The 57671-nt window shown below is 65.2% G+C and carries 50 protein-coding genes, 1 tRNA gene and 1 pseudogene (2 of these 52 running past the window's edge); 26 read left to right on the forward strand and 26 right to left on the reverse strand.

Translation table 11 applies throughout. From position 1 onward, the window contains the following. From CH285_RS03025 to CH285_RS03050, 6 genes are all read left to right on the forward strand, one after another. Positions 1–1643 carry the 3' portion of a sodium/solute symporter gene (locus CH285_RS03025; RefSeq protein WP_032388619.1) on the forward strand. It extends 100 nt beyond the left edge of the window, so only the last 1643 of its 1743 coding nucleotides appear in the window; its start codon lies off the left edge, out of view; the stop codon is at positions 1641–1643. A gap of 201 nt (positions 1644–1844) precedes the next feature. Further along, complete coding sequence (locus CH285_RS03030; RefSeq protein WP_080729374.1) at positions 1845–2144, forward strand: DUF485 domain-containing protein; 300 nt, start codon at positions 1845–1847, stop codon at positions 2142–2144. Between the two features lie 11 nt (positions 2145–2155). Next, positions 2156–3790, forward strand: coding sequence for a solute symporter family protein (locus tag CH285_RS03035; protein WP_032373078.1), 1635 nt, complete (start codon positions 2156–2158; stop codon positions 3788–3790). Positions 3791–3874: 84 nt separating this feature from the next. After that, positions 3875–4306, forward strand: coding sequence for a type II toxin-antitoxin system Rv0910 family toxin (locus CH285_RS03040; RefSeq protein WP_027495972.1), 432 nt, complete (start codon positions 3875–3877; stop codon positions 4304–4306). 20 nt (positions 4307–4326) lie between these two features. Continuing rightward, complete coding sequence (locus CH285_RS03045; RefSeq protein WP_094644474.1) at positions 4327–5958, forward strand: substrate-binding domain-containing protein; 1632 nt, start codon at positions 4327–4329, stop codon at positions 5956–5958. A 149-nt stretch (positions 5959–6107) separates the two neighbouring features. Further along, positions 6108–7718 carry a VWA domain-containing protein gene (locus CH285_RS03050; protein WP_255032197.1) on the forward strand — a complete coding sequence of 537 codons (1611 nt, stop codon included), beginning with the start codon at positions 6108–6110 and terminating at the stop codon, positions 7716–7718. 1 nt (position 7719) lies between these two features. On the opposite strand, the gene CH285_RS03055 is transcribed toward CH285_RS03050, so the two are convergent. Beyond that, the gene (locus tag CH285_RS03055; protein WP_032371267.1) at positions 7720–8457 is read right to left on the reverse strand and encodes an energy-coupling factor transporter transmembrane component T family protein; all 738 of its coding nucleotides are present in this window, start codon (positions 8455–8457) and stop codon (positions 7720–7722) included. Further along, entirely contained in the window at positions 8454–10484 is a 2031-nt protein-coding gene (locus tag CH285_RS03060) for an ABC transporter ATP-binding protein (RefSeq protein WP_255032196.1), read from the reverse strand. Before CH285_RS03060 ends, CH285_RS03055 begins: the two co-directional genes overlap by 4 nt. Before the next feature lie 39 nt (positions 10485–10523). Here CH285_RS03060 and CH285_RS03065 point away from each other — a divergent pair. Continuing rightward, positions 10524–11782 (forward strand): annotated as a pseudogene (locus CH285_RS03065) (MFS transporter). Positions 11783–11811: 29 nt separating this feature from the next. Here the strand turns inward: CH285_RS03065 and CH285_RS03070 are convergent. From CH285_RS03070 to CH285_RS03100, 7 genes are all read right to left on the reverse strand, one after another. Further along, positions 11812–13176 carry a DEAD/DEAH box helicase gene (locus CH285_RS03070; protein ID WP_052068934.1) on the reverse strand — a complete coding sequence of 455 codons (1365 nt, stop codon included), beginning with the start codon at positions 13174–13176 and terminating at the stop codon, positions 11812–11814. Between the two features lie 223 nt (positions 13177–13399). Next, a complete protein-coding gene (locus CH285_RS03075; RefSeq protein WP_094644606.1) occupies positions 13400–14755 on the reverse strand; it encodes an HNH endonuclease in 1356 nt (451 codons plus the stop codon). A 106-nt stretch (positions 14756–14861) separates the two neighbouring features. Beyond that, positions 14862–14937, reverse strand: a tRNA-Arg gene (locus tag CH285_RS03080). Between the two features lie 115 nt (positions 14938–15052). Further along, positions 15053–15679 carry an isochorismatase family protein gene (locus tag CH285_RS03085; RefSeq protein WP_162182896.1) on the reverse strand — a complete coding sequence of 209 codons (627 nt, stop codon included), beginning with the start codon at positions 15677–15679 and terminating at the stop codon, positions 15053–15055. A 152-nt stretch (positions 15680–15831) separates the two neighbouring features. Continuing rightward, positions 15832–18303 carry an ABC transporter permease gene (locus CH285_RS03090; protein WP_094644476.1) on the reverse strand — a complete coding sequence of 824 codons (2472 nt, stop codon included), beginning with the start codon at positions 18301–18303 and terminating at the stop codon, positions 15832–15834. Beyond that, the gene (locus tag CH285_RS03095) at positions 18300–19004 is read right to left on the reverse strand and encodes an ABC transporter ATP-binding protein (RefSeq protein WP_176458417.1); all 705 of its coding nucleotides are present in this window, start codon (positions 19002–19004) and stop codon (positions 18300–18302) included. The genes CH285_RS03090 and CH285_RS03095 overlap by 4 nt, the downstream gene beginning before the upstream one ends. Before the next feature lie 74 nt (positions 19005–19078). Continuing rightward, a complete protein-coding gene (locus CH285_RS03100) occupies positions 19079–20311 on the reverse strand; it encodes a PucR family transcriptional regulator (protein ID WP_027495984.1) in 1233 nt (410 codons plus the stop codon). A 334-nt stretch (positions 20312–20645) separates the two neighbouring features. Here CH285_RS03100 and CH285_RS03105 point away from each other — a divergent pair, with 334 nt between their 5' ends. Together CH285_RS03105 and CH285_RS03110 are read left to right on the forward strand one after the other, a co-directional pair. Then, positions 20646–21551 (forward strand): acyl-ACP desaturase, encoded by a 906-nt coding sequence (locus CH285_RS03105; protein ID WP_057473720.1) that lies wholly within the window; start codon positions 20646–20648, stop codon positions 21549–21551. 103 nt (positions 21552–21654) lie between these two features. Beyond that, entirely contained in the window at positions 21655–22515 is an 861-nt protein-coding gene (locus tag CH285_RS03110) for a universal stress protein (protein WP_094644477.1), read from the forward strand. Here CH285_RS03110 and CH285_RS03115 read toward each other — a convergent pair. From CH285_RS03115 to CH285_RS03125, 3 genes are read right to left on the reverse strand one after another with little or no spacing between them, the layout of a single operon-like run. Continuing rightward, positions 22508–22834 carry a cupin domain-containing protein gene (locus tag CH285_RS03115; protein WP_094621643.1) on the reverse strand — a complete coding sequence of 109 codons (327 nt, stop codon included), beginning with the start codon at positions 22832–22834 and terminating at the stop codon, positions 22508–22510. The two genes, CH285_RS03110 and CH285_RS03115, sit on opposite strands and share 8 nt — an antisense overlap. A gap of 54 nt (positions 22835–22888) precedes the next feature. Next, complete coding sequence (locus tag CH285_RS03120; protein WP_094644478.1) at positions 22889–23398, reverse strand: dihydrofolate reductase; 510 nt, start codon at positions 23396–23398, stop codon at positions 22889–22891. Further along, positions 23395–24195 carry a thymidylate synthase gene (locus tag CH285_RS03125; RefSeq protein ID WP_094644608.1) on the reverse strand — a complete coding sequence of 267 codons (801 nt, stop codon included), beginning with the start codon at positions 24193–24195 and terminating at the stop codon, positions 23395–23397. The genes CH285_RS03120 and CH285_RS03125 overlap by 4 nt, the downstream gene beginning before the upstream one ends. A gap of 29 nt (positions 24196–24224) precedes the next feature. Here CH285_RS03125 and CH285_RS03130 point away from each other — a divergent pair, with 29 nt between their 5' ends. Next, positions 24225–25091, forward strand: a complete 867-nt coding sequence (locus CH285_RS03130) for a DNA-formamidopyrimidine glycosylase family protein (RefSeq protein WP_094644479.1) — start codon at positions 24225–24227, stop codon at positions 25089–25091. Here CH285_RS03130 and CH285_RS03135 read toward each other — a convergent pair. Then, the gene (locus CH285_RS03135) at positions 25084–26628 is read right to left on the reverse strand and encodes a carboxylesterase/lipase family protein (protein ID WP_094644480.1); all 1545 of its coding nucleotides are present in this window, start codon (positions 26626–26628) and stop codon (positions 25084–25086) included. The genes CH285_RS03130 and CH285_RS03135 overlap by 8 nt on opposite strands. Positions 26629–26702: 74 nt before the next feature. Here CH285_RS03135 and CH285_RS03140 point away from each other — a divergent pair, with 74 nt between their 5' ends. The 5 genes from CH285_RS03140 (at position 26703) to CH285_RS03160 (ending at position 31931) form a co-directional block, all read left to right on the forward strand. After that, complete coding sequence (locus CH285_RS03140) at positions 26703–27263, forward strand: molybdenum cofactor biosysynthesis protein (protein ID WP_032365947.1); 561 nt, start codon at positions 26703–26705, stop codon at positions 27261–27263. A gap of 125 nt (positions 27264–27388) precedes the next feature. Continuing rightward, positions 27389–28780 carry a GntP family permease gene (locus CH285_RS03145; protein ID WP_032385841.1) on the forward strand — a complete coding sequence of 464 codons (1392 nt, stop codon included), beginning with the start codon at positions 27389–27391 and terminating at the stop codon, positions 28778–28780. Positions 28781–28809: 29 nt separating this feature from the next. After that, on the forward strand, positions 28810–30021 hold the full coding sequence (locus CH285_RS03150) for a CaiB/BaiF CoA transferase family protein (RefSeq protein WP_094644481.1): 1212 nt from the start codon (positions 28810–28812) through the stop codon (positions 30019–30021). Beyond that, positions 30022–30945: a hydroxymethylglutaryl-CoA lyase gene (locus CH285_RS03155; RefSeq protein ID WP_057473723.1), complete on the forward strand. Its 924-nt coding sequence runs from the start codon at positions 30022–30024 to the stop codon at positions 30943–30945. Continuing rightward, the gene (locus CH285_RS03160) at positions 30942–31931 is read left to right on the forward strand and encodes a 2-hydroxyacid dehydrogenase (protein WP_094644482.1); all 990 of its coding nucleotides are present in this window, start codon (positions 30942–30944) and stop codon (positions 31929–31931) included. Before CH285_RS03155 ends, CH285_RS03160 begins: the two co-directional genes overlap by 4 nt. Here the strand turns inward: CH285_RS03160 and CH285_RS03165 are convergent. Both CH285_RS03165 and CH285_RS03170 read right to left on the reverse strand, forming a co-directional pair. Next, the gene (locus CH285_RS03165) at positions 31919–32692 is read right to left on the reverse strand and encodes an IclR family transcriptional regulator (protein WP_027495997.1); all 774 of its coding nucleotides are present in this window, start codon (positions 32690–32692) and stop codon (positions 31919–31921) included. The two genes, CH285_RS03160 and CH285_RS03165, sit on opposite strands and share 13 nt — an antisense overlap. Further along, a complete protein-coding gene (locus CH285_RS03170; protein ID WP_027495998.1) occupies positions 32689–33297 on the reverse strand; it encodes a TMEM175 family protein in 609 nt (202 codons plus the stop codon). The genes CH285_RS03165 and CH285_RS03170 overlap by 4 nt, the downstream gene beginning before the upstream one ends. A 60-nt stretch (positions 33298–33357) precedes the next feature. Between CH285_RS03170 and CH285_RS03175 the strand changes: the two genes are divergently transcribed. Continuing rightward, positions 33358–34764, forward strand: a complete 1407-nt coding sequence (locus CH285_RS03175; protein WP_032371259.1) for an APC family permease — start codon at positions 33358–33360, stop codon at positions 34762–34764. Between the two features lie 5 nt (positions 34765–34769). Here the strand turns inward: CH285_RS03175 and CH285_RS03180 are convergent, their stop codons facing one another. After that, entirely contained in the window at positions 34770–36200 is a 1431-nt protein-coding gene (locus CH285_RS03180; protein WP_094644483.1) for a dihydrolipoyl dehydrogenase family protein, read from the reverse strand. A gap of 29 nt (positions 36201–36229) precedes the next feature. On the opposite strand from CH285_RS03180, the gene CH285_RS03185 reads away from it, so the two are divergent. After that, a complete protein-coding gene (locus CH285_RS03185) occupies positions 36230–36988 on the forward strand; it encodes an SDR family oxidoreductase (protein WP_032388637.1) in 759 nt (252 codons plus the stop codon). A gap of 99 nt (positions 36989–37087) precedes the next feature. Here CH285_RS03185 and CH285_RS03190 read toward each other — a convergent pair whose 3' ends face one another. From CH285_RS03190 to CH285_RS03200, 3 genes are read right to left on the reverse strand one after another with little or no spacing between them, the layout of a single operon-like run. Then, positions 37088–37333, reverse strand: a complete 246-nt coding sequence (locus CH285_RS03190; RefSeq protein WP_027496002.1) for a DUF2630 family protein — start codon at positions 37331–37333, stop codon at positions 37088–37090. 16 nt (positions 37334–37349) lie between these two features. Next, complete coding sequence (locus CH285_RS03195) at positions 37350–38606, reverse strand: hypothetical protein (RefSeq protein ID WP_094644484.1); 1257 nt, start codon at positions 38604–38606, stop codon at positions 37350–37352. After that, the gene (locus tag CH285_RS03200) at positions 38603–39367 is read right to left on the reverse strand and encodes a crotonase/enoyl-CoA hydratase family protein (protein WP_027496004.1); all 765 of its coding nucleotides are present in this window, start codon (positions 39365–39367) and stop codon (positions 38603–38605) included. The genes CH285_RS03195 and CH285_RS03200 overlap by 4 nt, the downstream gene beginning before the upstream one ends. 60 nt (positions 39368–39427) lie before the next feature. Between CH285_RS03200 and CH285_RS03205 the strand changes: the two genes are divergently transcribed. Then, complete coding sequence (locus CH285_RS03205; protein ID WP_094644485.1) at positions 39428–40030, forward strand: TetR/AcrR family transcriptional regulator; 603 nt, start codon at positions 39428–39430, stop codon at positions 40028–40030. Continuing rightward, a complete protein-coding gene (locus CH285_RS03210; protein ID WP_094644486.1) occupies positions 40017–41633 on the forward strand; it encodes an acyl-CoA dehydrogenase family protein in 1617 nt (538 codons plus the stop codon). Before CH285_RS03205 ends, CH285_RS03210 begins: the two co-directional genes overlap by 14 nt. Here CH285_RS03210 and CH285_RS03215 read toward each other — a convergent pair. Together CH285_RS03215 and pgi are read right to left on the reverse strand one after the other, a co-directional pair. Beyond that, positions 41610–42614 carry a hypothetical protein gene (locus CH285_RS03215; RefSeq protein WP_179271308.1) on the reverse strand — a complete coding sequence of 335 codons (1005 nt, stop codon included), beginning with the start codon at positions 42612–42614 and terminating at the stop codon, positions 41610–41612. The genes CH285_RS03210 and CH285_RS03215 overlap by 24 nt on opposite strands. Positions 42615–42807: 193 nt before the next feature. Further along, a complete protein-coding gene (pgi, locus tag CH285_RS03220; RefSeq protein ID WP_094644488.1) occupies positions 42808–44469 on the reverse strand; it encodes a glucose-6-phosphate isomerase in 1662 nt (553 codons plus the stop codon). 83 nt (positions 44470–44552) lie between these two features. Here pgi and CH285_RS03225 point away from each other — a divergent pair, with 83 nt between their 5' ends. Then, a complete protein-coding gene (locus CH285_RS03225; RefSeq protein ID WP_032371555.1) occupies positions 44553–46004 on the forward strand; it encodes an NAD-dependent succinate-semialdehyde dehydrogenase in 1452 nt (483 codons plus the stop codon). A 44-nt stretch (positions 46005–46048) separates the two neighbouring features. Here CH285_RS03225 and CH285_RS03230 read toward each other — a convergent pair whose 3' ends face one another. Continuing rightward, the gene (locus tag CH285_RS03230; RefSeq protein ID WP_027496010.1) at positions 46049–46339 is read right to left on the reverse strand and encodes a chorismate mutase; all 291 of its coding nucleotides are present in this window, start codon (positions 46337–46339) and stop codon (positions 46049–46051) included. A 328-nt stretch (positions 46340–46667) separates the two neighbouring features. Between CH285_RS03230 and pcrA the strand changes: the two genes are divergently transcribed. After that, positions 46668–49139 (forward strand): DNA helicase PcrA, encoded by a 2472-nt coding sequence (gene pcrA / locus CH285_RS03235; RefSeq protein WP_094644489.1) that lies wholly within the window; start codon positions 46668–46670, stop codon positions 49137–49139. Positions 49140–49212: 73 nt separating this feature from the next. Here pcrA and CH285_RS03240 read toward each other — a convergent pair whose 3' ends face one another. Next, positions 49213–50217 carry a M23 family metallopeptidase gene (locus CH285_RS03240; protein WP_094644490.1) on the reverse strand — a complete coding sequence of 335 codons (1005 nt, stop codon included), beginning with the start codon at positions 50215–50217 and terminating at the stop codon, positions 49213–49215. 232 nt (positions 50218–50449) lie between these two features. Between CH285_RS03240 and CH285_RS03245 the strand changes: the two genes are divergently transcribed. The 3 genes from CH285_RS03245 (at position 50450) to sucD (ending at position 54542) form a co-directional block, all read left to right on the forward strand. Next, positions 50450–52312: a hypothetical protein gene (locus CH285_RS03245; RefSeq protein ID WP_255032265.1), complete on the forward strand. Its 1863-nt coding sequence runs from the start codon at positions 50450–50452 to the stop codon at positions 52310–52312. A gap of 146 nt (positions 52313–52458) precedes the next feature. Further along, positions 52459–53622, forward strand: coding sequence for an ADP-forming succinate--CoA ligase subunit beta (sucC, locus tag CH285_RS03250; RefSeq protein ID WP_027496014.1), 1164 nt, complete (start codon positions 52459–52461; stop codon positions 53620–53622). Between the two features lie 8 nt (positions 53623–53630). Beyond that, positions 53631–54542, forward strand: coding sequence for a succinate--CoA ligase subunit alpha (sucD, locus tag CH285_RS03255; protein WP_027496015.1), 912 nt, complete (start codon positions 53631–53633; stop codon positions 54540–54542). A gap of 119 nt (positions 54543–54661) precedes the next feature. Here sucD and CH285_RS27725 read toward each other — a convergent pair whose 3' ends face one another. Next, positions 54662–54835 (reverse strand): hypothetical protein, encoded by a 174-nt coding sequence (locus tag CH285_RS27725; protein ID WP_161631795.1) that lies wholly within the window; start codon positions 54833–54835, stop codon positions 54662–54664. A gap of 154 nt (positions 54836–54989) precedes the next feature. Between CH285_RS27725 and CH285_RS03260 the strand changes: the two genes are divergently transcribed. Both CH285_RS03260 and CH285_RS03265 read left to right on the forward strand, forming a co-directional pair. Then, positions 54990–55478 carry a hypothetical protein gene (locus CH285_RS03260; RefSeq protein ID WP_094644491.1) on the forward strand — a complete coding sequence of 163 codons (489 nt, stop codon included), beginning with the start codon at positions 54990–54992 and terminating at the stop codon, positions 55476–55478. A gap of 9 nt (positions 55479–55487) precedes the next feature. Next, positions 55488–55829: a DUF2200 domain-containing protein gene (locus CH285_RS03265; RefSeq protein WP_094644492.1), complete on the forward strand. Its 342-nt coding sequence runs from the start codon at positions 55488–55490 to the stop codon at positions 55827–55829. Positions 55830–55836: 7 nt separating this feature from the next. Here the strand turns inward: CH285_RS03265 and CH285_RS27420 are convergent, their stop codons facing one another. Next, positions 55837–56358 (reverse strand): hypothetical protein, encoded by a 522-nt coding sequence (locus tag CH285_RS27420; RefSeq protein WP_141214911.1) that lies wholly within the window; start codon positions 56356–56358, stop codon positions 55837–55839. Positions 56359–56707: 349 nt separating this feature from the next. Continuing rightward, positions 56708–57671, reverse strand: partial view of a hypothetical protein gene (locus tag CH285_RS03275; RefSeq protein WP_094644494.1) — the 3' portion only. The gene runs 47 nt beyond the window's last position; only the last 964 of its 1011 coding nucleotides appear in the window; its start codon lies beyond the right edge, outside the window; its stop codon occupies positions 56708–56710.

Here is a 57671-nt window from a genome sequence, read left to right on the forward strand (position 1 = left end):
CCTCCGACTTCCTGGTGGCCTCGCGGACCGTCGGACCGCGGTGGAACGCCGCGGCTATCTCGGGCGAATACCTTTCTGCCGCATCGTTTCTCGGTGTCGCCGGTCTCATCGCCAAGTACGGTGCCGATGCGCTGTGGTATCCCGTCGGCTTCACGGCAGGTTATCTCGGTCTTCTGCTCTTCGTCGCCGCTCCACTGCGTCGGAGCGGTGCGTACACGGTGCCCGACTTCGTCGAATTCCGGCTCGGCGCACCATGGTTGCGTACCGTGGCCATGCTCGTGGTGGTGGTGATCTGCGCGCTGTATCTGGTGCCGCAGTTCCAGGGTGCAGGCCTGACGCTGAACATCCTTCTCGGAGTGCCGGGCTGGGTGGGAGCACTCGCGGTCGGTCTGATCGTCATCGCGAACGTCGTCGGCGGCGGAATGCGCTCGATCACCTTCGTGCAGGCGTTCCAGTACTGGCTCAAGCTCACCGCGATCGCCATCCCCGCACTGGTGCTGACCGTCCACTTCGTCGCCGACGACCGCAGCGTCGGTACCGCGGCCCCGCCGACCGTCGCCGAGCAGACCCGGGTCGACATCACTACCGACGTGCTCGTGCAGGTCGACTCACCGATCGTGGCGTCCGTGACAGGAACCCTGGACGAGCAGAGCGTCGATGGACGTGTGACTCTCGATGCAGGCGAACACCGGCTCGGGTCCGGGACACTGCTCACCCTCGACGCAGGCTCGCCGGTTCCGGTGGTCGCCGGCGCACCGACCACCGACCGCGCCTGGGCGATGCCCGGCGGGGGACTGGGCGGTCAGCACCCGCTCTACCAGGTGTATTCACTGATCCTGGCCACGTTCCTCGGCACCCTCGGGCTGCCGCACGTGCTGGTCCGGTTCTACACCAACCCCGACGGCCGAGCCGCGCGATTGACCTCGCTGACCGTGCTGGCGCTGCTCGGCACGTTCTATCTGTTCCCGACGGTCCTCGGTGTGTTCGCCCGGCTCTACGTGCCGCAGCTGCTGATCACCGGTGCCTCCGACGCCGCGGTGTTGCTGCTGCCCGGCTCCGTGCTGTCGGGGGTACCCGGCCAGCTGCTGGCCGCACTCGTCGCCGCCGGAGCCATCGCCGCCTTCCTGTCCACGTCGTCCGGCCTGCTGGTCAGCATCGCGGGCGTCCTGAGCACCGACGTGCTCTCGGGCAAGGTCCGAGACTTCCGTGTCGCGGCCGTCCTTGCCGGCGCAGTGCCACTCGCACTGTCGATCGGCGTTGTCTCACTGGATCTCTCGCGTACCGTCGGGCTCGTGTTCGCCGTCGCCGCGTCCACGCTGTGTCCGCTGCTCGTGCTCGGCATCTGGTGGCGCGGACTCACCGCAGCAGGAGCCGCGGCCGGGCTGTTCCTCGGCGGCGGACTCTCCCTCGTCGCCGCGTCGATCTCCGTCGTCACCCCCATCTCCGACGGCGTCCTCGGGGGCTGGGCGGCAGCGATACTCGGCTACCCGGCCGCGGTCAGCGTTCCCGTGGCCTTCGCCGCGATGATCGTCGTCAGCCTCGCTACCCGGCGAACGGTGCCGTCGGACATCTCCCGAATCTTCGCCCGACTGCACCTGCCCGAAGGCCTCGACATGGGCAAAGACCGAGAGCGCGAGCTGTAGCGAGAGGAGGCCGTTCGTCGGGTCTGCGCTACCGCTCGTCGCACACTCCCGCAGCCCGTCGTGTGATCGACGCCACCCCCTGATGTTGTGACCTGACTCTCACTACTGTTCCGAGTCAGCTACAGCTCACATCAACTTCAGGAGTCCAAGGTGACCGCACCGGAAACCAATTCGCCACCGGACGCGCAAGCGTTCGTCGACATGCAGGCCAGTCCCGAGTTCCAGGAACTCCGGCACCGCCTGCGTAGCTTCGTGTTCCCGATGGCCGGGTTCTTCCTGGTCTGGTACGTCGTCTACGTGCTGCTCAGCACCTACGCCGTCGACTTCATGTCGACCAAGGTGTGGGGCAACATCAACGTCGGTCTGCTGCTCGGCCTCGGCCAGTTCGTCACCACGTTCGCCATCACCGGCATCTACGTGCGGTTCGCCAACCGTGAACTCGATCCTCGCGCCGCAGCCCTGCGCGCCGAGATGGAAGCCTCCCAGGGAGCGAAGCCGTGAATGTAGAAGCCGTGAATGTACTTGCCCAGGCCGCCGACACCACGGTCGGTGAACCGCTCGTCAACATCGCGATCTTCGGCGCGTTCGTCCTCATCACGATGGCCGTCGTCATTCGCGCCTCCAAGAAGAACGCGACGTCTGCGGAGTTCTTCACCGCGGGCGGCGGATTCTCCGGACCGCAGAACGGCGTCGCCATTGCCGGTGACTACCTCTCGGCCGCAAGCTTTCTCGGTATCGCCGGTGCCATCGCCGTCTACGGCTACGACGGCTTCCTGTACTCCATCGGGTTCCTCGTCGCCTGGCTCGTCGCGCTCCTGCTCGTCGCCGAATTGCTCAGGAACACCGGCAAGTTCACGATGGCGGACGTGCTGAGCTTCCGGCTCAAGCAGGGCCCGGTTCGTACCGCGGCCGCACTGTCGACGCTGACGGTGTCGCTGTTCTACCTGTTGGCTCAGATGGCAGGTGCCGGCGGACTCGTCGCACTGCTGCTCGACATCTCCGACCGCACCGGGCAGTCCATCGTCATTGCCATCGTCGGTGTGCTGATGATCGCGTACGTGCTCATCGGCGGTATGAAGGGCACCACCTGGGTGCAGATCATCAAGGCCGTTCTGCTCATCGCCGGTGCCGCGTTCATGACCGTGCTCGTGCTCGCCAAGTTCGGCCTGAACTTCTCCGAGCTTCTCGGTAGTGCGCAGGCGATGGTGTCGAGCTCGGCCGACCCGATCGTCGGTGCTCGCGACGTCATCGAGCCCGGTGCCCAGTACGGCGGCAGCGCCACCTCGAAGATCAACTTCCTGTCGCTCGGCATCGCACTCGTCCTCGGTACGGCAGGTCTGCCACACGTGCTGATGCGCTTCTACACGGTGCCCACCGCCAAGGAAGCTCGTCGCAGTGTCGTGTGGGCCATCGCGCTCATCGGTGCGTTCTACCTGTTCACCCTCGTGCTCGGCTACGGCGCCGCAGCGATCGTCGGACCCGACCGCATCCTGGCCTCCGCCGGTGGTCAGAACTCCGCAGCTCCGCTGCTGGCCTTCGAGCTCGGCGGCGTCATTCTGCTCGGCGTCATCTCTGCGGTCGCCTTCGCGACCATCCTCGCCGTCGTCGCCGGATTGACGATCACCGCGTCGGCGTCGTTCGCTCACGACATCTATGCGAGCGTCATCAAGAAGGGCAAGGTCGACGACAAGAAGCAGGTCAAGGTCTCGCGGATCACGGCCGTCGTCATCGGCATCCTGGCCATCGGCCTCGGCATCCTCGCGAACGGGCAGAACATCGCCTTCCTCGTGGCGCTGGCGTTCGCCGTCGCGGCAGCAGCGAACCTGCCGACCATCCTGTACTCGCTGTTCTGGCGTCGCTTCACCACCACGGGCGCACTGTTCAGCATGTACGGCGGTCTGATCTCGACGATCGTGCTGATCATCTTCTCCCCGGCCGTGTCGGGATCGAAGACGTCGATGATCCCCGGCTCGGACTTCGCGTGGTTCCCGCTGTCCAACCCCGGCATCGTGTCGATTCCGTTGGCATTCATCCTCGGTATCGTCGGAACGCTGATCTCGAAGGACACCGAGAACACCGACAAGCAGGCCGAGATGGAGGTTCGCTCTCTCACCGGCATCGGTGCGGAGAAGGCCAGCGCCCACTGATCCACCTGTAGGACTGTTCGCGAAGTGCCCGTGTGAGCAAGGCCTCACACGGGCATTTTTCGTCCAGCGGTTACCATCCCTGCTGTGGCCAAGCTGAAGGTTTCCCTCGACGTCCCGCTGACCCCCGAGCAGACGTGGGCGCATGCGTCCGATCTGTCCGGCTACGAGCAGTGGCTCTCCATCCACGAAGCGTGGCGCGGTGAGCTGCCCGAGCAGCTGGCCGTCGGCACCACCCTGGACTCCATCGCCAGCGTGAAGGGCATGCGCAACCGCGTCTCGTGGAAGATCGAGTCCTACGACCCGCCCCGGAAGCTCGAGCTCAAGGGCAACGGCAAGGGCGGAGTGAAGATCGGTCTCGACCTGTCTGTGAAGTCCAAGGGCGACGGGTCCGAGATCACGATCGACGTCAACCTGGGCGGTGCCCCGTTGTTCGGACCCATCGGGTCCGGTGTCGCTCGCGCACTCAAGGGCGACATCGAGAACTCGCTGAAGACGTTCGTCAAGATCTACGCCTGACGGTGTAGGAGTGGAGATGCATGCCCGGTAGGCACAGTGCGCCGTCGTCCGCGACGGGCAACAGAGGGTTCGCCAAGTACGTCGTCGTTGCCGTCGTCCTGCTTCTGATCGTCGCAGGCGGAGTGTTCGTGGCGCAGAAGGTCTTCGGCAGCGACTGCGGTGACCCGTCGAACTACACGTTGGCTGCCGACCCCGCGATCGCGCCGGTACTGCAGAAGATCGTCGACGACTCCGCGCCCGAGGATCTCGGTTGTGCCGAGGTGGCGGTGACGGCGATGGAGTCGGGTCAGGTGTCGGCCGCAGTGGCCAAAGGCGACGACGTTCCCTCGCTCTGGATTCCCGATTCGTCGCTGTGGGTCGGCAAGACAGTGCGATCGACCGCGTCGCTGATCGACCTGGCGAGCCAGTCGGTGGCGAGCACCCCGGCCGTCCTCGCAACCCGCAAGGACGAGGTTCCGTTCTTCGACACGTGGCTCACCGCACTGAAGCTCGAAGGTTTGCGCATCGGTAATCCGTTGGCCAACACCATCTCCGACGCGGCGATCCTCGGGGCGGTAGCCGAGGCGGGTGGGGACGAGAAGGCCCTCGATGCGGTGTCGACGGCGCTCGTGCCGATCGCTCAGGCTCAGGCCGCCACCCGCGGCGAAGCCGATCCCACCACCCGGTTGGACGATCTGGTGGCCGACGGCGGCGTGGCCGTGGTGTCCGAGCAGACCATGTTGCAGTACCGAAACGACACCGGTGCCGAACTCGGTGCGACGGTACCGCCGACGGGCAGCATCTTCCTGAACTTCCCGCTGGCCGTCACCGAGCCTGCAGGCGAGCGGCACGACAGCGCGAAGTCGGTCGGCAGCGCGCTGGCCGCGGTCATCGAATCCGATCGAGGTCGGGAGATGTTGTCCGAGGCCGGTTTTCGGTCGGAAGACAACGCGCCCCTCGATTCCGATCGTGGTATCGGTGCCGTCGAGAGTCTGGCGATCGGCGACCAGCAGGCTGCCGAATCGGTGCTGCGTCAATATCAGGTGCTGGCGCTCCCGTCGCGGACGCTCGTGATGGAAGACGTGTCCGGCTCGATGAACTACAGCGCCGGGGCGAACACTCGGATCGCGATGACGGTGCAGGCCAGCGAGACCGGGAATCGACTGTTTCCCGACAACGCGTCGATGGGATTGTGGGCCTTCTCCATCGGACTCGGCGGCAGCGATCAGGATTACCGTGAGCTGGCACCGATCCGGCGTATGGACGAGAACGTCGGCAACACGACCCAGCGTGAAGTGCTGCTGCAGCAGACCCGCACCCTTCCGTCCCTGGTCGGTGGTGGAACCGGACTGTACGACACCACGTTGGCCGCGTTCCGCACCGTGCAGCAGGGCTACGACCCCGACGCGGTGAACAGCGTCATCATCCTCACCGACGGTGCCAACGAGGATCCGAACAGCATCTCGCTCGACGAGTTGCTGGCCACACTGCGCACCGAACAGGACCCGTCGCGTCCGGTCGTCATCGTCACCATCGGTATCACCGACGACGCCGATGCCGGTGTGCTGCAACAAATTTCTGCTGCTACCGGGGGTACCAGCTTCGTGGCGCGAAACCCGGCCGAAATCCCGAACGTCTTCGTCAATGCGCTGAGAAGCCGTTCCGGTCGGTGACGGGAGCGGCTATGCTGTGCGCCGCGTGCTCTCCGTCACCTGGGGTAGTGCGGAGCAGTCCCGTAACACAGGCGTGTCGGGGGTAGTAGTAGGGGGCGAAGTCGATGTCAGGACGCCACAGCGGCAGTAGTCGCAGGTTCAGCCCTGTCGTGACCTGGGGTGCGGCCGCGCTGGCTGCAGTCGTGGTCGCGGCCGGTGGCTGGTTCGGCGTCCAGGCCGTGCGTGCAGCGGGCTCGGACTCGTGCGATTCGCTCGACACGGTCTCGCTCGCGGTGGACACCTCGATCGCCGAACCGGTGCAGCAGATCCTCGGCCGGGCGGGCGAGGTGGACCGCGGCTGCGTCGACTTCGAAGTGCGGGCCGAGCGCCCCACCGACACGGCGACCGAGATCGCAGGCACCGACGAGAACCGCCCCGACCTGTGGATCCCGGACTCGACGTTGTGGCTGCTCAAGACCCTGCGCTCGACCGGAGCCCTGCCCGAACTCGCCAAGACGTCGGTGGCGAACACGCTGCCCGTGCTGGTGTCGGCCTCCGATACCGCTCCGGTGACCGACACCTGGCTCAGCGTGCTGCAGATGCCGGGCCAACGCATCGGCGATCCGCTCACCAGTAGTGCGTCCAACGCTGCGATCCTCGGTGCGCTGGCCGAGTCCGAGGTCGCGATCTCCGACGCCAAAGCCGTGTCCGCCGCTCTGGTGCCCATGGCACAGGACTTCGGCCGGATAGCCGACACGCCCCACGACACCCCGGACCTCGTCGCCCAGGTGGCGACCGAGGGCGGAACCAGCGTCGCCACCGAACAGGCCGTGCTGGCCTACGAGGCAGCGAACCCCGGATCGTCGCTCACCGAGTCGGTGCCGCCGACGGGCAGCTACTTCCTCAACTACCCCCTCGCCGTCACGGCTCCGGCCGGGCCGGAGTACGACCGCGTCAAGGCCGCCGGGGCCGCGTTGGCGTCGGTGCTGGCCTCGCAGTCGGCGACGGACACACTCGTTGCAGCCGGCTTCCGAACGTCGAGTGGAACCCCCTTGGCCGACGGCAGAGGCGTCGGCTCGGTCGCCGCGTTGGAAATCAAGAATCCGCTGTCGATCGAGACGACGCTGCGCGACTGGGCGGTGCTCGCGTTGCCGCTCCGGACCCTCGTCGTCGAGGACGTATCGGGTTCGATGGCGGCGAAATCCGGCGACTCCACCCGCATCGCGTTGACCGTCGATGCCTCGCTCGGTGCCAACGATCTGTTCAGCGACCAGACGCAGATGGGGCTGTGGGCCTTCTCCATCGGACTCGGTGGTGGAAAGCAGGACTATCGAGAACTGGTGCCGCTCGGCCCGGTCAGCAACACGTTCGACGGTAAGCCGCAGCGTCAGGCCATTCTCGATGCGGTCCGTGGGCTACCGGCTCTGGTCGGAGGCGGAACCGGGCTCTACGACACCACTCTTGCGGCGTTCCGACGTGTCAAGGAGGGCTACGACCCGGACTACGTCAACAGCGTCATCATTCTCACCGACGGCGCGAACGAGGACAACGGCAGTATTTCCCTGGACCAGCTTCTCGCCGCCCTGCAGAAGGAGCAGGATCCGGTGCGTCCCATCGTGATCATCACGGTCGGCGTCACCAGTGATGCCGATCCGGTTGCGCTGCAGCAGATCTCCGCGGCCACCGGTGGTACGAGCTATGTCGCGGAGGATCCCCGCGATATCCCGGACGTGTTCGTCAAGGCGTTGAACTCACGCACCGAGCGTCTCGCGGGGGAGTAGCTCACCGCAGCAGGAAGCTGATCGCGATCGCGGCCGCGCAGGCCAGCGTCACCACCACCAGAGTCGCCGCGTCCGAGGCCTTGAAACGTGCCTCGGTGGCGGTGATCATGCCGGTGCCCCCGCGTGCGGTGATGGCTTCACCCATCTCGTCCGCGCGCCTGATGGCCACCGACATTACCGTGGTCACGATGTCGACCAGCGAGTTGTCCGACGCACTGTTGACCACGGGTTTCGGGCGCAGCCGTCGGGCGGCGTTGAGAGTGCGCATCTCCTCGATGAGCAGTGGAAGCGACCGCAGGCTGAGCGCTACGGCGATCGCCCACTCGTCGACCGGCAGCTTCAGCTTCTTCAGCGGTGCACCGAGTTTCGACACCGCCGGAGCGATGTCGCTCATCGACGTCGTCCACCCGATCATCATCGATGCGCCGAGCAGAACGAACACGAACAGCGTCGCACGGAAGTACAGCAGAACCGCTGCGCCGCCGATGGGCAGATTGATCAATGCTCCGACGCCGAAGAGTGCCCAGATCCACCACGGCGGGCGCGGTAGTGCTGTGATCGGAATATGGGCAATGGCAGCGGCGATGACCAGCAGTGCGAACACGATGCCGAGGGCAGGCCACGTCGGAGCCACGACGAGCGTGATGCTGAGCAGCAACACCACGATGAGCTTGGTGCCCGCCCACAGTCGATGAATGGGTGAGAACCGCGGAACCTGGCGCAGTACGACGGTCGTCACGAATGCACGCTCCCATGAATCGAATCGGAGACGATGTGGCCGTCGGCCATCGTGATGGTTCGACTGCAGACGGCGTCCATACCGTCCACGTCGTGCGAGATGACCACGATCGATACGCCGCGCTCACGCAGGCCGGCGAGGACGCCGATGATGTCGTCGCGTCCGGGCGGGTCGAGTCCGGCCAGCGGCTCGTCGAGCACCAAGATGCGGGGTCGACGAGCGATCAGACCGGCCAGCACCACGCGTCGCATCTGCCCGCCGCTGAGCGAGTCGACGTCGCGTGCGGCCAGTGACCGGTCGAGGCCGACGGCATCCATCGCGGCCGACACTGTGGCAGAACCGGTTTCGGGCCCCGCGGCCGCGGCGATGTCCTCGGAGACGGTGCGCCGCTGCAACTGCAGGCGCGAATGCTGAAAGGCCAGCCCGACGTCGCCGACTCGCGACGTCATCGCCTTGCCGTCGAGCTGCGCGACGCCGGTGGTGGGCCCGGTCAGTCCGGCCATGATCCACGCCAAAGTCGACTTGCCCGAACCGTTTCCGCCGAGAACGAGAACTCCCTCGCCTCGCTTGACGGTGATGTCGACGCCGTTCAACGCCGATTGCGCCCACGGGGTGCGTCTGTTGTAGACGTGCCGCACGTCGCGTAGTTCGAGCAGGCGCGGGCTCGAATTGTCGTGCAGCACAGCAGTGTTACCGGTCCTGGTCTGCATCCACAGAGTGTCGTGCTCCACCTGCATGCCCTCGTGTAAATGTACGACGCGATCAGCGGCGACGGTTTCCGAGACATGATGGGTGACGAGTACGACCGACATCCCGTGCCGACGGGGCAGTGCCGCGAGTAGCGAGACCAGATGCTCTCGGCCCGAGGCGTCGATCATGGCGGTTGCCTCGTCGGCGATCAGCAGAGCGGGACGCCGAGCCAGGGCCGCGGCGACGGCAAGTCGCTGCATCTCGCCGCCGGAGAGCGAGGCCGTGTCGCGAGCACCCATGCCGCCTAACCCCACCTCGTCGAGCAAGGCGTCGACGTCGGGGCGAGAGTCGCCGGGCGGCAGTCCCCATACGACGTCGTCGGCGACGCGGGTGCCGAGGATCTGACTTTCGGGTCGCTGCAACACCACTGCGGTGCCGCCGTACCGTCCGAGTCCGGTGGAGCCGGGACGAGTCACCGAGCCCTCCGAGGGTTCACGGCCGGCGAGAATGCGCGTCAGCGTGGACTTGCCGGATCCGTTATGGCCGACGATCGCGACGAATTCTCCCGCTTCGATGTGCAGGTCGATGCCGCTCAACGCTGCCGATCTGCTGCCGGGATACCGGTAGCCCACGGCGGTCAGGGTGACGGGCAGTGGCGCGATCTCGTCGTCGATGCCCGAGACGAACGGCTCCGGGGTGGGGATGGCCGAGAGGCGATCGAGGATGGCGGTAAGGATCAGCCACGCGAACAGCGTTCCGGTGACGATGCCGAATGCGATGGATCCGCCGACCCACCACCACCAGTTGTCGAGTACCGCTGTGCTGCTGCTGCGAATCACATCGGGGATGCCTTGCGGGGCGGATGCGCGCTCGAACAGACGAGAGATGCCTTCGATGGTGTTGCGGAGCGTCTCGAGAAACAGCTGCCGTAGCGGGACGAGGATCAGCAGCAACAGCACCGCGAGGGCTCCGAGTGCCGGTCCGACGATTGCCGACGTGACGAGCACGCCGAACAGGCCTTGTTTCCGGCGCTTCGCCCGGCCGACCAGACCGCCCAGCAATGCCGCACTGGCCACGGTGAGCGCCGTCTGAGTGCCGGCCGCGACGAATCCTACGAGTATGCCCGCCACCGCTGAGGTGACCAATGCTCGCGTGCGATAGCGAAGGGCCACCACCGACATGGGAATAGCGGCGACTACCTGCAGAATCGCTGCCATCGGCACCAGCACGCCGATCACCGTCAGCGCGACGGTGAAGCTGCTCATCACCGCAGCGGTCGCCAATTCTTGCGGACCGAGGGGCCCGGACTCGGGACGGTGGGCAGCGCTGACGGTCACCGCTCCAGTGTGCCAGCTCGACTGAGGCACACTGTCTGCGTGACTTCCGAGATCGCGACCCGCAGGCGACTTCATCCGGCATGGATCGTCGCCGCGGTGGCCTTCCTCGCTCTCGTCGGTGCGGCCGGGTTCCGGGCCGCACCGAGTGTGTTGATGGTGCCGCTGCAGGAAGAGTTCGGTTGGCCGCGGTCGATGCTGTCGCTGGCGGTGGGCGTCAACCTGGTGCTGTTCGGTCTGACGGCACCGTTCGCCGCGGCGTTGATGGAGCGTTTCGGGATCCGAGCTGTGACGTCGACGGCGTTGGTCGTCGTGGCCGCGGGCAGCGCTCTGAGTGTGTTCGTGACCCAGGCGTGGCAGTTGGTGTTGACGTGGGGCGTCATGATCGGGTTGGGCACCGGGTCGATGGCTCTGGTGTTCGCGGCGGTGGTGACGAATAGATGGTTCGTGCAGCGTCGCGGGCTCGTCTCGGGCGTGTTGACCGCGGGCAGCGCGACGGGGCAGTTGATCTTTCTGCCGTTGATCGCACAGCTGGTCGACCGATCCGGTTGGCGCGCAGCGTCGTTCCTCATCGCCGGGGGCTCGTTGATCGTGGTGCCGTTCGTGTTGCGGTGGCTGCGCAACATGCCGGCCGATGTCGGCGTGACTCCATACGGCGCACCCGCCGACTACGTCCCGCCGGCGGCGGTGTCGACCGTGAACCCCGCGCGCGCGCAGCGGTGCAGGCGCTACGCGACGCGAGCCGAGTACGAACCTTCTGGGCGTTGGTGCTCGGATTCGCGATCTGTGGCGCAACGACCAACGGGCTCATCGGAACTCACTTCATACCGTCGGCGCACGACCACGGAATGCACGAAACCACCGCAGCGGGTCTGCTGGCGGTGGTGGGAATCTTCGACATCGTCGGGACGATCGCATCGGGTTGGCTGACCGATCGAGTGAATCCGCGGTATCTGTTGGCAGCCTATTACGGCTTTCGCGGGATCTCGCTGCTGTTTCTGCCGTGGTTGCTGTCGGCGACCATCCAACCGTCGATCGTCATCTTCGTGGTGATCTACGGATTGGATTGGGTGGCAACGGTTCCGCCCACGATTGCTCTGTGCCGAGAGGTGTTCGGCGACAAGGGTTCTCTGGTGTTCGGGTGGGTCTTCGCCTCACACCAGATCGGAGCGGGCATCGCGTCCGTCGTCGCAGGCGTCGTGCGCGACGCCACCGGTGCATACACGATGGCGTGGTTCGGCGCGGCCGGCCTGTGCGCGGTTGCAGCCGTCGTGAGCATCAGAACAGGAAAGCCCTCGTAGCGAGGGCTTTCCTGTTTCCGAAGTTCGGGTCAGCGGCTGCGCTGGCTCGTGGCCGGGCCTGCTGCGCGACGGCTGTGGCCACCGCCACCGCTGCGCGGCTGTCCACCACTGCGCGGCTGACCACCCGAGCGGGCCGGGCCGCCGCGTCGCGCGTTGTTGTTGCGCGGGGCTCCGGTGCGGGCCGGTGCCGGCTCTGCCTTCGGTGCAGGCTCGACGTAGCGGGCCTGCTCGCCGACGAGGTTCGCCACTGCAGGCGAGTCGGCGGTGACGCGGATCGGGGTGACCTTGATGTCGGCCTTGCGCAGCAGAACTGCGGTGTCCTTGCGCTGCTCGGGCAGAACCACGGTCACGACGTCGCCTGCGCTGCCGGCGCGCGCGGTGCGGCCGGAGCGGTGCAGGTATGCCTTGTGCTCGGCTGGGGGATCGACGTGGACGACCAGCTGAACGTCGTCGACGTGGACGCCGCGGGCTGCGACGTCGGTGGCGACGAGCACGCGGGCCTGGCCGGAGGAGAAGGCCGCGAGGTTGCGGTCACGTGCGGCCTGCGAGAGGTTGCCGTGCAGGTCGACGGACGGGATTCCGGCGTCGGTGAGCTGCTTGGCGAGCTTGCGGGCCTGGTGCTTGGTGCGCATGAACAGGATGCGGCGTCCGGTGCCGGAGGCGAGCTGGTGAACCAGCTTCTTCTTGGCTTCGACGCCGTCGACCTCGAACACGCTGTGAGTCATGGCCTCGACGTGTGAAGTGGCCTCGTCTACGGAGTGCGTGATCTGGTTGTGCAGGAAGCGCTTGACCAGTTTGTCGACACCGTTGTCCAGGGTCGCCGAGAACAGCATCCGCTGACCCTTGTCGGGGGTAGCGGCGAGGATCCGGGTGACGACGGGCAGGAACCCGAGGTCGGCCATGTGATCTGCCTCGTCGAGGACGGTGATCTGTACGCCGTCGAGCGTCAGGTGGCGCTGCTTCATGAGGTCTTCGAGGCGTCCGGGGCAGGCGACGACGATGTCGACACCCGACTTGAGTGCGGACACCTGGCGAACCTGCGAGACACCGCCGAAGATCGTCGTGACCTTCAACGAGTATGCGGCGGCGAGGGGTTCGATCGCGACGGCGATCTGGGTGGCGAGCTCACGCGTCGGCGCAAGGATCAGTCCGCGCGGGCGGCCGGGCTTGCGGTTGCCGGGGAGTTGGCCGGCGAGGCGCGCGACCATGGGGATGGAAAATGCGAGTGTCTTTCCGCTGCCGGTCTTTCCGCGTCCGAGTACGTCGCGTCCCTGCAGTGTGTCGGGGAGCGTGTCGGCCTGGATGGGGAAGGCCTCGGTCTTGCCCTGGCTCGCGAGTACGTCTGCGATGGCCTGGGGTACTCCGAGTGCAGCAAAAGTCTGTGGGGTCGTCATTGTGATGAAAAGTGCCTTTCGGGCAGGGTGTTGCACCTGCGGGCCTTCGGGCCGAGATGCAAGGTGGCGAGACTGCCGGTGGGCAGTTTCGATCGCCGTAAGAGAAGCCTGTGCGGGGTGCACATGGTGATTCGGGAGCATTCCACGACGTCTGACGTGCAGTTACGCGCGTCGATACCGAGTGTAACCGAGTGCGGACCCGATCTCTTCCCGCGGTCGACGGTCACGCGGCGTCGGAGCCGAACAGTCCGTCGATGTAGACGTTCTCCGCCGGCGAGCTGTAGAGCTCGACCACCGGCATCGGCGGCGCGCTCGAATCGTACGTGTGCCCGGTGGGTGAGATGAGCCTGTACCGATGTCGCGCGTTCCGTTTGTCTCGTAGTGCTTCGGCCGTCCAGCCTTCGCCTTCTTTCGCGTAATTGCATGCGGCACAAAGACCTGCGCCGTTTTCGGCGCTTGTCGCTCCGCCCGCGGTGTGTGCGGTGATGTGGTCGTGGTGCCGGATGGGCGCGTCGCACCACGGGGTGCGGCACGTGCGATCGCGGAGATCGATGAGGCGTCCCAATGCGGTGGGAAATGCGCGGGATGTGGATTCGACGGCTGTCAGTGCGCCGGTTTTCGGGTGGGCATAGAGGCGACGTAATGCGACGCGCGTCTCATTGCCCTGTGTGCCGTCGAGTGCGTCGCGCACGAGTTGGCGTGCGACGTCCGACGGGATGTCGCCGTAGCCGTGCAGATATGCGGACGTGTCGCCACCGGCGAGCAGGGCGGAATCCGAGATGACGATGTCGACGGTGACCGGTGGACCCTGAGCGGCCGATGCGCCGGTGACTCGCTCGAACACCAGGTCGGCCATGATCTGGTCGCGGCTGCGTGTGTCGCCACCTGCGTTGATGACGGTGTCGGCGTCGCGCCGCAGGGTCGCCCACATGCAGACGGTCTTCTCCATCGAGGTGAGCGCGGTGAAGAATCCCATCGATTCGGGTGCGGGGCGGGTGCTGACTCGGCGTGCTGCGTATGCCTTTGCACGCCGCTTGACCTGGGAGGCGGCGTCCAGTTCGTTGGCGAGTGCGCGGGCGCGACCTTCGATGGTGCGATCTCCTGCACCGGCGAGGGTGGCGGGGTCTGCGCACAGGCGTTCGTCGATGGTCCGGCGATCTTCGACGGTGAGGCATGCTGTTTCGCGGACGAGAATCATGACGCGCCACTCGTTGAGTTCGCCGGCTTTCAGGCGGGCCAGGGTGTGTGGCATTTCGTGAACGAGTGCACGAGCAAGCCCGAGATGAGTGCCGCCGCGGTTGGGTGACTCGCGTCGGGCCAGGCCGATCTGCGACGCAATTCCGGTGCGCCACTGCGTTTTCGGTTTGCCACGTTCACGACGTTCGGTGCTGATTACGGTTGCAACGGCATCGGTCACCACGGCTTGGGTTGCCACACTGACGCATTTGACGGTTTCGAGAGCAGAGATGAGATCGATGCCTGCTGCTGCGTCGACGACGATGTCGGACGCCTGAAGACGCGCAACGAACCTCAACACCTCGGCGGATGTGAGCGGTGATTCTGGTACAGCTGTGACCACGAGTTCCTCCCCAGTACTCGAATGCATGTTCGAATATACGCCGGTTTGGAGGGGAGGGCAATGGGGCGGGGTAAGAAATCTGAGAGTGCGCGCCGAAAAGCGAGGCTGGTGCCCTCGGCAGGATTCGAACCTGCGACCTACCCTTTAGGAGAGGGTTGCTCTATCCCCTGAGCTACGAAGGCTGGTGATCGAACGAGTGCTCCAAAGTCCCTGTGCGGCAAGGTCTTTCGATCAGTCGAACAATCGGGTTGCGGGTGGGTCGCTGTCGTACTGCACAGCGGGCCCACATCGCGGTCGTCAGTCTAGCGGTCCGCACCGCAGATCGTGAAGCAGGTTCGCGCTGCTGGTCACCACACCGGTCAGTGATGCGATCAGATTCAGGGCGGTGCGGTGCTGGTGGGCGGTGTAATCGGCGACCGATTCGATGCCGACGAAGCACTGAATGTCGCGGGCAAAAGCGTCGAACGTCGTCGCGAGAATTCCCGCCGAGGCGAAGACACCCACAATGACCAGCTGGTCACGGCCTCGTCGGCGTAGTTCGACCTCGAGATCGGACGCGTAGAACGCGCTGTAGCTGCGCTTCGCGATCGGAACGAAGTCCGATTCGGTGACCGCCACGTCCTCGGCAGACGGGCCCAACCCCCACATCGGCCCCAGCAGTCCACGCTGTTCGATCGCCTCAGCCGCCCGCGGACCGCTCGCCAGAATCGGCACTCCGGCAGACCTGGCGCACGCGAGCACCGCCGACGCTTCTGCGGCCACCCGCGCACGAACCGAGGAGTGCAGCACGTTCAGGTAGTACGGCTGCATGTCGTGGACCAGAAGTGCCGCGCGCTCGGGCCGCAACTCCCACTCGGGACCACCCACACAGTCGCGCAGAGTCTCGACCGCGTACTTCTCTACTTCGACGCTGAATGTGGCCACGTCGGTCATCCTCGTACAAACGCGCGCGCATTTTCCAGACGCGCGCAGAGTCGTCAGCCGCTGGCTGTCTATTTCGCTCGCACCTGACAAACGCGCGCGCGTTTGCGGATCCCTAGGTCCCAGCACCGCAGAACGAGCCCGATCCCCACCACTCAATCCGCGGCAATAGCATCCACGATGTTGAGGCGTGATGCGTGTACCGCAGGCGGAGCCGATCCCAGTAGCGAGAGGCCCAACGCGACGAGTCCGTACAACAGCACCGTCCAACTGGCGTTGTACTGCACTGGAATTCCGATGCTGGCACCGAGAATCAGTGTGCTCAGGTATTGCAGGCCGGCACCGATGATCAGCCCCAGAATGCCGCCGACGATGCCCACGGACAGTGCCTCCGCCAACACCATGCGTGCCAGGGTTCCTCGGCCGCCGCCCATGGCGCGCAGTACTCCGAGTTCACGTCGACGTTCGAGTACCGACAGCGTCAACGTGTTCAGCAATGCGACGGCAGCGACCAGTGCGACGATCCACTGCAGTGCGATGGCCAGCGCACCGGATTGGCGGATGGCCGCGCTGGTGCCCTCGAGTGCCGCGGCGCCCGTGTACACGAATGCCTCGGGCGGCAGAGTCGATCGCAGCGAATTCTGCACGGCTGCAACGTCTCCGTCGACGGTGATCTCGAGGTAAGTCGCACCCGGGCGGTCGTAGAAGCGCTGCATCGACTCCAGCGAGATCGCCATCGTGCCGCCGGCGGCGTTGATGTAGTCCACGAGATCGAGCACGCGTACGTTCTGCACCCCGGTCGGCGTCGGCAGATCGATGGAGTCTCCCGCCGTCACTCCCAGCGTCGTACCGAGCGCCTTCGAGAGCACCACCCCGTCGCCCGCGAGCAATCCCGCGCGTACGTCTGTGGGGAGCGAGGCCAGTGTCACCGCGTTGCTTCCGTCGGCGACGCCTTGGATGGAGACCAGCTCGTCGTCGATGGTCGCGTAGGCCCACTGCCCTTCGACGACGCGGGAGACGCCGGCCGTCGCCCGCACGGCCTCGTCGACGGCGGTGGGAACGATCGGGCCCGACGGTATCGCGTCGGGTGAGCTCATCGATACGTACAGGTCCGTGTCGGCGAGCGACGACAGTGATTCGGCGGCGGAGTCGGTCATGTTCGTCAACGAACCGGACACTCCCACACTGACTCCCACGGCGATGACGATGGTCATCACCGTCGCCCAGATGCGCCGCGGAGCGCGTTCGATGGTCGCGGTGGCAAGGCGTCCGGCACCACCCCATCGGCGGGGCACAGCGCCGGTGGCCCAGACGATCGGCCCGGTTCCGCCGACGCACAGTGCGACGACGCCGAACATGAACAGGGCACCGGCACCGAGGGTCAGTTGCCCGTCCACGTTGACGGCGAACACGAACGATCCGGCGATGGTGAGCAGGCCGAACACGGTGGCAGCCAACGTGAACGACAGTTTCGGACCACCGGTTGTTTCTCCGCCACCGACCGCCAATGCTTCGATCGGCGAGATGCGATACACCTGAACAGCAGCCAGAGCGGACGCGCCGACGCAGGCCAGCACGCAGGCCACGATCGCGACGGGAATGGCGAAGCTCGGCAACACGTATTCGATTCGCGCATCGAATGCTTGCGACAGGAACGGCGGCAGGCTCTCGATGGCAATGCGGCCCATGATGATTCCGAGAGGCACCCCGACGGCACCGCCGACGAGACCCACCAGTACCGACTCGAACAACAGGTCGCGGACGATGTCCGCGCGCCGACCGCCGACCGCTCGGAGCAAAGAGATGGTGGGGCGACGCTTGGCGATGGCCATGTTCATGACGTTGAACACCAGGAACGCCGCGACGACGAACGCGATGAGGGAGACCATCAGCGTCGCATTGCGCGTCAGACTCATGGCCTGATCGGCTCTGTCGGCCCGGAATTCCGGATTCATCACCGAGACTCGGCCGGCCAACGCTGCGTCCAGGTCGGACCGTAGCGAATCCCCGCCACCGAGAACGAAGATGGAATCGAGCTGACCCGGACGGTCGGTCAACGCCTGCGCGGTGGGCAGCAACGTGACCGCGAACATGCCCCCACCGATGCGCTGCGTACCAGGGCCGTCGATCACGCCCACCACCGCAGTGGGTCGGTCGGCGATCGTGACCGTGTCACCCTGCGTCAATCCCGTTGCTGCTCCGACCAATACGCCCGACGGGTCGGACAGCAGACCCGCTGCGTTGCCCACGGCACCTTGCAGATCGGACTGCAGTGCCGTGATCGATGAATCGACACCCAGTACCGTCAGCTCGCCGACATCGGATCGCACGATGCTGCGGAGCAGGGGTACCGCCGCATCGACGCCCGCAACACCGCGTACGACGTCGAGTTCGTTCTGGTCGAATCCCGAATCGGTCACGCCGACCACTTCGTAATGCGCATTGCCTGCGATCGAGACCGCCAGACGTTCGACGGATCCGGTCAGCGATCCGTAGGTGCCGAGGACGGCGATGAGCAAACCCGCGGCGACGGCCACGACTCCCGCCGAGACCAGCGAACGCACCCAGTGCATTCGGAGGTCTCGGAGGCTGATGACGCGAAATCTGCTGAGCGCGGTACCGATCACCGAGGTGTACCAGCGGTGTCGGTGTCGACGCGGCCGTCGATCATGCTGACGACGCGATCGGTCGACCGAGCCGCGTCGAGATCGTGGGTTGCCATCACCACTGCCCGACGCCCCTCGCTGCCGTGGGCTACGTCGGCAAGAATCTCGAGGACGTTGTGGGAGGTCTTGGAATCGAGGTTGCCCGTCGGTTCGTCGGCGATCAGCAGCGCCGGGTCCATCATCAGGGCTCGGGCGATGGCGATACGTTGAATCTGGCCGCCCGACAGTTGCGCCGGGCGGTGTTCGGATCGCTGCGCCAACCCCACCATGTCCAACAGCCGCATTGCATCGGCTTTCGCCTTCTTGATGGGGGTGCCGTCGAGCAGCTTCGGAACGGCGACGTTCTCCCACGCCGACATGGTCGGCAGCAGGTTGAAGAACTGGAAGACGAAGCCCACCTGATGGCGTCGGAAATCGGACTGTGCGTTGTCGTCGAGGGTGGTGACCTCGACGTCGTTGAATCGAATGGACCCGGCCGTCGGGGTGTCCAGCGCGCCGAGCATGTGCAGCAGTGTCGACTTACCTGCTCCGGACGGCGCGACCAGCGACACGAACTGACCACCGTCGATCGTGAGATCGATGCCGTCCAACGCACGGACCGGTTGTTCGCCGGTGGGGTACTCCTTGACCACGCCGGACAACTGGAGCTTCAACTTCGTCATGCATGATCCCCTGCTTCTCGAATACTTCCGACGCTACCTGCCGTCGGGTCGAGAAACCGGTCGGAGTTCTCAGATCACGCTGCGCCGCGCGAAGATTCGAGCCGTCTGGCCACCAGTGCCGCCTGGAGGTGGCGGATACCGGAGGGACGAGTCGGGTCGAACCCGGTCAGTTGTGCGATTCGCTTGAGGCGATAGTCGACGGTGTTGGTGTGCAGATGGAGTTGCCGGGCGGAGCGCTGACGGTTGAGGTCGTGCGAAATGTGGATCTCGAGGGTCTCGAGCAATTCGGGTGACGAATCGAGTGGCTCGAGGATCTGGGTGAGGTGGCGTCGACCCGGTCCGGGACGAGTGAGCTGGTACTCGAGCACCAGGTCGTCCATCCGGTACAACCCGGACGGGCGGTGCAGCTGATGAGCCAGGGACAGCAGTTCGTGGACCTGGTCTGCGGCGGTGGGAATGTCGGCTGTCGCAGCCTGCTCGGCGGTGGCGGTGACGGGGACCTCTGCGGCGGTACCGATGCGGTGCACCAGCGCCTCGACCCACTCGTCGTCGTGGACGCCGGGGATCAGGACGGTTCCGCCCTCGGTGCTGAGCAGCGACAGGGGAGTGCGTCCGCAGACGGTGGCCAGTTCGGCCTGCACGCGACGCAGCTTGCGTCGTGCAGCCACCGTCTTCTGGATGTTGGGGTCGTTCTCGTCGGGGTGCGGCGGTACCGACAGTGCGAGCACGAGGTAACTGTCGGCGAGTTCGATGCCCGACTGGCGGGCCATCGAGACGGCGTTGTGTCCGCTCAGCAACGAGGTGACCAGCGTGTGCGCGGCTGTGTGATGCTCGCTCGCCACTGCCTGAAGCTCTTCGACGTAGCTCTTGCTGGCCGCGATCGAGACCTTCTCAGACAGCAGCACGAACATGCGCGCAGCCTCGATCAACTGGGCGGCGTCGCCTTCTCCTGCCCGCTTGGACACCAGATTCCAACCGATCTGAATGCCCTCGTGGTAGACGCTGAGAACGGACTCGAGCGGGACACCCTCACGAGCCCATTGACTGGCCTTGGCGCGCAGTTCGGCCAAGTCGGACTCGGCAGGTGCGCGCCGCTCGTCGAGCATCTGCACGGCGATGCTGATGCACTTGACGGTGAATTCGGTGACGTCTCCGTGGAGTTGTTCACCGGGAAGTGAACCGCAGGGAGTATTGGCGGCGAAGTGGCCTACCAGGAGGCGCGCCACTGCGCGAAAATCGCGAAGGGGAGCCGAAGCAGGCTGCCCTGCGACCATGATTCCGAGGCCAGTCGAGTTGTGAACGGTCACAGATCAACCCTTCGTGTTGGATTCTTCAGGTTTTGAGAGAGCTAACGTACTCACGCGTAGAAACGCGCTTCCTGTCGTGAATCTATGCAACTTCAGCCGAAATGGCAGGTTTTTCAAACTTTGAGTTTGTTTCCTGGCCTCTAACAGGATCGATCATAGGTTGTTATCTACGTGTGATCCATGGTTTCGGCAAAACTCGTTGTGATTTATCTCGAGCGGGCCACGAGGGGCCTTGCGACTTGCCCTAAACAATGCAGAAGGCGGTCCCATCGCCTGCGCTACACGCCTACTTTGATCTCGGATCGGTCCGGACGAGCGGGGTGAGAGGACGAGTATGCGCAGCGACATCGGGCAGTTCACGGTTCTACGGGAACTGCAGCCGACGATCGACGACAACCTCGCGCGCCACCGCTCGACAGCTGTCTCCTGGCAGCCCACGGATTTCGTCCGGACCGAGATGTACTGGGGAACGCGTACGTCACCGCTGACCGAAGCCGCCAAGGCGGCACTGGTCACCGATCTCCTCACCGAGCAGAACATTCCGCTGTATCGGTGCGAGGTCGCGGCCTCGGGTACCGGCTCGTGGCCCGCATGGCTCACCGAGTGGAGCGCCGAGCGCACCCGGCATGCTGCCGCCGTCACCGACTACCTCGTCGCTACCCGCAGTGTCGATCCGGCGGCGCTCGGTCGAGCTCGCGCACAGTGCAAGACGGTGGGATTCGACTCCCCGATGAACGGCGCTCACCTCCTTCGTTCGCTGGCGCAGGTGACTCTCGACGAATCGATCAGCAGCGTCTGCCATACGAATACCGCGCACCAGTGCCACGATCCGGTTGCCGATCGCTTGCTCGGCCGGATAGTCGACGACCAGAAACTGCACGTCACCTTCTTTGCGAATCTGGTGTCGGCAGCGCTCGACGTCGCCCCCGCTCCGACCGTCACGGCGATCACCGAAGTAGTCATGAACGCGCAGTTGCCGGGTACCAACCTGCCCGGCTTCGGTCGGAGCGCCATGCTCATCGAGCGGGACGGGATCTTCGATCTTCGACGTCATCTCGACGAGGTGCTGCTGCCGACGCTCGCGCGGTGGCGCGTCTTCGAGCGGACCGACCTGGGCGTCGGTGTCCGCAGCCGCGACCAATTGGCCGACTACCTGGTCCATCTCGACACCCGGGCCGCGGCAGCCGAGGCGAACCGCACCCGAACTCAGGGGTACGCAGACGCGCTGCGCGCCAGCTGACGTGAGTGCATCACGCCTTCGGCGACCATTCATCGACTAGCCTGAACCCCTGTTCGTCATTCACCGAGCCACCGGGCTCGGGGCTACTACCGGAGGCCGACACGTGACAGGGCATCGACCGATCATCGTCGGCATCGACGGTTCCGCTGCGGCCGACAAGGCTGTGATCTGGGCGGCCCTGTGCGCTCGGCGACGGGACCGGCGATTGCACATCGTGACGGCCGTCGACATGCCGGGCGTCGTCGATCTGAGCGAATTTGCCGGCGAGGCAACGGAATACGTTGCCACTGCGAAATCGCGTCTGGCGGCGGCCGAAACGCTGGCCGTGTCGGTCATCGACGACCCGACGTTCGAGGTGACCTCCAGTGCCGTCGAGGGCGGCGTGATGGACGTACTCATCGGCGTGTCGGCCCAAGCCGAGCTGTTGGTGATCGGAGCGAGCGAAACGGGCGCTGTGACAATCTCTCTGGCAGCCCACAGCGTGTCGCCAGTGGCCGTCGTACGCGGCCGGGACATCGACGGCCGTCCCGTCGCCGAGGGCCCGGTCGTCGTCGGCGTGGACGGCTCCGACGTCAATCAGCCAGCGGTCGAGTGGGCGTTCGCCGAGGCCTCGGCACGTGATGCTCCGTTGATCGCGGTACACGTGTGGTCCGACGTGGATCTGACGCGCTCGTTCGGCCGGGCACCCGCGGACTGGCAGTCCATCGCCGACACCGAGGAAGCGCTGCTGGCGGAAAGTCTCGCCGGGTGGCAAGAGCGGTTCCCGGAGGTCGACGTCCAACGCGTCGTCGCCCAGGATCGCCCCGTTCGGGTGCTCAGTGGACTGTCCGAAACGGCAGCGCTGATCGTGGTGGGTAATCGGGGACGCGGCGGATTCGGGGGAATGCTGCTCGGGTCGACGAGCTTCGCTCTGGTCAACACCGCAGATTGCCCGGTGCTGGTCGTCAGGAAAGCGGTCACATAGCGACGGTCAACAAGAAGCTGACGTCTTCGAGCGCTTCGACGCTGTGTCGTGCGTCGGGGATGACGAGGAGATCGCCGGTCGAGCCCTTCCAGGTCTTCTCACCGCTGATCAGCTCCAACTTGCCGCTCAGGACGAGGACGGTCGACTCACCGCTGAGATCGTGTTCGGCCAGCCTGTTGCCTGCGGCCAGCGCCACGACGGTCTGCCTCAATTTGCGGCTGTGGCCGCCGTACACCGTCTGCGAACTGCGGCCACTCGACGCGCCGACTGCGAGCTTGAGTTGCTGACGGGCAAGTGCGGTGAGTGACTTCTTGTCCATAGCCGCCAGTATGACGCACCACCCGCAGCCGCGATGGGGGAATCATGAACGCGCTCAAACAGTTTGGGTAGGCTTCCCGTACTCCACCCAACGGAATCGCGTTCCATCCACGCGGCTGTTCTGCCAATCGCCCGCCTCAGCAATCCACTCGTCCGAAATCTCGGGGGCGCTCGTATCGCCGTCGACGTCGAGGTCGATCTCGGTGACTTCGAGGTGGGTCGCGATACCCATTGCACTGCGATAGATTTCGCCGCCGCCGATGATCCAGATCGGGCCGTCGCCTACCAGGGCCACTGCGTCGGTGACACTCGGCGCGGTCTCGGCACCGTCTGCGATCCACGAGGAATTGCGGGTGACGACGATGTTGCGACGGCCCGGCAGCGGACGGAACTTCGCGGGCAATGAGTCCCACGTCTTCCGGCCCATGATCACCGGATGCTCGGCCGTCTTCGATTTGAAGTGCGCCATGTCCTCGGGCACGTGCCAGGGGATCGATCCGGCGTCCCCGATGACGCCCGCGGTGCTCTGAGCCCAGATCAGGCCGACTTCTCTCGATGCACTCACACCGCTACCGGGGCCTTGATTGCAGGGTGGTGCTGATATTCGACGATCTCGACGTCGTCGAAGGTGTAGTCGAAGATCGAATCCCGCTGTGCCAGTTTCAGAGTCGGGTAGGGGTACGCCTCGCGGGAGAGCTGCTCGGCAACCTGGTCGCGGTGGTTGTCGTAGATGTGGCAGTCGCCGCCGGTCCACACGAACTCGCCGACGTCGAGGCCGGTCTGTGCGGCGACCATGTGGGTCAGGAGTGCGTAACTCGCGATGTTGAAGGGGACGCCGAGGAACATGTCTGCGCTGCGTTGATACAGCTGGCACGAGAGCTTGCCGTCGGCGACATAGAACTGGAAGAACGCATGGCACGGCGGCAGGGCCATCTGCGGGATTTCGCCGACGTTCCACGCCGAGACGATCATTCGCCGCGAATCCGGATCGGTCTTCAAAGTCTCGATGACCTGGCTGATCTGGTCGATGTGCTCGCCCGACGGGGTCGGCCACGAACGCCACTGCACTCCGTAGACGGGGCCGAGTTCGCCGTCCGGCGCTGCCCACTCGTCCCAGATGCTGACGCCGTGTTCCTGCAGCCACGTGACATTGGAGTCTCCGCGCAGAAACCACAGCAGTTCGTAGACGATCGACTTGAGATGGACCTTCTTGGTGGTGATCAACGGGAAGCCCTCAGCCAGATCGAAGCGCATCTGATGCCCGAACACGCTGGTCGTCCCGGTTCCCGTCCGGTCGGATTTGGCTGTACCGGTGTCGAGGATGCGGCGCAGCAGATCTTCGTACGGAGTCGGAACCATCACGACGGCCATCGTAGCTGCATACTGGACGCATGCCGGAATTACCCGAGGTGGAGGCCCTTGCCGGCTTCTTGCGCGAGCATGCCGTCGGTGCCGTGATAGGCCGCATCGACATCGCGGCGCTCAGCGTTCTCAAGACCTTCGATCCGCCGATCACCGATCTGCAGGGTCGCGACGTCACCGATGCCGCGCGGTTCGGAAAGCATCTGGCGCTGCAGGCGGGTGACCTGTGGCTGATCACCCACCTGTCGCGAGGGGGTTGGCTGCGATGGGTGGACAACCCCAGTGTTGCTCCGCCGAAACCGGGTAAGGGGCCGTTGGCGCTGCGGATCCACTTCTTCACTCCCGAGGGCGCGACGCCCGCCATCGACCTGACCGAAGCCGGTACCAAAAAGCGATTGGCGGTCTGGGTGGTCCGTGATCCTCAGCAGGTTGCGAGCATCGCCCGGCTCGGGCCGGACGCGATGACGGTCACCGAGCTCGAATTCGCCGAGATACTGGGCAGCACCACAGCTCGTCTGAAGACCTCGTTGGTGGACCAATCGTTGCTCGCCGGAATCGGCAACGCCTACTCGGACGAGATTCTGCACGTCGCCAAGCTCTCGCCGTTCGCATCGTCCAGCAAGCTCGACGCGGAAGCCGTTTCGGTTCTCTATGCCGCGATGCGCTCGGTCCTGTCCGACGCGGTGGACCGCTCGGCCGGGCAGGATGCGGCGCGCCTGAAGGGGGAGAAGCGATCCGGCATGCGGGTGCACGCCAGAACCGGGCTGCCGTGCCCGGTGTGCGGAGATCCGGTGCGCGAGGTCGCCTACGTGGACCGCTCTTTTCAGTACTGCGCGACGTGCCAGACGGCCGGCAAGATTCTTGCCGACCGCCGGATGTCGCGGTTGCTCAAGTAGCGGGTTCGAGCGTCTGGCTGGCGTAGCCGCGATAGCCTTCCCACGCTTTGCGGCGATCGCTGCGCGGATCTTTCTGCACCCGAGTGCGCGTGTCGAAGATCAGTGTCTTCCGCTCGGCTTCGTCGTAGGCCGGCCACGATTCCAACGGCTTTCCGTTGGTGGCGAACGCAATCCAGTGTGACTGCACGTGCTCGGTGACCTCCGCGAACGACTTTCGTCCCCCTGTCGCGGTCAGGGCCTTGCCGAACAACGTCTCGTTGATGCCGAAGACGGCGAACAACTCGAACCCGTGAGTGGCGTCGAGGCCCAGCAACTTCATCGACCGAGGGGCGAAGTCGAAACGATAGAAGTACGTCGGTGCGTGACGCGAATGTCCTTCGGCCACTTCGAGAGACGGCTTCCAGAACGTGAAATCTCCGCCGAAGTCGATGGCGGCCCGCTCGCTCGGGTATCCCCGGTATCCGCCGGTGACAACCGGTTCTGCCGCGGGATCGGTGAGGGAGAAGAGTTTGGAAATGCGTTCGGGGTTGGTGGGCAACGCGTCCAGAAACTTCGGAAACAGTGTTCCCTCACGGGCGTTGGTGCCGATGATCAGCGGCACATTGTGTGCGGTGCCGTTCGCGTACGCCTCGACCGGATCGACAGGAAGGAAGTCACCGTCGATCACCGGGCCGAAGGGGAGCAGGCCGGGAGTGCGGTGCAGCGTGGTGAGTCCGAGCTTGGTGCCTGCTCGGCCGAGTGCCAGTACCTCGGCGTTCTCCAGGGTTTCCACCGCGGTCTCGGCGGTGCCTCCGAGGTACCCGACGTACTCGCTCGCCCACTGGTCCGCACGATGCTTGGCGGTCGTCATGCCCGGTGCCGAGCTTTCGGCAATTGCCTGGGCGAAAAGGCCTTTCGCGGCGGGCACTGTCATCAGGGTGGTGACGGCATTGCCGCCTGCGGACTCGCCGAAGACGGTGACGTTGCCGGGATCTCCGCCGAACTCGGCGATGTTGCGCTTTACCCACTCCAATGCCGCCACCTGGTCGCGTAGTCCCAGGTTGGAATCGAACGGCCGCTCGGGGGTCGAGAATCGCGACATGTCGAGGTAGCCCAAAGCGCCGAGTCGGTAGTTGACCGACACGTAGATGATGCCTTCGCCGTCCTGCAGCGAGCGCCGGACCAGCGAACCTCCGCCGTACAGCGGGGTGGCCGACGTGCCGAGGGTGTACGCACCGCCGTGGATGAACACCATGACCGGTCTGGGTGTCGTGCTCGGCGTGCTCGGTGCCAGGACGTTGAGTGTCAGGCAGTCCTCGCTCGACGGTTGGTACTTGCCGATTGCGAGCATCGTGCCCCGCTTGTGCTGAACGGATGCGTTGCCCCACTCGGTCGCGTCGCGCACGCCCTGCCACGGCTGGGTGGGTTGAGGTGCGCGAAACCGAAGCGGACCGACGGGAGGGGCGGCGTAGGGAATGCCCCGCCAGGTGGTGAGATTGCCGACCGGCTTTCCCTCGATCATGCCGTCCGTAGTGGTCACGCGTGTTTTCACAGCCATTTCGCGATACTACCGGGCGCTTCTTACCCGGTGGTAAGAACCGGCAGGGTCGGGTACCGGGCAGACTCGAAAGCATGCCTTTCGAGTATCGAGCCGAGATAGTGGAGCTGCTGCGAGCGCCCTCGCACGCGTACTTCGGGAGATCCAAGGACGGCCCAGCCGAGGTGCCGACCGAATTGCCGGACAGCGTCGAGATCGTCGCCCACAAGGGCATCCGCGGCGATCGGTTCTTCGGGGTCAAGGCTCATACCGAGGCAGCGGTGAGCTTTCTGGCACTCGAAGCGTGGGACGCCGTCGGCGAGGTACTGGGCGTCGACGTTCCCGACCCGGCCGTGGCCAGACGGAACGTTGTGGTCCGCGGGTTGGAACTCGACCCACTGCGCGGACTGGAATTCGAGCTCGATTCCGGTGACGGCTGGATTCGCTTCCGGGGCGGCCGACCTGCCCATCCGTGCGCGTGGATGGACCGCATGGTGGTCGACGGCGCTCGCAAGGCACTGATCGGTCGCGGTGGATTGCGGGTCGAGCCGCTCTCGGACGGAATCCTGCGAGTCGGGCCGCTGTCGGTGCGTTCCCCGGTCGAACTGGATGCCTCGCGAGCTGCGCTGTCGATTCGGCGCGCGCAGCCCATCTGACGCGAAGCCAGGGGTCGCTCTTGCTCACGAAGTAAATCTGTGCCCATAATGTGAGCAATGGTGCGACGCATCACACCGGCCCGTCATGCATGGCGGCGGTCACTCTCTGGTGGAAAGACCTACCGATGTCCGATTTGTGGATCGTGATCAACACCGTCGTCGCGGTACTGGCGGTGGTGGTCTTCATCGTTCGTTTCCATTTCAACCCGGTGATTTCGCTGGTGCTCGGGGCTGCGTACCTGGGCCTGGCGACCAAGCTGGGAGTGTCGACCACTGTCGACACGATCACTGGCGGATTCGGCGAGATCATGGCCGAGGTCGGATTGCTCATCGCGTTCGGCGTCCTGATGGGTTCGGTGCTGCAGGAGATGAGCGCCATCCAGCGTCTCGTCGGCACCTTGCTGAGAGCCTTCGGCCCCAAGCGGCTCCCGTACGCGCTGTCGCTGACCATCGCGACTCTGTTGCAGTCCATCTTCCTCGACGTGTTGCTCGTGATCTCCGCACCGCTCGCACGCAACCTCGCCCCTAAGATCGGCAAATACGGCACGGCGAGGATGGCCACGGCGCTGGCCATCGCCCTGGAGTGCGGCATCGTGTTCATGGTTCCCGGAGTCGCGACGCTCGCGCTGGCCGGATTGCTCGGCGTGCCGCTGGGCAAGATGATGATCTACGGACTGATCCTCATCGTTCCTGTCGTCGTGCTGTCGGTGGCCATCATGTCGTTCGTCTTCCGGCACGGTTGGTGGAACGAGGAGAAGGACGAGCAACAGATCACCGTAGTCACTGAGCCCGGGGGCCCGGAGCCTGTCGAAACCGACGACGAGCCACTCGACGCCGGCGGCGGCGTGGCCCAGAAAGTGCGCACCGAGAAACAGACCTCGCTGCTGGTGTTGCTCTCGCCGTTGCTGCTCGCGCTCGTCCTGATCGCGATCGGTGCCGTTCTCGAAGTCGCCGAGATCTCGGTTCCGGTGGTCGAATTCATCGCCAGCCCGGTCATCGCGTTGCTCCTCGGACTGGTCGGGACGTGCCTCATCGGCCGTTACCACGTCGGTCAGGAGCGGGTGGAGAAAGCTCTCGCTCGTGGTTTCGCCGAGAGCGGCCAGATCCTCATCCTCACCGGTGTCGGTGGATCGCTCGCAGCCGTCATCAACGAGGCGGGTCTCGGCGACATATTGGGCCAGTACTTCACGGCCAGTACCGCGGCTCCACTGTTGATGGTGTGGGTCATTGCGGCCGCGTTGCACATCGCCGTCGGATCGGTGACGATCTCCGCCATCACCTCGGCCGGCATCCTCGCGCCTGTCGCGCCGCTGATCGGTCTCGACCCGGTGTTCATCGCGCTCGCCGCCGGTGCCGGATCGCTGTTCGCCGTGCACGTCACCAGCAACACGTTCTGGCTGCTGCAGTCCTTGATGGGCCAGTCGACGAGGGGCACACTCAAGACGTGCTCGGTGGGTGTGTCGGTGGCATCGGTCATTGCCATTGCCTTGATCGTGCCGATGAGCTGGATCCTGTGACCTCTTCCGCGAATATCGAAAGGAACACAATGGCATTGCCGCTCAGTGGAGTTCGAGTTCTCGAACTCGGCAACTACATCGCCGCACCCACGGCGGCCAGGATGCTCGCCGATTTCGGTGCCGAGGTGATCAAGGTCGAAAGGCCGGGTACCGGCGACGAATTGCGCAATTGGCGGCTGTATTCCGGTACGACGTCGATGCTGTACCGCACGATCAACCGGAACAAGAAATCGATCGTGTTGGACCTGCGCACCGAGCAGGGCCGCAGAGATGTGGTCGACCTCGCCGCGCACTGCGACATCGTGCTGGAGAACTTTCGGCCCGGCACACTCGAGAAGTGGGGGATCTCGCCCGAGGTTCTCAGTGCCGCCAATCCGGAGCTGATCATCACGCGCATCTCGGCATTCGGGCAAACCGGTCCGATGTCGCAGCGACCCGGATTTGCCGCTGTGGCAGAGGCGTACGGCGGTTTCCGCAACCTCGTCGGTGATCCGGACAGGCCGCCCGTGCGGGTCGGTGTGTCGATCGGCGACTCGATCGCCGGTCTCTATGCGGCGTTCGGATGTGTCATGGCGTTGTTCCAACGACAGACGCAGCGCGCAGCAGAGAAATCGGACCCGTTGTCGCTCGAACAGCGTTCCATCGATGTGGCCTTGAACGAATCCATCCTGTCGATGATGGAGTCTCTGATCCCGGATTATCTGGCGTACGGCGTCGAACGCGAACGGACGGGCGGCCGGATGGAGGGCATCGCGCCCTCGAATGCGTACCCGTGCAACGACGGTCACTCGATCATCATCGCAGGTAACGGCGACGCCATCTTCCAGCGTTACATGGAAACCATCGACCGTCCCGATCTGGGAGCCGATCCGGACCTGGCGACCAACGCCGGCCGGTGGCGTCGCCGGGACGAGCTGGACGCCGCTATCTCGGCCTGGACCGGATTGCGTTCGCGCGCCGAGGCATTGAAGATCCTCGATGCCGCGGGGGTGCCGTCTGGTCCGATCTACACCGCCGCGGATATCGTCGCCGACGAACAGTACGCGGCCCGCAACATGATTCAGCACTTTCCGGTCGACACCGGCCAGGAAGAGCCCACCGACGTCGGGTTCGTCGGAGTCGTCCCGGTGATCGGTGACGCATCCCTGCCGATCCGTTCGGTCGGGCCGGATCTGGGCGAGCACACCAGAGAAGTACTGTCGACGCTGCTCGGCCGGACCGACGAAGAGATGGGCCTGTAGATGTACCGTTTCACCCCCACCGCGGAGCTACGCGACGTCACGATGCGCGACGGACTGCAGCTCACCGGCAAGATGCTCCCCACCGAACGCAAACTCGAGATCATCAGGGCCCTCATCGAACTCGGCGTGCCGGCACTCGAGGTCGGCTCGATGGCACGCGGCGACAAAGTGCCGCCCATGGCCAACACCCTCGAGGTCATCGGCGAGCTGACCGCCGAGGAACTCGAGCGATGCTGGGTGTGGGTCGCCACTCCACGCCACGTCGAGAAGGCCGCTGCTGCAGGGGCTCGCAACTTCCAGTACTGCTTCTCCGCGTCGGACTCGCACAACCAGGCCAACATCGGGCGCACCACCGAGGTGTCGCTGGCCGCGATGCCCGATGCCGTCGACATCACCCGCTCGGTGGGCGGACAGATCGAGCTGTGTATCGCAACGTCGTTCACCTGTCCTTTCGAAGGACAGGTACCGCCGGATCGGGTCATCGAGATCGCCAACGACGAACGAGCCACGGGCGCAACGGATATTGTCATCTGCGACACCCTCGGACAGGCGGTACCGGTTCAGGTGTCGTCGCTGATCTCACGGGTACGCGCGGAAACGCCGGATCGCCGGGTGGTGTTCCACGGTCACGACACGTGGGGTCTGGGCGTCGCGAACACTCTGGCCGCCATCTCGGCCGGAGCCGCGATGGTCGACGGTTCGCTCGGCGGACTGGGCGGCTGCCCCTTCGCCCCCGGTGCCAGTGGCAACACCTCGTCCGAGGACATTCTCTTCGCGACGAGGCCGGACTGGTTCGAGCCGAAGACGCTGGCACGCATGGTCTCTCTGTCGGAGGGCCTGCTGGCCGAACTGGAGGAGCCCATGCGATCGAAAACCGTGCAGGGTGCCAGGTCCGAGGCGCACGTGTTCGAGTGGGTCGTATGAGCCGCATTCTCGTCACGTCGGAAATCCCGGCTCCCGGCATGGACATTCTGCGGGCTGCCGGCGAGGTCGACCTCCGCGAGTTGGACCGCGAGCAGCTTCTCGACGCCTGCGCATCGGGTACGTATTCCGTGGTCGTCTCGCAGTTGCGTGACCGGTTCGATGCGGAACTTCTCGCTACGGCGTCGATCACCGGGATATCCAACTACGCCGTCGGATTCGACAACATCGACATCGCGGCCGCGACCCGCCACGGAATCACCGCCGCGAACACTCCGGGTGTGCTGACGGATTCGACCGCAGACATCGCGATGCTCCTGATGCTGTCCACGGCTCGCCGCGCCGTCGAAGCCGATGCGTTCGTTCGGTCCGGATCCTTCACCGGGTGGGAGCCCGAACTGCTTCTGGGCAGCGATGTCTCGGGCCGCGTGCTCGGCCTTGCCGGTTTCGGCCGGATCGCTCGGGCCACCGCTCGGCGGGCACTGGGCTTCGGCATGACGGTGAAGTTCTGCCCCCGGCCGCCCGGCGATCGCGAGGTCTCCGACGACGAACTCGGTGAGTTCGCCGGCCGCATCGAACATGCGGCGTGGGACGAGATCGTCGCAACGAGTGACTTTCTGTCTCTGCACGTCCCGTTGTCGGACTCCACCCGGCATCTGGTCGATGCTGCCGTGTTCGAGGCCATGAAGCCGTCGGCGATTTTGATCAATACCGCGCGTGGGCCAGTGGTCGACGAGGCAGCGCTGGTGATTGCTCTACGTGAGAAATCGATCGCTGCAGCAGGATTGGACGTCTACGAACGCGAACCTGCGCTCGAACCGGGCCTGGCCGAACTGTCCAATACCGTGCTCCTACCGCACGTGGGCAGCGCGACGGTCTCGGTGCGCTCGGAGATGGCGCGCCTGTGCGCCACCAATGCCGTGGCGATGCTGCGCGGTGAGCTCCCGCCGCACCCGGTCAATCCCGAGGCCTGGGGTCAGGCAGGGTAGCGGCCGCCGAGGGTCCGGGTGATCTGTTCGGCATGCGAGATCAGCAGGTCCACCCAGGCCTCGCACTGCGACTGCGGCATCCGTAATGTCGGGCCGCTGATGGTGACGGCACCGACGATGTCCGAGGCCGAATCGAACACCGGAGCGGACAGCCCCGATGCGCCGGTTTCGCGCTCACCGGTGGTGATCGCGTAGCCGTGGGACCTTGTCTGCGCCAACAGTTCCCGCATCGTCTCGGCCTCGGTCACCGTCTGCTCGGTCAACGATTCGAGTTCGCGGGACAGAACACGCTCGGCCAGTTCCGAGTCCCAGGCCAGCAGGACACGGCTGGCCGATCCTGCGCTGAGCGGAATGACCTTGCCGACGTACATGTCTCGTCGCAACGCATGCCGCGTCTCGGCAATGGCCACGCACACGCGGTAGTTCTGCTCGGGCCGAAAGAAGCACGCTGTCTCGGTCGTCAGATCGCGCATGTCCTTGAGGATCGGGTTGACGACCGACAACACGTCGAGATCCTTGGTCGCCGTTGCGGCCCAGTACGCCATCCGCACCCCGATGCGGATGCGATCGCCGACTCGATCCAGAAAGCCCTGTTGAACCAGGTTGGTGACCAGACGCTGCACCGTCGAGGTGGGCAGCCCGGTGCTCTGCTGAATCTCGCCCAGCGTCATGGCCGGGCGATCGAACGAGAACACATCGAGAATCTCGGTGATCTTGCCCAGCACGAGAAGCGGCTGCTGCTTCGGTGAATTCTCGGTCACTCGACCAATCTACGTGTAGTGCGTCGATCGGCGAAGTGGTTGATCGGCTTGGCCAGCAGCAGGATCAGCAGTGACCACAGGCCGAGTGGTGTGAACGCCAGACCGAACGCGATCAGGATCAACGCCGAGCCGACGGCGCCGGTGCGGACTCGTTCCACGTCGCGAGAGTCAGCGGCCACGATCGACGGGTGCCGCGAGACGACGACGTCCGCGACGAACATGGCGATGACGGAGACAGCGATTGTGGCGACGTACAGCGTCGACGAACTCGAGTCGTATCCGTTCTTCTCGGCGATCAGCTTCGTCGGAAAGGGGAGGAACACGATGGACAGTAGCCACACGAAATTGATCCACATCAGTGCAGGTGTGTAGCCGATCAGATTTCGGAAGACGCGGTGGTGGCTGAGCCATTGAGTGAAGATCACCAGAAAGCTCAGGACGAATGCATAGAATTCCACACCGTGCTCACGAAAGACGTCCACGAAGCTGTCGCTCCGGCCAGGGTCGGCCAACTCGACGAGCGGTAGAACCAACAGCGTGGCCGCGATGGCTACCACGGCATCGCTGAAATTGACCAGTCTCTCGAAACCGCGTTGATATTCCATGTCAGCCCATCTCGTATTCCATGTCAGCATTGTGCTCCCAGTACGGGTAGCGTCCCAACGATGTCCGAGCGACGTACTCTGACCACCGGGCGAGTGGTATTTCTGGTGGTTGCTGCCGCAGCACCGATGGCGGCCATGATCGGTAACGTGCCACTGGCCTTGATTCGCGGAAACGGGGCTGGGTTGCCTGCCGCGTACGCGATCAGTTCAATTGTGCTGCTGTGCTTCTCGGTGGGGTTCGCGGCGATCGCGCAGCAGGTCTACAGTACCGGTGCGTTCTACACCTACATCGGTCTCGCGTTGGGTAAACCGCCCGGAATTGCTGCCGCATATGTCGCAGTTGTCGCGTATACGTCACTTGCGTGCGGGCTTTCGGGAGCATTCGGCTATTTCACCCATTTGGTCTTCGCCGATTCGGGCATCGATATTCCGTGGTACGTCTTCACCGGCGTTGCCGTGGTGGTCGTGGCAATTCTCGGGTTCCGAAATGCCGACCTCTCCGCCAAGGTCTTGGGGACACTGATGGTGCTGGAGTTCGCTTTTCTGGTGGTGTTCGACGGCTTGGTCGTCGGGCAGAAGGGTGCTGCCGCAGTGCCACTGGAGTCGTTCACACCCACTCAGGTGTTCTCCGGTTCGCTCGGTATCGCCATGATGTTCGCGTTCTCGAGCTTCATCGGGTTCGAGTCCGCCGCGTTGTACGGGGAGGAGACCAAGGACCCGCGGCGGAGCATCCCGCGTGCGACGTTCATTGCGGTGTCGATCATCGCGGTCTTCTACGTCACGACGAGCTGGATCGTCGTTGGTGCGGCAGGCGGCGTCGACGCTCCGGCGCTGGCCCAGACCGAACTGGGCAACCTACTGTTCACGCTGGCGCGTGAGTACGGCGGAACAGTGCTGTACGACGGAACCGCAGTGCTGCTGTGCACCAGCGTGCTCGCGTCGTATCTGGCGGTACACAACGCCGCCAGTCGTTATCTGTTCGCGCTGGGGCGTGAGCGTGTACTTCCGGTGTGGCTCGGCCGAATTCACCCGCGGCACGCGAGCCCCCACGTCGGGAGCGTCACTGCATCGGTGGTGGCAGCGGTATCGCTGACGGGCTTCGCGGTGGCCGGTGCCGACCCCTACCTGAGCTATGCGGCCGGTGCCATCGGCCTCGGCACTCTGGGTGTCATCGCGCTGCAGGCCGCCGCGGCACTGTCGGTGGTCGTGTTCTTCATCGGCCATCCCGATCGATCCGTGTGGCGCACCGCGATTGCCCCGGGCATCGGATTTCTCGGGTTCACGACCGGATTGATCCTCGCCGGAACGCATTACAGCGTGCTCACCGGATCCGATTCTGCCGTCGTCAACGCGGTACCGGTGGTGCTGATACTCGCAGCGATCCTCGGGGTCCTGGTGGCTCTACGCCTGAGGCGAACCGACCCGACAACTTACGCCGGCATAGCTGCGGCATATGCGCGGAGCTGAACCTGTCACCGGCGCGATTCGAGTAGTCGGAGCCAGATTTCGCTGACCGTCGGATACGACGGCACCGCATGCCACAGATCGTCGAGCGATACCTTCCCGACCACGGCAACGGTGGCCGCGTGCACCAATTCCGCTACCCCCGGCCCGACGAAGGTCGCCCCGACGAGAGTGTCGGTGGCCCTGTCGATCACCAACTGCGCACGACCCGAGTAATCGTCCTGCTGTATGGAGGAACCCGCGACGGCAATGTCCTGGGCCGCGATCTCGACGTCGATACCGGCTTCGCGCGCCTTGGCCTCGGTGAGCCCGACCGAGGCGACCTCGAGGGGCGTGAAGACGACCTGGGGAATCTGTCCGTGATCAGCGGTGGCGCGAAACTTCTTGTGATCGAGCGGCTTTCCCTCGGCCCGGGCGGCGATGACGTCACCGGCCACCCGTCCCTGATACTTGCCCATGTGCGTCAACGGTGCCCGGCCGTTGAGATCGCCGACGGCATAGAGCCAGTCGTGGTCTCCCACAGTGAGGTGGTCGTCGACGTCGACGTATCTGCCGTCGGGAAGACCGACGGAGGACAGTCCCAGATCCGAGCTCGCCGGGGAGCGGCCCGCCGCGACCAGCACCTCGTCCACGACGAGGTCCTCGCCGCCGACTGTGAGAGTGACCGGACCACCGTGGATTCGGCCGACGCCGGTGTCGGCGGGATCTTGCCGCGACACGGCCGTCAGGGACGCGTCGAGCATGATCGTTGCGCCGCGTTGTTTCAGTGCGTCGGCGACGAGCTGCCCGGCGAACGGCTCGGAGCCGGCCAGCAGGGACGAGCCGCGCACGATCATCGTGACTTTCGCCCCCAGGGACAGCAGCCACGTCGCTGCCTCGCTCGCCACGACACCGCCGCCGATGATGGCCACGTGGCCGGGGGTCTCGTGAATGTTCGTGGCGTCGCGGGAGATCCACGGTCGGGCATCGCGAAGGCCAGGCGTGTTCGGCACCGACGCGGTGGTGCCGGTGGCCAGCACCACCGCATGCCGAGCTGTGAGCGTTCTGCCGTCGACCTCGACGGTCTTGACCCCGCTGAGCCGTCCGTGGCCACGGATCACCGAGATGCCCGCGGACTCGGCCCACGACACCTGCGACGAGTCGTCGAGGCCGTGCGTGAAGGATTCGCGTCGGGCCAATACGGCGTCGGCGTCGAGTGGCTGGTCGCCGACCAGTTCTTTCACACCCGGCATGTTTCGGGCGGTATCGAGCACCTCGCTGGGCCGCAGGAGCGCTTTGCTGGGCATGCATGCCCAGTACGAGCATTCGCCGCCGACGAGTTCGTGTTCGACGATGGCGGCGGTGCGGCTGCTGCCTTGTATCGCGTACTGCGCGGCATTCTCACCGACGGGTCCTCCGCCGATGACGATCACATCGAATTCCGAGCTCTCTGGGGCCATTGCTCCACAGTGACATAGGCTCCCCGCTTATGGCGACCACTCGGAGCAAGATTCTGATCACCGGCGCGAGTTCAGGACTCGGTGAGGAGATGGCGCGCCGCTTCGCGGCCATGGGCCGTGATCTCGCGCTCTGTGCGCGACGGGTCGAGCGGCTCGACGAGCTCCGCTCCGAACTCATGACGCAGCATCCCGGGATCACCGTGGCGGTGCGCGCACTCGACGTCACCGATCACGATGCCGTGGTGACGGTGTTCGGCGAACTGCGCGACGAGTTGGGCGGCCTGGATCGAGTTGTCGTCAATGCCGGACTCGGCAAGGGTGCGAAAATCGGATCCGGTCGCGCCGACGCCAATCTGCAGACCGCGCGCACCAATTTCGTCGGTGCGCTGTCGCAGGCCGAGGCCGCGTTGGCGATATTCCGGGCCCAGAAGCACGGGCACCTGGTGTTCGTCTCGTCCATCAGCGCCGATCGGGGTCTGCCCGGTGCCAAGGCGACCTACTCGGCCAGCAAAGCGGCGGTGGCCTCTCTGGGAGAATCGTTGGCCACCGAGTTGGCCCGAACCGACATCGTCGTCACGACGCTTCTGCCGGGTTTCATCGCCACCGACATGTCGGCCGGCGCAGGCGACAGTGCTGCTCTCACAGCCACTCTGGACGAAGGCGTCACCGCGATGGTCCGGGCCATCGAAAGCGAAACGCGCCGCGCCGCGCTGCCCGGCCTGAAATGGCGAGGCATCGACGCGGCGCTGCGGTTCCTGCCGAACGTGCTGACGGATCGAATGGTCTGACTGCAGGAGTGGAGCCTGCGGAATGACCGGTTCGATGCAGGAGTGGAGCCTGCGGAATGACCGGTTCGATGCAGGAGTGGAGCCTGCGGAATGACCGGTTTACTGCAGGTATCCCTCGACCTGGTTGACGCTGTTGGCCGTCGCGGAGTCGGGGTCCTTGCCTGCGTCGATGCGTGCGCGGCGCTGCCGGAGCAGGTCCCAGCACTGATCGAGAGCGTGTTCGAGTGACGCGAGCTGCGCCTTCTCGGTGTCGGGGTCGATCTCCCCGGCCTGGGTGTCGGTGCGCAGCTTGTGCTCGGTGGCGATCAGCTGCTGAATCTTGGTGTGGATATCGTGCTCGTTCATGGCTGCAACGGTAGACCTACCAGGGTGTACCGGCCAGGTTTCGCCGCGCCAGAGCGCGGTGCACCGCTGCGGTGAGCTCTGCCGCCGATCCGACCAGCGCGTCGTCGGTGCACACCAGGGAGAGTGTGTAGCGCCCGTCCATCCGGGACAGGTAGGTCGACAGCCTGATCGTCGACAGCGGGATCGGTCCCGTCGGTGCGGGGTGGATCGCGCGGGTGGCCAGACCGCAGGATCGATGCGGCCCGAGGGTCGTCAGCGCATGCGGAATGTCGCCGATGTTGGAGCACAACACTTCTCCGCGCCCCGGCGTCGAGGTCAACTTCGCCGCGAGGCGGTGGGGGAGCAGTTGGACGACCTCGGGCGGGTACCCCGCGGGGGCTCCGACGGGCGCGGCGAAGGCAGCTTTGCACGCCGCGCGCACTGCCGTCGGCGAAGCGTCTCCGCGAACGTCGACGGTGGCCATCCCGATCGAGTTCGCGTCGCCGGATCCGGTGCGGAAGGGGATGTCGACGGTCACCGTGGGTGAGCCGAGTTCTGCCATGGTCGCGGCGACGACGCACACGAACAACGAATTGGGTGAGCCGCCACCGAGCTCGGCAGCCGAATCCCACTGCGCTGCATCGACGTCCACGACCACCGAGGAGGCCCGTCGAACACGGTGGGGGCGTGTGCGATTCGAGTCGGATGCCGTGAATGCGCGCAGCTCGGCCCGAGCCTTCGCACTCACCCACAGTCGAGCGGTCGCGACGATCGACCGCACGAGCACGGTGACGATCATGCGCAGAGCGTCCGCTGCGTCCGAACCGGGGGAGGCGATCGGTTCGGTTTCTACCGAGCCCGAAAACGACTGTGCAGCAGCGTCGATGAGCCCACGGGCATCGGCGAGCGCATGCGAGCACACCAGCGATACGACGGTACCGCCGCCGGCCAGCGGAGCTGCCGTCAACCGCCACCCCGGTCCGTATTGCGGATCCAACTGCACATCGGCCTGGTGGTCGGCCCACTCGATGGCGTCGTCGACCGGCTCGGAGGCGACCGTCAGCGGCAGCGAGGTGGAACAGACGTCCCATCGGAGCCGGGCACCGGGGATGCGAGGCACGCCGACCTGTCGACCCAGCTGCCCGCGTGCGAGCGCAGCGTGTACCCGTTCGAGTTCGTCCTGGGTCACCGACTCGGCAGTACGCCAAATACCCTGCAGTGCAATCGGTGTGCCGTACCCGCGATGTGTGCGGAGAAAGATCTCGTCGATCACCGACAGGCGGGTCGAGATCACGGACTGGGGGTACCGTGTCGCCCCGCGCCCGAGGCGAACCGACTCGCTCCGGTGAGCGCGTCGGCGGTGATCGAGATGGCACCGTGCCGAAACTCGTTCTTCAGCGCGGCTTCCTCGTCGAGGCCGTCCTGCTCGAGGACGGACAGCCGGTCCTCGCGCATGCAGGTCTGGGGCAGCAACGCCAGTTCGGCGGCCAGCGCCTCGGCCTCGGATCGGGCACGGCCGACCGGAACCACCCGGGTGATCAGGCCGATGTCCAACGCCTCCTGGGCGGCCACGGCGCGTCCGGTGAGAATCATGTCCATCGCTCGTCCGGTGCCGATGATGCGCGGCAATCGCACTGTGCCGCCGTCGATCAGGGGCACGCCCCAGCGCCGACAGAACACGCCGAACGTGGCGTCGTCCTCCGCGATGCGTAGGTCGCACCACAGGGCGAGTTCGAGCCCACCCGCGACGGCGTATCCCGACACCGCGGCGATGACCGGCTTGGACAACCGCATTCGCGTCGGGCCCATCGGACCGTCGCCGTGTTCGGTCGCGTGGTTCGACCTGGGTGTGCCCAGTGCCTTGAGGTCGGCTCCCGAGCAGAACGTGCCGCCCTCGCCCCACAACACGGCAACCGACGCGGATTCGTCGGCATCGAATTCCTCGAAGGCCTGGGTGAGTTCCTGAGCAGTGGGCCCGTCGACGGCGTTGCGAGCCTCCGGGCGTGAGAGGACCACGGTGGTGACGGGGCCTGATCGTTCGATCCGTACCGGCATGGTTACGAACCTACTCGAGTCCCCTTGCGTGAAGCACTGAATCAGTGCTTCAATCCTTCAATGCCCTACCGGCGAACACCCGCAGTGCAAGCCCGGCTCGATGCCGGCCGAACGAAACTGCTTGCTGCCGCCGTCGAGGTCCTGTCCACCAAGGGATACGCGGGCCTGTCGGTGGCCTCGGTCGCCGCGGCCGCAGGCGTGTCCGCGGGCAGCGTCTACACGCACTTCGACGGCAAATCCGACCTGGTCGTCGAGACCTTCCGGCAGGTCTGCACCCGTGAAGTGGCTGCGGTGGTCGCCGTCGCCGCACACGGCAGCACATCCGAGCGAGTCGCCGCGGTGGTGCAGACCTTCGCCGGGCGGGCCCTGAAGAACCGCACGATGGCCTACGCGCTGCTCGCCGAACCGGTCGATCCAGCAGTGGACGCCGAGCGGTTGGTGTTCCGGCGCAAATTCACCGCTGCGTTCGCCGACGCGATCGTGGCAGGAATCGCGGCCGGGGAAATTCCCGATCAGGACGCGGCGATCTCGGCCGCCGGCCTCGTGGGTGCCGTCGGCGAAGTGCTGGTCGGTCCGTTGTCCTCGCACGAGTCCGTGGACGTGGTCCCCGGTCTCGTCGCTTATTCGTTGCGTGCGTTAGGAGTTCGAGATGAACACACATGAGGTCTTCAATCAGGCGACCGACCTGACGCCCTACGACGTGTCCGACGACGCCTCGCTGCTGGACGGTCTCGACCGAGCCGGCGGCGGCTGGGCGCGCGACGAGGTGCGTCAATTGGGCGCTCTCGCAGGCGGAGTCGAGGCGCAGGAGTGGGGCAGGCTCGCGAACGAGAACCCACCGGTGCTCAGGACACACGATCGGTACGGCCATCGCGTCGACGAGGTCGAATTCCACCCGCACTGGCACGATCTGATGACCGTCGCGGTGCAGCACGGACTGCACGCCAGCCCGTGGACGGACGACCGAGTGGGTGCGCACGTGGCCCGCGCCGCGAAATTCTACGTATGGGGACAGGCCGAAGCAGGCCACATGTGCCCGATCTCGATGACCTACGCCGTCGTACCGGCGTTGCGGCACAACCCCTCTCTCGCCGCGCAGTTCGAGCCTCTGCTCGCGTCCCGGGAGTACGACTTCGGGCTGCGCGAACCGTCGAGCAAACGCGGATTGATCGCCGGTATGTCGATGACGGAAAAGCAAGGCGGCTCGGACGTTCGCGCCAACACCACCACGGCCACCCCGTCGTCGGACGGAACCTATTCGATCGTCGGCCACAAGTGGTTCACCTCTGCGCCGATGTCGGACATGTTCCTCACCTTGGCCCAGGCACCGGGCGGGCTCTCGTGCTTCATGTTGCCGCGGGTGCTGCCCGACGGCACCCGTAACCGAATGATGCTGCAGCGCTTGAAGGACAAGCTCGGCAACAAATCCAACGCCTCGGGAGAACTGGAATACGACGGTGCGACCGGCTGGCTCGTCGGCGAGGAGGGCCGCGGGGTGCGCACCATCATCGAGATGGTGAACATGACCAGATTGGACTGCGTCATCGGCTCTGCTGCCGGTATCCGCAATGCCACCGTCCGCGCGGTGCATCACGCACGTCACCGAGCTGCCTTCAGTGCGCAACTGATCGATCAGCCTCTGATGCGAAACGTGTTGACAGACTTGACCATCGAATCCGAGGCCGCCACCGCCGCCATGATTCGTCTGGCGCAGGCCACCGACGGTTCCGCCCGCGGCGACGAGCAGGAGAGCGCCCTACGCCGAATTGCGTTGGCCGTCACCAAGTACTGGGTGTGCAAACGAGCGCCGGCCCACGCCGCCGAAGCACTCGAATGCCTCGGCGGCAACGGCTACGTCGAAGAATCGGGCATGCCGCGGTTGTTCCGCGAATCGCCGCTGATGTCGATTTGGGAAGGGTCGGGCAACGTCGCAGCCCTCGACTCGCTGCGTGCACTCGCGCGTCAACCCGACAGCGTCGAGGCCTTCTTCGGTGAGATCGGCAAGGCGTCGGGTGTGGATTCTCGCCTCGACGACGCCATCGCCCGCGTCGGCAAGGAACTCTCCGACACCTCCGACATGGAATACCGGGCCCGCCGCGTCGTCGAACTCATGGCGCTGACCTTCCAGGGTGCGCAGCTGGTGATGAACGGAAACCCCGCAGTGGCCGACGCCTTCTGCGCGAGCCGACTCGACCGAGACTGGGGCACTGCCTTCGGCACCCTGCCCGTCGGAGTCGATACCTCAGCTGTGTTGGCGCGGGTGTGACGATTTGGCTCGTGTCCTGCGGATCAGCTCCCCACATTCGTAAATGTGACGCCGATCGGAGTCGGTTATCCAAAACTGGGGGAGCTGATCCGCCGCCATCCGCTGGTCGCCGAACCATCCGCTGGGTGCCGGTAGCGCAGCTGCGCGGGCGAAGGCCTGCTCGAAGCGGCGAAGCAGTGCTCGGGGATCGTCGAGTTCACGCCAGTTCCACCGCACGATGACCCAACCCAGTTCGCGAAGTCGGTCCTCGCGATACTTCTCATCCAACAGAACGCGTTTCGAGTCGTACTTCGATTCGCCGTCGAATTCGCCGATGACACCCAGCTCCCAGAACAGGAAGTCGACTCTTCCCACGAAGCGGCCGGCTCCGTCGTGCACCCATTGGTTGAGCAGAGGTGTGGGGAGCGGGAGGGTTTCGAACAGCACTCGGCTGCGCGATTCGCCGACACTCTCACTACGTCCGTTCATCAGAGACACCGCGCGGCGGGCGGCTGCGATGCCGGTTCGGAATCGTGCGGATTCGACCGCGTGGGCCAGCGCGTCCGAGTCCGTGTGGCCGGATCTCAGTGCACTGTCGCCGACGCATACCGATCGATCCACACTGCTGGTGCGAGCGATGTCCACGACCGTTCGAGCCGCGGTGGTGACCGGGTAGCCGTTGACGGTTGTGCGTTCGGCGGGGTCCAATGTAGTCCCGTGGAGAATTCGGAGCGGGCGACGCTTGCTCGCGTAATCGAGACCGTGTGTCATGTGCACCTTGTCGAGCGGCAGCTTCCAGACGTCGAAGCCCCAGGCGATGGCCGCCGAGACGTGGCTGAGCACTTCGTGCGCCGGTGCGGACATCAGATACGACCGCGCCAGCAGGAAATGACGTTCGGTCGGGCTGGCCTCGTGCATCAGCGTGGTAGGCACATAGAAGCCCGGTCGCAGCACCGACAATTCACCGGCGCGGCGCAGACTTTTCAGGTCGTCGTCGGTCAACCCGAAAGTAAGTGCGTCAGCTCTGGTGAACAGGTCGGTGTGAGGTAGGTCCATGGATGCTTGGACGCGCCGACCGTCGATTCGGATCCGTATGCAGCGAAAAAGCTCCCCAGTTTCGGATATCCGACGCCGATCGGAGGCATAAATCCGAAACTGGGGAGCTGATCTGCGTCCCGGCCGGGCCCGACCGAACTCAGGCCGAACGACCCCGCTGCGCCCGGTACCAGCGCACCAGGGCGTCGGTGGATGAATCCGATTGCACGGCAGGGGCTTCGGCGTCGGTGAGTACCGGTGTCAGTTCGAGTGCCTGGGTCTTACCGAGTTCGACGCCCCACTGGTCGTAGGAGTCGACCCCCCAGATGACGCCTTCGACGAAGACCTGGTGTTCGTACAGGGCGATCAATTGTCCGACGACGGACGGGGTGAGTTTGGGGGCGAGGATCGAGGTGGACGGTCGATTGCCCGGCATCACCTTGTGCGGCACCACATCTGCGGGTGTGTCCTCGGCGGCGATTTCCTCGGCGATTTCCTCGGCGGTCTTGCCGAAGGCGAGCACCTTGGTCTGGGCGAAGAAGTTGCTCATCAGCAGGTCGTGCATCGAGCCGCTGCCGTCGCGGGTGGGCAGATCGTCGGTGGGCTCGGCGAAGCCGATGAAGTCGGCGGGCACCAAACGTGTTCCCTGGTGCAGCAATTGGTAGAAGGCATGCTGTCCGTTGGTGCCCGGTTCGCCCCAGAAGATTTCGCCGGTGGAGGTGGTGACGGGTGAGCCGTCGGCCTTGACGGACTTGCCGTTGGACTCCATGGTCAGCTGCTGCAAGTACGCGGCGAAGCGGGAGAGGTCGTTCGAATACGGCAGCACTGCACGGGTTTCCGCGCCGAAGAAGTTGCTGTACCACAGGCCGATGAGGCCGAGCAGCACCGGTGCGTTCTCGGCGAGAGGCGTCAACCGGAAGTGCTCGTCGATCCGATGGAAACCGTCGAGGAATTCGGCGAACGCCTCTTTGCCGACGACGGCCATGACCGACAGTCCGATTGCCGAGTCCACGGAATAGCGTCCGCCCACCCAGTCCCAGAAGCCGAACATGTTGGCGGTGTCGATGCCGAAGTCCGCGACGCGTTCGGCGTTGGTGGACACGGCGACGAAGTGCTTGGCGACGGCGTCCTCACCGAGTGCGTCGACGAGCCAGCGCCGGGCCGCGGTGGCGTTGGTCAGCGTCTCGAGTGTGGAGAAGGTCTTGGAGGCGATGATGAACAGCGTCGACGCCGGGTCGAGTCCGTCGAGCGCGCCGACGAGATCGGCGGGGTCGACGTTCGAGACGAATTTCGCCGAGATCCCCGCGTCGGCGTAGTGACGGAGTGCGTTGTAGACCATGACCGGGCCCAGATCGGATCCACCGATGCCGATGTTGACGACGGTGGAGATCTTCTCGCCGGTGGCACCGACCCATTCGCCCGAACGCACGCGATCGGTGAATTCGCCCATGGCCGTGAGGACTTCGTGCACATCGGCTACGACGTCCTGGCCGTCGACGGTCAACGACGCATCGGCGGGAAGGCGCAGCGCGGTGTGCAGAACAGCGCGATCCTCGGAGGTGTTGATGTGCTCGCCTGCGAACATGGCGTCGCGCTTGCCTTCGACGTCTGCGGTGCGGGCCAGTTCGATCAGCAGGGCGAGAGTCTCGCTGGTGACGCGATGCTTGCTGTAGTCGATGTGAAGATCCGCGGCGGCGAGGGTGAAGGTGCGCCCTCGGTCGGCGTCATCGGCGAACAGAGTTCGGAGATGAGTATCGGCAATCTCGGAGTGGTGATCGGTCAGTTTCTGCCAGGCATCCGTGCCGGTGATATCGACGCTCATACGAACCAACAGTAATCCGGTGCCGAGTCATGCGCGCGTCGTTTGTCGTTTGCATCGGGCGCTGCGGAGGCATCATGGACGGTATGGACCAACGTGCATTGATCGATTCGATTCCGGCAAAACTGTGGATCGGCGGTAAGGCCGTCGACGCCGAGGGCGGTAAGACGTTCGCGGTGAACGATCCGGCGACCGGCAAGCCACTGACGGAGGTGGCGGACGCATCTCCGGCCGACGCGATGAAGGCCCTCGATGCGGCTGCTGCGGCGCAGAAGAGCTGGGCGGCAACACCTGCCCGCGAACGCAGTGAAATTCTTCGAGCGGCGTTCGAGAAGGTCACCGAGCGTGCCGACGACATCGCGCTGTTGATGACTCTGGAAATGGGCAAGGCCCTCGCGGAGTCGAAGGCCGAGGTGAAATACGGCGCGGAGTTCTTCCGGTGGTTCGCCGAGGAAGCAGTGCGCATCGGCGGTCGATACACCCCGGCCCCGGCAGGCAACGGCCGCATTCTCGTGACGAAGGCTCCGGTCGGCCCCGTACTGGCGATCACCCCGTGGAACTTTCCGTTGGCGATGGGCACCAGGAAGATCGGGCCCGCTCTGGCCGCCGGCTGCACCATCGTGGTCAAGCCGGCCCGGGAGACCCCGCTGACGATGTTGCTGCTCGCGCAGATCTTCGACGAGGTCGGCCTGCCGGAGGGCGTGCTCTCCGTGCTGACGACGTCGAAGTCCGGCGACGTCACCGGGCCGCTGTTGGAAGATCCTCGACTCCGCAAACTCACCTTCACCGGATCCACCGGCGTCGGCAAATCGCTCGTCGAGAAGTCCGCGACGAGGTTGCTACGGACGTCGATGGAACTCGGTGGCAATGCCCCGTTCGTGGTGTTCGACGACGCGAACATCGACGACGCGGTGGACGGCGCGATGCTGGCGAAGATGCGCAACGGCGGCGAGGCCTGCACGGCGGCGAACCGTCTGCACGTGCACAACAGCGTGCGTGAGGAATTCACCACCAAGTTGGTGGCGAAGATGTCCGAGATGAAGCTCGGGCCCGGCGTCGACCCCGACACCAAGCTCGGACCGCTGATCAATGCAGACCAGCTCGAGACCGTGCAGGAGCTCGTCGACGATGCCGTGGAGAAGGGCGCGACGGTAGCGCTCGGCGGTAGCGCACCGGGTGGCGACGGCTACTTCTACCCGGCGACCGTGCTCACCGACATGCCGACGTCGGCCCGCATTCTGAAGGAAGAAGTGTTCGGCCCGGTGGCCCCGATCGTCGGATTCGACACCGAACAGGAAGGAATCGACGCAGCCAACGCCACCGAGTACGGCCTGGCGTCGTACATCTACACCGAGAGCCTGGATCGCGCGCTACGAGTGGCCGACGCGATCGACAGCGGCATGGTGGGTGTCAACCGCGGAGTGATCTCGGACGCGGCAGCACCGTTCGGTGGAGTCAAAGAATCCGGATTCGGCCGTGAGGGCGGATCCGAGGGAATCGAGGAATACCTCGAGACCAAGTACATCGCACTGAAGTAGAGCATCGGTTGGGCGTGCATCCTGCGCGCCCAACCGGGGTTCGATCAGTGGCCGAGGCGACCGCGGCCGAGGCGGAGCAGGAGCATGGCCAGCGTGTGGCCTTCCTGACCGAGGCTGCTGAAACGCTCGAGAACTTTCATCTCACGGCTGTGCACGAGGCGCGGGCCGCCGGACGCCATGCGGGTGCGTCCGATGATCTGCGAGACCTCGGAGCGACGCCGCACTGCCGCGAGGATCTCGGCGTCGAGACGGTCGATCTCCTGACGCAGGTCGTTGATCTCGGCTTCGCTGGAAGGCAATGCAGTCTCTGAATCGATCTTCGTCGTCATAGCCATCGTCTCTCCTCGGGTCACATCTTGGATCGTTGCGTCGTCCGGCACCGTTACGCCTTTCGTATTCGGAACTGCAGCGGCTGTCGGCTGGGTTTTGTCTCGAAGGACCGAGATCGACGAGATTCCCGCCGGGAAAGCTGGGGCGTTACGACTGTCGACAGGCTCCCGCTCGTCCGGCTGCGCAGTGGCCGATCCGACGCAAGCGATGACGCACGTCTTTTTCGATCACCGATCCAGTGTGCCACGGGGTAACCGTCCTGAAAAGTCGGAGACGACGCCGACGACCACGGGATGTGGGTTTGTCGGTACACGCCGGTAGCCTGGCCAGACGATGAACACATTCCTCCAGGGCCTCGAGTCCCGTAAGAAAACCTTGTCCGACGCGCTGCTGGAGGGGCTCAATCCTCAGCAGCGTGAGGCCGTCGTGCACACGGGATCGCCGCTGCTCATCGTGGCCGGTGCAGGATCGGGCAAGACAGCGGTGCTGACGCGTCGCATCGCGTATCTGCTCGCGGAGCGGGGGGTGTCGCCGGGGCAGGTCCTGGCGATCACGTTCACCAACAAGGCCGCCGCCGAGATGCGCGAGCGAGTGGCAGGTCTGGTGGGGCCGCGGGCGAACGCGATGTGGGTGTCGACGTTCCACTCCAGCTGCGTGCGCATCCTGCGCGCCCAGGCGGCATTGTTGCCGGGGTTGAACTCCAACTTCTCGATCTACGACGCGGACGACTCACGCCGGCTGCTGACGATGATCTCCAAAGACCTGCAGATCGACACCAAGAAGTTCTCGGCTCGTCTGCTCTCGACGGCGATCTCCAACCTCAAGAACGAGCTGATCGGCCCGGACAAGGCCGCCGAGGACGCCGACGGTGACCCCGCCGAGCTGCCCCGACTCGTCGCGAAGGTCTATCGCATCTACCAGCAGCGTCTGCGCGCAGCCAACGCCATGGACTTCGACGACCTCATCGGCGAAACGGTGGGAATTCTGCAGGCCTTCCCGCAGGTGGCGCAGTACTACCGACGCCGGTTCCGGCACGTACTGGTCGACGAGTACCAGGACACCAACCACGCCCAGTACATGCTGGTTCGCGAACTCGTCGGCACGCCCGATGCAGACGGCGCGCTCGAGGGCACTGTCGCCCCGGGTGAACTCTGCGTGGTGGGTGACGCCGATCAGTCGATCTACGCATTCCGCGGCGCGACCATTCGCAACATCGAGGAGTTCGAGCGCGACTACCCGGACGCTCGCACGATTCTGCTCGAGCAGAACTACCGATCGACGCAGAACATTCTGTCGGCGGCCAATGCCGTCATCTCGCGCAACATCGGACGGCGCGAGAAGAAGTTGTGGACCGACACCGGTGAAGGCGAACTGATCGTCGGGTACGTCGCCGACAACGAGCACGACGAGGCGTCGTTCGTCGCGTCGGAAATCGATCGTCTCGTCGACAGCGGGGATGTGCGTTTCGACGAGGTGGCAGTGTTCTACCGGACCAACAACTCTTCGCGCGCGCTCGAAGAGATCTTCATTCGTCTCGGCCTGCCGTACAAGGTCGTCGGCGGCGTCCGGTTCTACGAGCGCAAGGAAGTCCGGGACCTCGTTGCGTACCTGCGCGTGCTGTCCAACGAAGACGACACCGTCAGCATGCGGCGCATCCTCAATACCCCCCGACGCGGCATCGGAGACCGCGCCGAGGCGTGTGTGGCCGTGCACGCCGAGCAACGCGACATCAGCTTCTCACGAGCGCTGCACGACGCGGCCGCGGGCAAGGTGGCGTTGCTCAACTCGCGGCAGCAGAAGTTGATCGCTCAGTTCATGGAACTACTCGACGAGTTGCGTGCCGTACTGACGGCCACCGACGGAGACGGCAACGACATCGCCGATATCGGCGACGTGGTCGAAGCAGTTCTGGACCGCACCGGCTATCGCGCCGAGCTCGAGGCCAGCAGCGACCCGCAGGACGGTGCTCGCCTGGACAACCTCAACGAATTGGTCAGCGTCGCACGGGAGTTCACGTCCGAGGCGCGTAACCAGGCCGCAGTGGCGGAAGAGGCGCTCGAGACAGGTGACGACCGAAACGACGACGACGGCGGGGTCGACGGTCTGGCCGAGCCTGGTTCGTTGGCCGCGTTCCTCGAACGGGTTTCTCTGGTTGCCGATACCGATCAGATCCCCGACTCGGGCACCGGCGTCGTGACGTTGATGACGCTGCACACCGCCAAGGGGCTGGAATTTCCGGTCGTCTTCGTCACCGGGTGGGAGGACGGCCAGTTCCCGCACATGCGTGCGCTCGGTGATCCGAACGAGCTGTCCGAGGAACGACGGCTGGCGTACGTGGGCATCACTCGCGCGCGGCAGCGGCTCTATCTCACGCGCGCGATCATGAGGTCGGCGTGGGGTCAGCCCATCGCCAACCCGGAATCACGCTTCCTGCAAGAGGTTCCGCAACATCTGATCGACTGGCGTCGCGAAGACCCGGGCACCGGCGGCGGCCGCGCAATCGGCGGCGGTAGATCCGGCAGCTACGGATCGAACAGTTACGGCTCGGGCAACTACGGCTCCGGTAGCTACGGCGGGTCGTCGAGTCGTGGCCAGAGTTCGTCTCCGAGCTTCGGTGCCGCGAAGGGCCGAAACTCCAATCTGGTTCTGGCTGTGGGTGATCGAGTCAGCCACGACAAGTATGGACTGGGTACGGTGCTCGAATCCACCGGTGCCGGAGTCAAGGCGATGGTCCTGATCGATTTCGGCTCGGCAGGTCGCGTCAAGATGATGCTCATCGGCGGCGTCCCGATGACCAAGCTGTAGAAGTCCCGACAACGCGAAAGCCGGGCCCTGCGAAAGCGGGGTCCGGCTTTGTTGTGAAGCGGTGGAGAAGGACTCAGTCCATTTCGGGTCCGAGGGAGATTCCTCGGGACGCGAGCCAGGGGAGCGGATCGATCTTGACCTCACCCGGGAGATGAACCTCGAAGTGCAGGTGCGGGCCGGTGGAGAAGCCACGGTTGCCCATGGTTGCGATCTGGTCGCCGGCCATGACGTCCTGGCCCACGGTGACTGTCGAGGTGTCGATGTGGCCGTAGACCGTGATCGTGCCGTCGGCGTGCTGCAGGCGAACCCACATTCCGAAGCCCGACGCGGGACCGGAATCGATCACCTTGCCGTCGGCGACGGCGTAGATGGGGGTTCCGATGGCATTGGCGACGTCGACGCCGGCATGCAGGACGCCCCATCGAGTGCCGAAGTTGGAGGTGTACGTGCCCTGAGCCGGGAGGGAGAACAGCGGGCGACGGGCCGCGGCCTCGCGGGCGGCACGCTCTTCGCTGAAACGCTGGCCCTTGGCGAGCAGGTCGTTGAACTGGCTGAGGTCGACCGGTGCGGCGACGCTGAGGATCTGCGGTGCCTGCGAGGGAGTTGCGCTCGAAACGTCGGCTACCGGCTCGTCGGCCTGCGGTGCGGTGGTGGCCGCGAGTGCTGCGGCGGCCGGTGCTTCACCCGCGGCGAGTGCGTACTCGGAGGTGGCGACTGCGGTGGGCGCATCGTCGTTGATGACGGCTTGCCCTGCGGCAACAACGGCACCGGCGGCCACGGCCAAGACGGCGGCGCGACCCTTCAGTGCAGTCGGAGGAACGGGGATGCGGTGCGCTCCGCCGCGACGAGCCACGGGTGCAGCGTCTGCAGTGGTTGCGTAGGTCGTGACGACGGTCGGTGTCTCGTCGGCTGCTACTGCACCGGCGAAATCGGCTTCGACGTACTCGTACGTGGGGTAGGAATAGGCCTCGTATGCACTCGGCTCGGTGGTGGGCTCGTAGCTGTACACCGTGGTCGCGTCGTCCGCCGTCGGGCGAGAGAATCGGCTGGAAGTAAAGGACGCGCGGTGCTGCTGCAAGACCTACAACCTCCGATATCTGTGACCTGGCCGTTACTGAAAGACTCGGCAGACGGTAACGAAATGGTTGCGGCGCGCGCAAGTTAACAGCCGAAACCAGGGCAATATGTGAGATGGCTCACAGGGTGACCAGGGTTTATGTGGTGACACGCCACATCCGTAATCGGACACGAATGCGGCACGCACCGTGACCGACGGCTGGGGACGCGACCGAGCCGATACCGTCCTACGGGTGCCGACCCCCACCTTCGACGAATCGTCCGCCCACGGCTCCGACCGAGCCGAACCGCAACGTATCGCGCCGCAGGACGCCCGCGGCGGCGTGGAGGATCATTCGCCCACGTCGCGCATCGTCGTCGCCGTCGTGCTCGCTGTCGTCGCCGCACTGTGTGCCGCTGCAGCTCCGTTGATCGGCGTCGTCCAGGCCGTCGACGGTTCGCCGGTGGGCGACGGGGTCTCGTCGGCCGCTGTGCTGGCCGTTGCGCTCCCGGTCGTGGTGGCGGTTGCCGCCGCCGTCAGTGCTGCGATGCGACGCGTCGAATTCGGTGCCGCTCTGCTCTCAGGCTTCGGCGCGGTGACGCTCGGAATCGCGATCCTCGATCTCGCTGTGCTGTCCGATCCGATCGATGCGAACCGGCTCGAGCTGTTCCGTCCCCTGAGCGCCGCGATGCTCGACGCCACCCTTGGCTCTCATGTTCTGCTCGCCGGTCACGCTGCGTCGGTTCTGGCGGGTGCGGCGGGGTGGTCCGCAGTGCATCGCGCAGCGCTCGGTGACGGGTACGGACATTCGGTCTACTCGGAGCACGTGGGACGAGCGACCGCGGGCCGGGTGGGTCCGCTGTTGTCGATCCTGCTCGGAGTGTTCGGTGTCGTGGCCGCCGCAGCGGCATTCGCCTCGCTGTACCGATCGGCTGATCCGGTGGTGATCGTCTCGGCGGTGGTGGAGTCGCCGGTGTTCGTGGCGGTGGGGTCCGCGCTGGTCGGAATCGGCGCACTCGTGGTCACGGCCTCGGCGTTGGCGTCGCTCTCGCCGGTGGTCGCGTCCGGTGCCGCCGTCGGCGCGGGTCTCGGGGTCCTCTCGTTCGCGGGTGTCGGTCTGCTCGCTGGAGTGGCTACCGGTGCTCGGATCGAGGCCGGCCTCGGGGCGTACCTCGGCACCGTTGCCGGGCTCGGATTGACCGTCGGAGGCGCTGTACTGGCACCGATTGCCTCCGGCCGTGATCGTCGCGCTCTGGCGGCGGCGCGATCCGTCGCCGAGGGTGGTCGGGGTCCGCGCGGGGTCTCGGGGCCCGGCACCACGAGGTGGCATGCGGCAGCAGGCAGTGCGGGCGTAGTTGCCGGCGTACTGCTGGTGGCGGGGTCGCTGTTGCCGATTCTCGAGACCGACGCCGCGGGAACTGCGCCCACGATCCTGGCGACCCGCGTGGTGCTCATAGCGGGCTTCGTCTCGATTCTGGCCTCGGTGCCGCTGCTGTTCTCCGAGTTCGCTGCGGCGGCTCGTCCGTTCTTGTCCGTCTTCTGGCTCGCCGCGGTGTCGGCCGCGGCGGCCGTGTTGCAGTCGGTGGTGCTGGCCGAGGACCTCGCGGGCGTCGACACCGGGACGGGTGCTCTGCTGATCATCGCGGGCGTCGTGTTCGCGGCCGTCGCCGGACTGCTGGCCCTGTTCGCCGGATCGGCCGAGCGTGACGACGTCGACACGTCCGAGGATGCGGCCACTTACTTCCCGGTGCTGGGAACTGCGCTCGTCGGGGCCCTTCTACTGGCAGTCGGATTGGCCCTGCCCCTGTATCGAGGCAGCGATCTGACCGCGGCGACCATCACCGAGTTCCCGTGGGGTTGGGACACCTGGGGACAGCTGCTGCTCGCTGTCGGCGTCGTCGTCGCCGCCCTCGTTGCCGCCCGGGCCCGCCCCGCGCGCGGCAGCGTTCTGCTCGTCGGTGCGGCCGTCGCGGGCGTCGTTCATCTCGCGTCGTGGCCACTGACGTCCGCTCGCGCAGCCGACCCGGAGATGGGACCCGGTGTGGTGCCATCGGTCGCTGGAATCGTCGTTCTCGGTGTCGCGGCGGCACTTTCGGCTCGTCGCACCGATCGGTGACGCCGGTTTCACCGCGGCCGCAGCGGTGAGATAGACCACATAGCATCCATGCGCCCGATGCGCCGTCGGGGCACCTGGATAAAGTCCATGCTCAGACCCGCTCACACCCCTGGAGCGGGCGTCAACGTAGACGAGACGGTGAGCTGATGGATCTCTTCGAATACCAGGCGAAGGAATTGTTCGCCAAGCATGGCGTACCCACCTCCGCCGGTCGTGTCACCGACACGGTCGCCGGAGCAACACAGATTGCCGAAGAAATCGGCAAGCCAGTAATGGTCAAGGCGCAGGTCAAGGTCGGCGGCCGCGGCAAGGCCGGCGGCGTCAAGTACTCCAAGGACGTCGCAGCAGCAACCGAGAACGCCGAAGCGATTCTCGGACTCGACATCAAGGGTCATGTCGTCAAGAAGCTTCTCGTCGCAGAAGCCTCCGACATCGCCGAGGAGTACTACATCTCCTTCCTGCTCGATCGCACCAACCGCACCTACCTCGCGATGTGTTCGGTCGAAGGTGGAGTCGAGATCGAGGTGACGGCGGAGGAGAACCCCGACGCACTCGCACGTATCCCCGTCGACGCAGTCAAGGGCGTCGACCTCGCGTTCGCTCGTGAGATCGCCGAGAAGGGCAAGCTGCCCGCCGAGGTGCTCGACGCCGCTGCGGTGACCATCCAGAAGCTGTGGGAGGTCTTCATCAACGAAGACGCTCTCCTGGTCGAGGTCAACCCGCTGGTTCGCACCCCCGACGATCAGATCCTCGCCCTCGACGGCAAGGTCACGCTCGACGCCAATGCAGACTTCCGCCAGCCCGGCCACGCCGAGTTCGAGGACAAGGACGCAGCCGATCCCCTCGAGGCCAAGGCCAAGGAGAACGACCTCAACTACGTCAAGCTCGACGGACAGGTCGGCATCATCGGAAACGGTGCCGGACTGGTCATGTCGACCCTCGACGTGGTCGCATACGCAGGCGAGGCACACGGCGGCGTCAAGCCGGCCAACTTCCTCGACATCGGCGGCGGCGCTTCGGCCGAGGTCATGGCCGCAGGCCTCGACGTCATCCTCGGTGACGAGCAGGTCAAGAGCGTGTTCGTCAACGTCTTCGGTGGCATCACCGCGTGTGACGCAGTGGCCAACGGCATCGTCGGCGCGCTGAAGAAGCTGGGCGACGACGCCAACAAGCCGCTGGTCGTCCGTCTCGACGGCAACAAGGTCGAAGAGGGCCGCAAGATTCTCGCCGACGCCGCGCACCCGCTGGTGACGCTCGCCGGAACCATGGACGAGGGCGCCGACAAGGCCGCCGAGCTGGCAGCGAAGTAGAGGAAACAATGTCTATCTTTCTGAACAAGGACAACAAGGTCATCGTCCAGGGCATCACCGGCGGCGAAGGCACCAAGCACACCGCCCTGATGCTCAAGGCCGGCACCCAGGTCGTCGGTGGCGTCAACGCACGTAAGGCCGGAACCACGGTCAAGCACGTCGACGCACAGGGCAACGACATCGAACTGCCGGTGTTCGCTTCGGTTTCCGAGGCCATGGAGAAGACCGGAGCCGACGTGTCCATCGCGTTCGTGCCGCCGGCATTCTCCAAGGACGCCATCGTCGAAGCGATCGACGCGGAGATCCCGCTGCTCGTCGTCATCACCGAGGGCATCCCCGTGCAGGACTCCGCATACGCGTGGGCCTACAACGTGGAGAAGGGCAAGAAGACCCGTATCATCGGGCCGAACTGCCCCGGAATCATTACTCCCGGTGAGGCATTGGTCGGCATCACGCCCGCCAACATCTCGGGAACCGGCCCCATCGGCCTGGTCTCCAAGAGTGGCACCCTGACCTACCAGATGATGTTCGAGCTCCGCGACTTCGGATTCTCGACGGCCATCGGCATCGGCGGCGACCCCGTCATCGGAACCACCCACATCGACGCCATCGAGGCGTTCGAGGCGGACCCCGACACCAAGATCATCGTCATGATCGGCGAGATCGGCGGCGACGCAGAAGAGCGTGCAGCCGACTACATCAAGGCCAACGTGACCAAGCCGGTCGTCGGCTACGTCGCAGGCTTCACCGCTCCCGAGGGCAAGACCATGGGCCACGCCGGCGCCATCGTCTCCGGCTCGCTGGGAACGGCACAGGCGAAGAAGGACGCACTCGAGGCCGCAGGCGTCAAGGTCGGCAAGACGCCGTCCGAGACCGCTGCCCTCGCGCGCGAAATCCTGGAATCGCTGTCCGTGAAGTAGGACTCGCTTCTGAAAGAGCCCGCCGCCGATTTCGGTGGCGGGCTTTTTCGTGCCCCAATCCCTTGTGCGCGTTTTGCGTACCTGAAGGTACGCAAAACGCGCACGACGTATGGGCAGCGCTATTCGGCCTCGAACTTGTCCACACGCCACAGGACGAACACTGTCATCGCTCCGAACAGCGCCGCCGCGAGTGCGTAGTAGAGCGATTCGAAAGTTCCTGCAGCCCAAGCCAGGACGATTGCGGACATCAGAAACAACGCGACTTTGAAGTACTCGAACCTCTTGCGTGTCATGTCTTGCCCTCCCGTTCGACGATGTCGCCCCCATTCTTCCTGAAAAGTGTTGTGTTGCATAGTAATTGAAGTGCACAATGAAGGTAAAGGGGAGTCAATAGCTAAAGTAACGACATCATGTCACAATCTCTGTGACACCGTTCGGGGAGGGCTGATGTCGGAATTTCTGCACCGTCTGTATCGACAGGGGTGGCACGCGGACCCCGCTGTACGACCGGTCGGCCGGTTGATGATCGCGGCCATGGTGGTCTCGTGTCTGTATGCACTCGCCTCGGTGGCGCTGGCGAAGTCGCTGGCGGATTTCCAGATGCATCGACAGGGCATGGACGACGGCTCCCTACCGGCCTCGGCGAAAGCGATCGTCTACGGGGCCTACTCGCTGCGGGTGATCACCGTGGTCAGCCTGATCTTCGGCTACTCGTATCTTGTCCAGCGACTCTCCAGGCGCAGTCCATCCGAACATCGGCTCTTGTTGAGCTGGAGCATCTTCGGAGTGGCTGCCTACTCCTACCTGATCTTCACCCCGAATCTTCCCTGGACCCACGTGGTGCAAGCGGTTCAAGTGGTCATCCTGCTGACGGTCGCAGTGCTGCTGTTCACGCCTCGTGTGCGGGCCTACTTCGCGGGCGCGTCGGTGGACTAGATTGGCCCCGTGCACAACATCTTCACCACCGCCTTCGTGACGGTCCATCGGCTCTACATCAACAAGGTGGAGCGAAAGGGCCGCACCGAAGCGGAGGTCGACGAGATCGTCCGGTGGTTCACCGGGTACGACCAAGCGACACTGAAGGAACACCTCGAGGCCGAGACGACATTCGAGGACTTCTTCGCGGCGGCGAACCTGAACCCGAACACGACACTGATCACCGGAGTGGTCTGCGGCATCCGCGTCGAGAATGTCGAAGATCCCCTGATGAAGAAAATCCGATTGCTGGACAAGCTGATCGACGAACTCGCCAAGGGTAAAGCAATGGAGAAGATCTTGCGCGGATGACCGTTGCTCAGTAAATCGAATGAGTGAGCGTTGCGGTGTAGGTGTCGGCGAGCAGATCGCTGTTCGGTACCAAGATGTTCACGGTGGCCGTCCAACTCGTCAGGCACGCTACGCCCCCACCGGTTTTCGCATTGACGGCCGTAGCCGAGAGCGGCACGTTGCTGACGCCAGGGGATTTCACCAACAGAAGCAGGCAGTTTGTCTCGGGAGCGGAGTAGGACGCGACCGGCGTGACCGTCCTACCGGTGTTTTGGCCTCGGAACGGCGAGAGGCTCACCGTAGAAGTCCAGTTGCCGAGCACGTTGACGACGCTGAGGCCCATATTTCCGGTCCACGGCACACCAGGCGTGAGCGCATCTTGTCCTGCCTTGGGTGTCAAATCGCTGGTCGTTTCGATATTCAGCAGGCTAGCCGCAGAAGGTGCCGCGGCCGCGCGCGCTGCCGGAACAGGTGATGGGGCAGAGCCGGTCGTAGTCTCGATCGGAACCGTAGGAAGCGTCGGTGTCGTCGTATTGGTTGTCGGCGACACGGCCGGCCCCGTCGTGGGAATCTCGAAAGTCGGTACGACGCTCGATGTTTCGGTCGGTGCGCTGGACACATCCATCGTGGTCGTGGTCGTGGTTGTTGCGGGTGGCACCGGAGCATCAGTGGTGGCGATCTGTACCGGAGGGATCGAGGCGGTCGTGTCGGTGGTCGTACATGCCGGTGTCGGAACCGCAGTGGTGGTGGTCGGCACGGGACTTGTGGTCGTCGTAGGTGCGACGACGCAATTCTGTTCGGCAGCAAGGGGATCTGCCAATTGTTGCGCAGACGCCGCTGGGTTGGCGGTGGCTGCAAGAACCACCGCCAACCCGACAGCTACCGCGTGGCGTCGCATCTCAACTGACCTTTCGTCGCCGTATCAGCACGACGACCGCAGCTGCGATCGCGACGGCGATCAGCGCGGCGAGTCCCCAGATCCATACAGGAACACCGGAATCCGACGATGTTCCAGCCGCCGTGACCGAGCCCTGATCAGGGAACGTCAACTCGACGGCCGATGTCTTGCTCACCAACCCGCTCGTGACGGTCACGGCCGCCTGCCACGGTCCCGCGGGAAGCGCGGGGTCGAGCGTGAAGGTAACGCTTCCCGATTGCCCTGGCGCGACAGATCCCCCCGAACCCTTGACCGGTGCAGTCGAAATCCCGCCGGGACCGCCCGACAGCTCCACGGTTCCGCTCGGGTCGAGGGCTCGGCCGCCGGTGTTGGTGATGTTCGCGACGACCTGTGGGGCACCGTCGTCGCTGCGAGCAGCGGTGACCCCATCGACGGACAGGTCGGCGGCGGGACCGTTTCCGGCTCCGACCGAAAGATACGTGCGAATACCGACACGGCTGACGTTCTGAATTCCGGTTCCGGTTGGGGCACCGGCAGTTTGCGCCCATACGACGGCATACTGCTCACCCTCGGGGGCGTCGGGTGGAACTGCGATGGTCACCACCGCTTCGGCCGCCGAGTTCGGAGCCAGCGTGAGGTCCGTCGGCGTCACCGACATCCACGTCGTGAGCTCGTTGACGGCGCGGTCGTCACCCACCTCGAAGCCGGAGTCGTCGGCCCCGATCGATGCAGCAGCGGGGTACAGGGTGACCGGCTGCTGTTGATCGGTGCTGTTGCTGACCTCGATGCGCCTGGTGATGGTTGTGCCGGGCGGCAGGTTGTCGATGATGTAGGCCAGTGCCCGCGGATCGTCTTGTAGAGATACCGGCGCTTCGAGCAGACGAATTCCCACGCTGCCCACCGGTGCCGATTCGGTTGGTTGTTGAGCGGCGGCCGGAGCCTGCGCGACGAACGCCGAAGCGAAC

The sequence above is a fragment of the Rhodococcus sp. 05-2256-B1 genome (assembly GCF_002258465.1).
GTDB lineage: Bacteria > Actinomycetota > Actinomycetes > Mycobacteriales > Mycobacteriaceae > Rhodococcoides > Rhodococcoides fascians.

What these genes read in the sequence shown, in the direction of transcription:
- CH285_RS03030 (WP_080729374.1), top strand. Translation starts at nt 1,845, where the DNA reads ATGCAGGCCAGTCCCGAGTTCCAGGAACTCCGGCACCGCCTGCGTAGC.
- CH285_RS03045 (WP_094644474.1), top strand. Translation starts at nt 4,327, where the DNA reads ATGCCCGGTAGGCACAGTGCGCCGTCGTCCGCGACGGGCAACAGAGGG.
- CH285_RS03070 (WP_052068934.1), bottom strand. Translation starts at nt 13,176, where the DNA reads ATGACGACCCCACAGACTTTTGCTGCACTCGGAGTACCCCAGGCCATC.
- CH285_RS03095 (WP_176458417.1), bottom strand. Translation starts at nt 19,004, where the DNA reads ATGACGAAGTTGAAGCTCCAGTTGTCCGGCGTGGTCAAGGAGTACCCC.
- CH285_RS03105 (WP_057473720.1), top strand. Translation starts at nt 20,646, where the DNA reads ATGCGCAGCGACATCGGGCAGTTCACGGTTCTACGGGAACTGCAGCCG.
- CH285_RS03115 (WP_094621643.1), bottom strand. Translation starts at nt 22,834, where the DNA reads ATGGACAAGAAGTCACTCACCGCACTTGCCCGTCAGCAACTCAAGCTC.
- CH285_RS03130 (WP_094644479.1), top strand. Translation starts at nt 24,225, where the DNA reads ATGCCGGAATTACCCGAGGTGGAGGCCCTTGCCGGCTTCTTGCGCGAG.
- CH285_RS03135 (WP_094644480.1), bottom strand. Translation starts at nt 26,628, where the DNA reads ATGGCTGTGAAAACACGCGTGACCACTACGGACGGCATGATCGAGGGA.
- CH285_RS03140 (WP_032365947.1), top strand. Translation starts at nt 26,703, where the DNA reads ATGCCTTTCGAGTATCGAGCCGAGATAGTGGAGCTGCTGCGAGCGCCC.
- CH285_RS03145 (WP_032385841.1), top strand. Translation starts at nt 27,389, where the DNA reads ATGTCCGATTTGTGGATCGTGATCAACACCGTCGTCGCGGTACTGGCG.
- CH285_RS03150 (WP_094644481.1), top strand. Translation starts at nt 28,810, where the DNA reads ATGGCATTGCCGCTCAGTGGAGTTCGAGTTCTCGAACTCGGCAACTAC.
- CH285_RS03155 (WP_057473723.1), top strand. Translation starts at nt 30,022, where the DNA reads ATGTACCGTTTCACCCCCACCGCGGAGCTACGCGACGTCACGATGCGC.
- CH285_RS03160 (WP_094644482.1), top strand. Translation starts at nt 30,942, where the DNA reads ATGAGCCGCATTCTCGTCACGTCGGAAATCCCGGCTCCCGGCATGGAC.
- CH285_RS03170 (WP_027495998.1), bottom strand. Translation starts at nt 33,297, where the DNA reads ATGGAATATCAACGCGGTTTCGAGAGACTGGTCAATTTCAGCGATGCC.
- CH285_RS03175 (WP_032371259.1), top strand. Translation starts at nt 33,358, where the DNA reads ATGTCCGAGCGACGTACTCTGACCACCGGGCGAGTGGTATTTCTGGTG.
- CH285_RS03180 (WP_094644483.1), bottom strand. Translation starts at nt 36,200, where the DNA reads ATGGCCCCAGAGAGCTCGGAATTCGATGTGATCGTCATCGGCGGAGGA.
- CH285_RS03185 (WP_032388637.1), top strand. Translation starts at nt 36,230, where the DNA reads ATGGCGACCACTCGGAGCAAGATTCTGATCACCGGCGCGAGTTCAGGA.
- CH285_RS03190 (WP_027496002.1), bottom strand. Translation starts at nt 37,333, where the DNA reads ATGAACGAGCACGATATCCACACCAAGATTCAGCAGCTGATCGCCACC.
- CH285_RS03200 (WP_027496004.1), bottom strand. Translation starts at nt 39,367, where the DNA reads ATGCCGGTACGGATCGAACGATCAGGCCCCGTCACCACCGTGGTCCTC.
- CH285_RS03205 (WP_094644485.1), top strand. Translation starts at nt 39,428, where the DNA reads ATGCCCTACCGGCGAACACCCGCAGTGCAAGCCCGGCTCGATGCCGGC.
- CH285_RS03210 (WP_094644486.1), top strand. Translation starts at nt 40,017, where the DNA reads ATGAACACACATGAGGTCTTCAATCAGGCGACCGACCTGACGCCCTAC.
- pgi (WP_094644488.1), bottom strand. Translation starts at nt 44,469, where the DNA reads ATGAGCGTCGATATCACCGGCACGGATGCCTGGCAGAAACTGACCGAT.
- CH285_RS03225 (WP_032371555.1), top strand. Translation starts at nt 44,553, where the DNA reads ATGGACCAACGTGCATTGATCGATTCGATTCCGGCAAAACTGTGGATC.
- CH285_RS03230 (WP_027496010.1), bottom strand. Translation starts at nt 46,339, where the DNA reads ATGGCTATGACGACGAAGATCGATTCAGAGACTGCATTGCCTTCCAGC.
- pcrA (WP_094644489.1), top strand. Translation starts at nt 46,668, where the DNA reads ATGAACACATTCCTCCAGGGCCTCGAGTCCCGTAAGAAAACCTTGTCC.
- sucC (WP_027496014.1), top strand. Translation starts at nt 52,459, where the DNA reads ATGGATCTCTTCGAATACCAGGCGAAGGAATTGTTCGCCAAGCATGGC.
- sucD (WP_027496015.1), top strand. Translation starts at nt 53,631, where the DNA reads ATGTCTATCTTTCTGAACAAGGACAACAAGGTCATCGTCCAGGGCATC.
- CH285_RS27725 (WP_161631795.1), bottom strand. Translation starts at nt 54,835, where the DNA reads ATGACACGCAAGAGGTTCGAGTACTTCAAAGTCGCGTTGTTTCTGATG.
- CH285_RS03260 (WP_094644491.1), top strand. Translation starts at nt 54,990, where the DNA reads ATGTCGGAATTTCTGCACCGTCTGTATCGACAGGGGTGGCACGCGGAC.